A 56,573-nucleotide genomic window follows, 5' to 3' on the forward strand; every position below is an offset into this window, starting at 1 on the left:
GAGGTGGACCGGGCCCAGGCCCAGGTGGCGGCGGCCCAGGCCCGCGTGGCCTACAGCCAGAGCGAGCTGGAGCGCGCCACCCGCCTGTGGGAGGAGCGCGCCATCGCCCAGCGTGAGTTGGACGAGCGCCAGAACGCCCAGCGCGAGGCCGATGCCAACCTGCGTGCCGCCCAGGCCGCGCTGCAAAGCGCCCGCCTGAACCTGGGTTACGCCCAGGTGCGTGCGCCCATCAGCGGGCGCATCGGGCGCATCGAAGTCACGGCCGGCAACCTGGTGGCCGCTGGCGCCGGCGCCCCGGTGCTGACCACCCTGGTCTCGGTGAACCCGATCTACGCGAGTTTCGAGGCCGATGAGCAACTGATCGCGCAGGCGCTGCAAGGCCTGGGCAGCGGCCAGAGCGCCCGCGCCCGCATCGAGCGCATCCCCGTGCAGATGGGCACGGCCGAGGGGGGCAGCACCCCGTACAGCGGCCACCTGCAGCTGGTGGACAACCAGGTCGACGTGCGCAGCGGCACGGTGCGCGTGCGCGCCGTGTTCGACAACCCCGACGGCCGCCTGATGCCGGGCCAGTTCGCCCGCCTGCGCATGGGCCAGGCCCAGACCCGGCCGGCCCTGCTGGTGCATGAGCGCGCCGTGGGCACCGACCAGAACAAGAAGTTCGTGCTGGTGGTGGGCCCCGACCACAAGGCCGAGTACCGCGAGGTGACGCTGGGCGCGCCGGTCGACGGCCTGCGCGTGGTCAAGAGCGGCCTCAAGGCCGGCGAGCAGGTGGTCGTCAACGGCCTGCAGCACATCCGCCCCGGTGCCCTGGTCAGCCCGCAGACCGTGCCCATGAAGCCGGAGGCGGCGGCCTCCGCCACCCCAGCGGCCCCTGCCGCCTGAGGCGCGAGCGCCCCGACACGAGATCGAACCCATGAACCTGTCCAAATTCTTCATTGACCGCCCCATCTTTGCGGGCGTGTTGTCGGTGCTGATGCTGATCGCCGGCCTGCTGGCCCTGCGCGTGCTGCCGGTGTCCGAATACCCCGAGGTGGTGCCGCCCCAGGTGGTGGTGCGCGCCAACTACCCCGGCGCCAACCCCAAGGTGATCGCCGAGACCGTGGCCACCCCGCTGGAGGAGGCCATCAACGGTGTCGAAGGCATGCTCTACATGGGCAGCCAGGCCACCACCGACGGCCTGCTCACGCTGACCGTCACCTTCCGCCTGGGCACCGACCCCGACAAGGCCCAGCAGCTGGTGCAGAACCGCGTGGCCCAGGCCGAGGCGCGCCTGCCCGAAGAGGTGCGCCGCCTGGGCCTGGCCACCGTCAAGAGCTCGCCCGACCTGACCCTGGTGGTGCACCTGCTGTCGCCGGGCGGCCGCTACGACATGACCTACCTGCGCAACTACGCGGTGCTCAACGTGAAAGACCGGCTGGCCCGCGTCAAGGGCGTGGGCGAGGTGCAGCTGTTCGGCTCGGGCGACTACTCGATGCGCGTCTGGCTGGACCCGCAGAAAGTGGCCCAGCGCGGCCTGTCGGCCAACGACGTGGTGCGCGCCATCCGCGAGCAGAACGTGCAGGCCGCGGCCGGTGTGGTCGGCGCCTCGCCCGGCCTGCCCGGGGCGGACCTGCAACTCTCCATCAACGCCCAGGGCCGCCTGCAAAGCGAGGAAGAGTTCGGCGACATCATCGTCAAGACCGGCAGCGACGGCGCCGTCACCCGGCTGCGCGATGTGGCCCGGCTGGAGCTGGGCGCCGCCTCGTACGCGCTGCGCTCGCTGCTCGACAACAAGGACGCGGTGGCCGTGCCCATCTTTGCCGCGCCGGGCTCGAACGCGATCCAGATCTCGGACGATGTGCACGCCGCCATGGCCGATCTCAAGAAGGCCATGCCCGATGGCATGGACTACCAGATCGTCTACGACCCCACCCAGTTCGTGCGCGCCTCCATCGACTCGGTGGTACACACCCTGCTTGAGGCCGTGGCCCTGGTGGTGCTGGTGGTGATCCTGTTCCTGCAGACCTGGCGCGCCTCCATCATCCCGCTGCTGGCGGTGCCGGTGTCGGTGGTGGGCACCTTTGCGGTGATGCAGCTGTCGGGCTTCTCGGTCAACGCACTGAGCCTGTTCGGCCTGGTGCTGGCCATCGGCATCGTGGTGGACGACGCCATCGTGGTGGTGGAGAACGTGGAGCGCAACATCGAAGCCGGCCTGTCGCCGCGCGAGGCCACCTACCGCGCCATGCGCGAGGTCTCGGGGCCCATCATCGCCATCGCCCTGGTGCTGTGTGCGGTGTTCGTGCCGCTGGCCTTCATCAGCGGCCTGACCGGGCAGTTCTACCGCCAGTTCGCGCTGACCATCGCCATCTCGACCATCATCTCGGCCGTCAACTCGCTCACCCTGTCGCCGGCCCTGGCCGCCTTGCTGCTCAAGGGGCATGACGCGCCCAAGGATGCGCTCACCCGCGGCATGGACCGGGTGCTGGGCCGCTTCTTTGCCGGCTTCAACCGCCTGTTCGGGCGCGGTGCGGCAGCCTACAGCGGTGGCGTCACCCGCGTGATCGCCCGCAAGGGCGCCATGATGGGCCTGTACCTGGTGCTGGGCCTGCTCACGCTGGGCCTGTTCAAGAGCGTGCCCGGCGGTTTTGTGCCGGCGCAGGACAAGCAGTACCTGATCGGCTTTGCCCAGTTGCCCGATGGCGCCACGCTGGATCGCACCGAGCAGGTGATCCGACGCATGAGCGAGATCGCCCTGGCCCAGCCGGGCGTGGAGCACGCGGTGGCCTTTCCGGGCCTGTCCATCAACGGCTTCACCAACAGCTCCAACTCGGGCATCGTGTTCGCCACCCTCAAGCCCTTTGAAGAGCGGCGCGACCCCAGCCTGAGCGCGGGCGCCATCGCCGGCCAGCTCAACCAGAAGTACGCCGGCCTGCAGGACGCCTTCATCGCCATGTTCCCGCCGCCGCCGGTGGCCGGCCTGGGCACCACGGGGGGCTTCAAGCTGCAGATCGAAGACCGGGGCTCGCAAGGCTATGCCGCGCTGGACGGCGCGGTGAAGGCCTTCATGACGCGGGCCTACCAGACGCCCGAGCTGGCCGGCCTGTTCACCAGCTTCCAGGTCAACGTGCCCCAGCTCTATGCCGACATCGACCGCACCCGGGCGCGCCAGCTGGGCGTGCCGGTGACCGAGGTGTTCGACACCCTGCAGATCTACCTGGGCAGCCTGTACGCCAACGACTTCAACCGCTTTGGCCGCACCTACAGCGTGCGCGTGCAGGCCGACGCGCCCTACCGCGCCCGGGCCGAAGACGTGGGCCTGCTCAAGGTGCGCTCCAGCAGCGGCGAGATGGTGCCCCTGTCGGCCCTGCTGAAGATCGAGCCCAGCTTCGGGCCCGAACGTGCCATGCGCTACAACGGCTACCTGTCGGCCGACATCAATGGCGGGCCTGCGCCCGGCTACTCCAGCGGCCAGGCCCAGGCGGCGGTGGCCCGCATCGCGGCCGAGACCCTGCCGCCGGGCTTCAGCTACGAATGGACCGAGCTCACCTACCAGGAGATCCTGGCCGGCAACTCGGCGGTGTGGGTGTTCCCGCTGGCCATCCTGCTGGTGTTCCTGGTGCTGGCCGCACAGTACGAAAGCCTGACGCTGCCGCTGGCCATCATCCTGATCGTGCCCATGGGCCTGCTGGCCGCCATGACCGGGGTGTGGCTGTCACGCGGCGACAACAACGTCTTCACCCAGATCGGGCTGATGGTGCTGGTGGGGCTGTCGGCCAAGAACGCGATCCTGATCGTCGAATTTGCGCGTGAGCTCGAGTTCGCCGGCCGCAGCCCGCTGCAGGCCGCCATCGAAGCCAGCCGGCTGCGCCTGCGCCCCATCCTGATGACCTCGCTGGCCTTTGTGATGGGCGTGCTGCCCCTGGTGCTGTCCACCGGGGCCGGCGCCGAGATGCGCCGCGCCATGGGCGTGGCCGTGTTCGCCGGGATGATCGGCGTGACCGCCTTCGGCCTGTTCCTGACCCCGGTGTTCTACGTGCTGCTGCGGCGCCTGACCGGCAACCGGCCGCTGATCCAGCACGGCAGCCATGTCGCGCCGGTGGGCCCGGCCGATCTGGCCCCGGCCGCCTCCGGTGCCCAGGGCCGCCCCGTGCTGGCCGCCCCCCGCCAAGACCATGATTGAAAGAAGCATCGCATGACCTCTTTGACCTTGCCCGGGACCTTGCGTGTCCTGACCCCCCTGTGGGCGGCCCTGTGGCTGGCCGGCTGTGCCAGCACGGCCCTGCCCAGCCCTGAGCAGACCTTGCCCCAGCTGCCCGCCACCTTCAGCCAGACCCAGCCTGCCGGCTTGGGCGAAGGGGGTGCCCGCTGGACCGTGGCCCCCGGCGCCGAGGCCCAGCCCCGGGGCGCCTGGTGGCTGGACTTCATGGACCCGGTGCTGACCGACCTGGTGCAGCGCGCCGACCTGGCCAACACCCGGCTGCAAGAGGCGTCGGCCCGCCTGGCCGAGGCCCGGGCCCTGCTGGGCACGGCCGAGGCCGCCCGGGCGCCCCAGGTGGGCGTCAATGCCGGCCTGAACCGCCAGGCCGGGCGCGGCACCCTGACGGGCGAGCAGCCCAGCACCACGGCCAGCCTGGGCCTGGGGGCTTCGTACGAGCTGGATGTGATGGGGCGCTTGCGCCAGGCCAGCCAGGCGGCCGGCCAGGACGCCCGCGCCCAGGCCGCCCTGCTGCAGAGCACCCGCCTGCTGGTGCAGGCCGATGTGGCCCAGACCTACCTGCAACTGCGCTCGGTGCAGGCCGAGCAGGTGCTGGTCGACGAGAGCCTGCAGGCCTTGCGCGACATGCTGGCCCTCACCACCCGGCGCGAGCGGGCCGGCGACGTGGCCGAGCTGGACCTGGCCCGGGCCCGCTCCGAGGTGGCCGCCACCGAATCGGAAGCCCTGGCCCTGCAGCGTCAGCAGGCCTTGCTGACCCACGCCCTGGCGGTGCTGGTGGGCGAGGTGGCCACCGGCTTCCATCTGCCCGCGGCCGGGCCGCTGGCCAGCATCCCGGTGGTGCCGCCCGGGGTGCCGGGCACGGTGCTGGCGCGCCGCCCCGACGTGGCGGCTGCCCAGGCCTCGGTGCTGGCGGCCCAGGCGCGCCTGGGCGTGGCCCAGACGGCCTGGTTCCCCGCCGTCACCCTGACCGGCAGTGCCGGCCAGGCCTCCCCCGAGCTGGGTGATCTGTTCAAGTGGTCGGCCCGGGCCTGGAGTGCCGGGGCCCTGCTGTCGCTGCCCCTGTTCGATGGCGGCCGGCGCGAGGCCGCGGTGCAGGGCGCCCAGGCCCGGCTGGACGCCGCCCTGGCAGCCTACCGCGGCCAGGTGCTGAATGCCTTTGGCGAGGTCGAAGACCAGCTCAGCAACCTGAACCTGCTGGCCGCCCAGGCCGAGGCCCAGGCCCGCGCGGTGGCGGCCGCCCGGCGCGCCACGGCCTTGTCCGAATCGCGCTACCGGCATGGCTTTGTGAGCCAGATCGAGCTGCTGGACGCGCGCCGGGCCGAGCTGCGCAACCGCCGGGCCGAGCTGCAGGTGCGCACCGGCCAGGCCGTGGCCACGGTGGCCCTGGTGCGCGCCCTGGGCGGGGGCTGGGGCGACGGCCCCGGCGCAGCCGCGGCCCTCGGCGGCCCGCGCCTCGAGGCCGTTGCCCGGCTTCAGAACCGGTAGGTCGCGGTGGCCACCACCGTGCGGCGCTGGCCATAGAAGCAGTCGCCGCGGGTCAGGCAGGTGGTGATCTGCACCTTGTCGGCCAGGTTCACGGCGTTCAGGGCCAGGCGCCAGTGGCCCTGGTCGTAGGCCACCATCGCATCCAGCAAGGTGCTGGACGGCGTGCGCAGGCTGTCGGTGCCATCCCACGACTCGCCCAGGTAGCGCAGCCCCATGCCGGCCGACAGGCCGCCGCGGCCCTGGCCGGCAAAGCGGTGCATCAGCCACAGCGCGGCGCTGTGCTGGGGCACGCCGGACAGGCGCTTGCCCTGGTCGGCCCCGGTGCTGCGGCTCACGCGGGCATCGGTCCAGGCGTAGCTGCCGGTCCAGTCCCAGTGCCGGTTCAGGCTGGCCGTCACCTCCAGTTCGGCCCCGCGCACCCGGGCCTCGCCGATCTGCAGGCTGTTGAGCGGGTTGGCCGGGTCGCTGGTCTTGCGGTTGGTGTCACGCAGGTCGTACACCGCGGCATAGGCCGTGATGCCGCGCCCCGGCGGCTGCCACTTCACCCCCGCCTCCCATTGCTTGCCGCGCTGGGGCTTGTAGGCGCTGCCATACGCATTCACCCCGCCCAGGGGCAGGAAGGACTCCGAATAGCTCAGGTAGGGGGCCCAGCCGCCGTCGGCCAGGTAGCTCAGGCCGGCACGCTTGCTCCAGGCCTTGTCGTCGATGGCGGCGGCCGGGCGGCCCTCGGTGTCGGTCTGGGCGCTGTCGTGGCGCAAGCCCAGGGTCAGGCGCCAACGCTCCCAGGCGATCTGGTCCTGGGTGTACAGACCGAGCTGGCGCTGCGTCACCGAAGGCTGGCGCGTGAGTCGGGCCGGGGGCGTGTAGTTGCCGTAGACCGGCTGGTACACGTCGATGTCGCCTGCCTTGCCGCTGCCGGTCCACTGGCCGGTCTGGTTGCGCTGCAGATCCAGGCCCAGCAGCAGGCGGTGGCTCACGGCGCCGCTTTGCCAGCTGCGCTCGGCCTGGTTGTCGAGCAGCACCATGCGCCCGGTGTTGAGCTGCTGCACCAGATCGCGGGCCAGGGTCCGGTTGTCGGCGTTGAAGACGGGGCGGGCCGGGCGTCCGGTGGCCGCGTTGGCCGTGAAGCTGGTGTAGGCGGTGCGGTAGTCGACCTCGCTTTCGGTGGCACGCAGGTTCTGGCGCAGGGTCCAGTGTTCATTGAGGCGGTGGCTGAACAGGTAGCCCAGCGAGCTCTGGCGGGTGTTGTAGGCGTCCCAGCCGGGTTCACCGATGAAGGTGTTGGTGGGGATCTGGCCGTAGGCGCTGGGCCGCAAGGTGCCCTGCCAGGGGAAGAAGCCGATCAGCGAGCCGCTCTGGTCGCGCTGGTACAGGCCCTGCACGGTGAGCGAGGTGTCGGCGTTGGGGCGCCAGGTCAGCGTGGGGGCGACCACGGTGCGGTCGTCGGCCACATGGTCGACCTGGGTGCCGCTGTCGCGCCCGACCAGGATCAGGCGGTACAGCCACTGGCCCTCGGCATCCAGCGGTCCGGTCAGGTCGGCCGCGATCTGGCGCCGCTGGTAGGAGCCCAGCTGCAGCTGGATTTCGCGCTGGGTTTCGGCCTGCGGGCGCTTGGAGCTGAGGTTGAGCACCCCACCGATCTGGCCCTGGCCATAGAGCACCGAGCTGGGGCCGCGCAGCAGCTCCACGCGCTCCAGGGTGTAGGGGTCGGGGCGGGTGGTGTTGTAGGTGCCGTAGCTGCGCAGCAGGCCATCCAGGTACTGGGTCACATCGCCGCCGCGGGCCTTGAAGCTGTCGACGCGGCTGTCGAAATAGCTCGACACGATGCCCGCGCTGTAGGCCGTGGTCTGGCGCAGGGTGGTGGCGCCCTGGGCCTCGATCTGGTCGCGTGTGACCACCGAGATGGCCTGGGGCGTCTCCAGCACTGGGGTGTCGGTCTTGGTGGCGCTGGCGCTTTGCCGGGCCACGAAGCCGGTCACCGGGGTGGTGGCAGTTTCTGCCTCTGGCCGGGCCTGGATGGTGATGGACGGCAGTGCTTTTTCAGACTGGGCCTCGGCGGGTGTCGTGCCCTGGGCCTGCAGCAGGCCGGGCAGGGCCAGGCTGCACAGCGTGAGCGCGGCCTGGGTCACGGCGCGCAGGCGGGGCTGCGGGGGCGTGCAGGAACGCAGGCTTGAGCGCAAGGTCGAGCCGAAGGTCGAGCGGCGCCGGTGGGCAGGGAGTGGGCAGGGTGTCATGGTCAGGGGTTCATCCTCTGGGCTGCGAGTCATTGGCTGGGGGGCGGCCTGCCGGGGCGGGCTGCCAGGACACCTGGCTGAAAGGGGGGGAGGGGTTGGTGCTATCGGTTGACGCTCATCCGCGACGTGCCCAGCAGCCAGCGCAGCGCGCCGGGGCCGAAGCTCAGTTGCAGGGCCACGGCGAGGGCGCTGGCGCTCAGCAGCATCAGCCACAGCAGGCTGCCGAAGGCCGCGCCGTCCTGCCACAGGCACAGGCTCAGCGCCAGGGCCAGCAGGGTTGCGCCGCGCAGGCGCCAGCGGCGCAGGGTAGCGGGGCTGGGGGTGGCGGGGCTGGGGTGCTGGCCGGCGCAGACGGTGTCCCGGTGGCGTTCCTGGCTCAGGGCCAGCCAGGCCATGCCCAGCGTGTTGAGCAGGCTGGCGGCGCCCATCCAGAGGGCGTCATGCATGGCGTTCTCCGGTGTGCTGGAGGGCCGGGCTGCGGTCTGTGTTTCGGCTCGGCGTGCTGTGGCGGGCATGCCCGCGGCGCAGCCGCAAGGCGGCCCAGGTGCTGGCCGCGGCCAGGCACAGCAGGGCGGTGTCCACGCCGGCCACACCCCATTGGCCCAGTTGCAGGCTGCGCCACAGCGGCATGCCGGTGGTGAGGGCGTTGAGCAGCACGGCCGCGGCCGCTGCGCAGGCCACGGCCCAGAGCTGCTGCGCCCAGGCGCGGCGGCCCTGCCAGGCGGCATGGGCCAGGCTGAGCAGCCAGCACAGGTAGAAGGCGGCCATCTCCAGCTCGGCCCGGCCCAGGCCGCCGGCCTGGGCCTGCGCCGGCAGCAAGCGGTTGGCGAGCAAAAAGGCCAGCGTGGCCGCGATCACGCCGGGCATGGAGGCCACGCTCAGCGCCTCGACCACGCGCACGCCGGCCAGGCCCTGGCGGGCGTGCCGGGTGCGCCGGCTTTCGAGCCAGAACACAAAGCCGGTGCCGATCATCACGCAGCCCCCCAGGCCGGCCCCGAAGTACAGCCAGCGCAGCATCCAGTGCTTGAACTGCACGTAGTGCAGTCCGCTGACAAAGCGCTGCACGCGCATCACGGGGGCTTCGTTGAACTCGTGCAACAGGGCGCCGCTGGCGGCATCGAAATACAGCTGCTCCAGGCCCAGGGGAACCTGGTCCTGGGGTGAGCGGCGCAGCTCCACATAGCTGTTGGCGTCGCCCGGGTGCCAGACCCGCAGAAAGTAGGCCTCGCTGCCGGGCCAGTGCTGGCGGGCCGCCGCCAGCATGTTGTCCAGCGCCGGGGCCCGCTCGGCGGGGCGCCCGGCCTTGGCCCGCCGGTACACGCCCATGCCTTCGGCCTGGAAGGCCTGCTGGGCTGCCACCGGCCCGGCGCCAGGGTAGGCGGCCCAAGGCGCGGCGGGCCAATAGATGCCCATGAACACGATCAGCCCCGACAGCGCAATGGCGACATGAAACGGCAGCAGCAACACGCCCGTGAGGTTGTGCAGGTCCAGGCTGGCGCGCGGCAACTGCTTGCGCGGGCGGAACAGAAAGAAATCGGCCAGCAGCTTGCGGTGGATCACCACGCCGCTGACCACCCCCACCAGCATGGCCAGGCCGGCCAGGCCGGCCAGCCAGTAGCCCAGGTCTTTCCATTTCAGGTGCAGGCTGTAATGGAAGGGGTAGATGAAGCCCGAGCCGCCCAGGGTCTCGGTCTCGTTGAGCACGGCCCCGGTGCGTGGGTGCAGGTAGCGGCGTTCGGGCAGGGCGCTGCCCGGGGGGCGCCAGCTCAGGCGCAGCACGGGCGCGCGCTCATAGGGCAGCACCACGGACCATTGCGAGGCGCCCTGCGTGAGGCGCTCGATCTGCGCACTGACGGGGCCGTCGAGCACCAGCGGTGCTTGCAGCAGCCCGGTGTCCAGGCGGGTGTCGGGCATCATCCAGCGGTCGATCTCGCGGTCGAACACGCTCAGCGTGCCCATCCAGAACACCACGAACAGCAGGCTGCCGATGAGCACGCCCGCCCAGCTGTGCAGCCAGGCCATGGATTGACGGAATGTGGGGTGCATGACAGGGCTTTCTCAGGGCAGACAGGCCAGCAGGGCCAGGCAGGCGGCGCTGCCCAGCAGCACGGTGGCCCACAGCCGGCGCAGGCGCCGCACGCTGAAGGCCCACAGCAGCAGCCCGAGGTAGACCCCGAAGCCCAGCATGGCGGTGGCCACCACGGCCTCGCTGCGGGGCAGGCCGGCCAGCACCAGCAGGCGGCTGAGCAGGCCCATGCTGCAGGCGGTCAGCAGGTAGCCGCCGGGCAGGGCGCCCAGCACCCTGGCTGTCACGTGAAGAGCTGAGGCGTGCATGGGGGCCTCAGGCTCAGAAGGTGGTACGCAGCGTCAGCTGCAGCGCGCGTGGCGAGCCCGGCAGGATCAGGTTGTCGTTGCTGCCATGGCTGGACACGTAGTACTTGCGGTTGGCCACGTTCTTCAGGTTCACGTCCAGCGCCCAGTCGCCGCGCTCGTAGTGGGCTGCGGCGTCCAGCGTGGTGTAGCCCGGCAGGGTGACCAGGTTGGTGAGCGAGGTGTAGCGCGCCCCCACCGCGCTCAGGCCGCCGCCCAGGCGCAGGCCCTGGCCCACGTCCTTCATGGCCCAGACAAAGCCCGAGTGGCGCGGCGTGAGCGCCGGCACCTTGCCCAGGGCCGGCACGTTGACCAGGGGCAGCTGGCTGGAGGCGGTGGTGGCCACCGACTCGACCATGCGGCCGTTGAGCCAGGCGTAGCCGGCGCTCAGGTCCCAGCGGCCGGGCAGGCGGCCGGTGGCGGTCAGCTCCAGGCCATCGGTGCGTTGCTTGCCCACGTTGATCATCACCGAGGGGCGGTTGGGGTCGGTGTTCTTGATGTTGGCGCGCTCCAGGCGGAACAGGGCCCCGGTCAGGTTGAGCTGGCCATCGAGCAGGTCGAGCTTGGCGCCGATTTCGCGGTTCTCGGTGATTTCGGGGGCGCTGGCGGCGTTGCTGGACGACAGGGCCAGGCTCTCACCCGAGGGCTGGAAGGAGCGGCTGTACGAGGCGTAATACGACAACCAGTCGGCCGGCTGCCAGACCAGGCCAGCGCGCGGGCTGAACTTCTTGTCGGTGCGGCCCAGCGGGCTGAGCTTGCGCTCGAAGGCGGTGTCCTGGCTGAACACGTCGTAGCGCGCCCCGAGCAGGGCCTTCCACTGGGGCGACAGGGTGATCTGGTCTTGCGCATACAGCGCGCTCGTGCCCAGCGAGGTGTGGCTGGGGATGGCGCTGTCGGCGGCATAGGCGCTGGCCGCGATGGCCGGCGGCACCACGCTGCCCGGGTTGAGCAGGTTGACGCGGTCGACCGTGCCCCCCGAGACAGACCAGGCGGTCTTCTTCTGCGAGCCCAGCTCCATGCCCAGCAGCCATTCCTGCTGCAGGCCGCCCAGGCGGTTGCGCCAGGTGAGGTCGGTCTGGTTGAACAGGCTGGACTCGTCGCGGAAGATGAAGGAGCGGGTGCGGCCCACGGTCTGGGTCACGGGGTCGGTGGTGCCGCTGGGCAGGGTGTTGAAGCGGCGCAGGTCGTAGCCCTGGATGCGGGTGACGTTGCGCAGCGACAGGGCCTCGTCAAAGCGGTGGTTCAGGGTGGACGTGAAGGCGCGCACATGGCTGGTGGTGGTGTCGTCGCGCGCGGCCTGGCCCGAGCCGTAGTAGGTGCTGGCGGCCACGTTGACCGGGCGCCCGTTCAAGGCCGGGATGCCGAAGTCGGTCAGGCGGCGGTCGTCGGCATCGGTGTACTGCAGCAGCAGATCGGTTTCCCGGGCCAGCTTCAGGGCCAGCGAGGGGGCGAAGTTGTAACGTTTGAGGAATTGCTGGTCGCGGTAGCTGCCCGAGTCTTCCTTGGCCAGGTTGAGGCGGAAGGCGGCGCTCTCATTGATCCCCAGGTTCAGGTCGGCGGTGGCGCGGCGGTAGTCGAAGCTGCCCAGGCCCAGGGTGGCTTCGCCACGGGTCACGCCGAACTGCGGCTTCTTGGTCACGCGGTTGATCAGCCCGCCCGAGGAGCCGCGCCCATACAGCACGGCGGCCGGGCCCTTGAGCACCTCGATGCGCTCGATGTCGGCCAGGTCGCGGAAGTACATCGAATCGTCGCGCACGCCGTCGATGAACTGATCCGCCAGGGCGGTGAAGCCGCGGATCACCACCTGGTCGCGCTGGCCGTCGCCCGTGCTCATGGCCACGCCGGGCACGTTGCGCAGGGCGTCTTCCATCGAGCGGGCGCCCTGGTCGCGCAGCAGCTGGGCCGGCACCACCTGCACCGATTGCGGGATGTCGCGCAGCGGCGCGCTGGTCTTGGTGGCACTGCGGCTGCTGGCGGGCGAGTAGCCCTCATCCTGGGCGCCGTTGACGGTGACTTCCTGCAGGGTCTGGGCCTGGGCCGGCAGGCCGAAGGCGGTGAGAAGCGCCAGGGCGAGCGGGCCACGGCGGAAAAAGCGTTGCTGAAACATGGTTGGGCCTCGGGGCACGGGGTGGGTCCGGGGCAGGGGCGCGGGGCGCCCTGCGTCTGCCGGAGCCGGCGTGCCGAGGTCGGAAGTGCCGCCGGTGCGCTTCCGATCCGCTGAGGGGGCTGCGCGCAGGCCAGAGGCCCGCCAGGCGCCCCGGGCCACAAGGGCCGGCACACTGGATCCGGGGCTGGCGGGGCCCGTGTCGGGCTTGGCTGGCGTAACGCAAGTTTACATTACAAATGAGAAACGTTCGCAACAACTTGACGCGAGGGGCGCGCGACGTGCAGCAAGGGCTGCCGACGCCAAAAAAAATGGGCCCGAAGGCCCATGCTGGTGCGCACCGTGCGGGTGCTTATTCGTGCTCACCCATCTGCGACTGCAGGTAATTGGGCAGGCCCACCTTGTCGATCAGGTCGATCTGGGTTTCCAGGAAGTCGATGTGCTCTTCGGTGTCGTCGAGGATCTTCTGCAGCAGGTCGCGCGAAACGTAGTCGCGCACGCTTTCGCAGTAGGCGATGCCGTCCTTGATGGTGGCCTGGGCGCCTTGTTCGGCGCCAAGGTCGCAGCGCAGGATCTCGGGCACGTCCTCACCGACCGACAGCTTGCCCAGGTCTTGCAGATTGGGCAGGCCGTCGAGCATGAAGATGCGGTCCATGAGCCAGTCGGCATGCTTCATCTCGCCGATCGATTCGGCGTATTCCTTCTTGGCCAGCTTGTCGAAGCCCCAGTGCTTGAGCATGCGGTAGTGCAGAAAGTACTGGTTGATCGCGGTCAGCTCGTTCTTGAGCTGGGCCTGCAGGTGGCTGATGACTTGAGGGTCGCCTTTCATGGGATGTCCTTCCGGTTGGGGTGATCGGTGGATTGTGGTGCACAACCAGGGCCGGGTGGGCCTGGGCTGGGCGAATTCCTAGTAAATCAGGCGCTCGGGCCGGATCTCCTGCAGGATGGTGGTGGCGATCTCCTCGATCGACTTGGTGGTGCTGCTGAGCCAGCGGATGCCGCTGCGCCGCATCATGGCCTCGGCCTCGTTGACCTCGGCGCGGCAGTTCTCCAGGCTGGCATAGCGCGAGTTGGGGCGGCGCTCGTTGCGGATCTCGGACAGGCGCTCGGGGTGGATGGTCAGGCCGAACAGCTTCTTGCGGTGGGGCAGCAGAGCCGGCGGCAGCTGGCGGCGGTCGAAGTCTTCCGGGATCAGCGGGTAGTTGGCGGCCTTCAGGCCGTGCTGCATCGCCAGGTACAGGCTGGTGGGGGTCTTGCCGCTGCGGCTCACCCCGACCAGGATCACATCGGCGGCTTCCAGATCGCGGTTGGACTGGCCATCGTCGTGGGCCAGGCTGAAGTTGATGGCTTCGATGCGGTCGTGGTATTCCTTGCTCTTGCTCACGTCCGAGAAGCGGCCCACGCGGTGGTGCGACTTGATGCCCAGTTCTTTTTCGAGCGGGTGCACAAAGGTGCCGAACATGTCCAGCAGCATGCCCTGGCAGCCCTCCTGGATCACGGCCAGCACTTCCATGTTCACCAGCGTGGTGAAGACGATGGGCTTGCGGCCCTCGATCTCACCCGTGTGGTTGATCTGGCGCACCGCCTGATGGGCCTTGTCGACGGTGTCGATGAAGGGCAGGCGCACATGGCGGGTGCTCATGTCGAACTGGGCCAGGATGGCGTTGCCGAAGGTTTCGGCCGTGATGCCGGTGCCGTCCGAGATGTAGAAGACTGTGCGGGTGTGCATGTGAGAAAGGGTTTCCAAAAAGGTCTGTCAGCCTGACGCCAGCAGGTCATGGCGCGCCAAGCCTACAATCGCGCATTATCCAAATTCTCACCATGCGCTGTCTTGACCTACAAGCACAAATACAAAGTCGCCCGACGCGCATGGGCAGCAGCTGCCATGGCCGAAGCGCTGGCAGCGCAGACCCGGTTTTAACTTCTGGAGCTTTCCCATGTCTGCACTTTTCAGCCCGACCGCCCTGGTCGTACCGTTTGAAAACCTGAGAATGAGCGATGTCGAGGCCGTTGGCGGCAAGAACGCCAGCCTCGGCGAGATGATTTCGCAGCTGCCGCAAGGCGTGCGCGTGCCCACCGGCTTTGCCACCACGGCCCATGCCTTCCGCCAGTTCCTGGCCCATGATGGCCTGGCCGACAAGATCAATGCCCGACTGTCCAGCCTGGACACCGAGGACGTCAACGCGCTGGCCAAGGCCGGCGCCGAGATCCGCGCCATGGTGGAGGCCCAGCCCTTCCCGGCCGATCTGGAAAAAGCGATTGCCGACGCCTTTGCCACGCTGAGCGCCGGCAATGCTGCCGCTTCGTTCGCGGTGCGTTCCTCGGCCACCGCCGAAGACCTGCCCGACGCCTCGTTCGCCGGTCAGCAAGAGACCTTCCTGAACGTGGTGGGCCTGAGCGACATCCTGCACAAGATGAAGGAAGTGTTCGCCAGCCTGTACAACGACCGCGCCATCAGCTACCGCGTGCACAAGGGCTTTGCCCATGCCGACGTGGCCTTGTCGGCCGGCGTGCAGCGCATGGTGCGCTCCGACCTGGGCGCCGCCGGCGTGATGTTCACCATCGACACCGAGTCGGGCTTTGAAGACGTGGTCTTCATCACCTCCAGCTACGGCCTGGGCGAGACCGTGGTGCAGGGCGCGGTGAACCCCGACGAGTTCTACGTGCACAAGCCCATGCTCAAGGCCGGCAAGCGCGCCGTGATCCGCCGCAACCTGGGCTCCAAGCTGATCCAGATGGTGTTCTCGAGCGCCGAAGAAAAAGCCGCCTCGGGCAAGCTGGTCAAGACCGTGGACGTGCCCACCGAGCTGCGCAACCGCTACTCGCTGACCGACGCCGATGTCGAGCAACTGGCCCAGTACGCGCTGGTGATCGAGCAGCACTATGGCCGCCCGATGGACATCGAATGGGGCAAGGACGGCACCGACGGCCAGCTCTACATCCTGCAGGCCCGCCCCGAAACCGTGAAGAGCCAGCAGCAGGGCAAGGCCGAGCAGCGCTACAAGCTCAAGGGCCAGGGCGCCGTGCTGGCCGAAGGCCGTGCCATCGGCCAGAAGATCGGCACCGGCCCGGTGCGCCTGGTGCACCACATCAGCGAAATGGACAAGGTGCAGGCCGGCGACGTGCTCGTCACCGACATGACCGACCCGAACTGGGAGCCGGTGATGAAGCGCGCCAGCGCCATCGTCACCAACCGCGGTGGCCGCACCTGCCACGCCGCCATCATTGCGCGCGAGCTGGGCATCCCGGCCGTGGTGGGCTGCGGCAATGCCACCGACCTGCTCAAGGACGGCACCCTGGTGACCGTGAGCTGCGCCGAGGGCGACACCGGCCGCATCTATGACGGCCTGCTCGAGACCGAGGTGACCGAGGTGGAACGCGGCGTGATGCCCAAGATCGCCACCAAGATCATGATGAACGTGGGCAACCCGCAACTGGCCTTCGATTTCTGCCAGTTGCCCAACGAAGGCGTGGGCCTGGCCCGCCTGGAGTTCATCATCAACAACAACATCGGCGTGCACCCGAAGGCGATCCTGGACTACCCGAACATCGATGCCGACCTGAAGAAGGCCGTCGAATCGGTGGCCCGTGGCCATGCCTCTCCGCGCGCTTTCTATGTCGACAAGGTGGCCGAAGGCGTGGCCACCATCGCTGCGGCCTTCTGGCCCAAGCCGGTGATCGTGCGCCTGTCCGACTTCAAGAGCAACGAGTACCGCAAGCTGATCGGCGGCAGCCGCTACGAGCCCGAGGAAGAAAACCCGATGCTGGGCTTCCGTGGTGCCGCGCGCTACATCAGTGCTGATTTCGGCGAGGCCTTTGCCATGGAGTGCGAAGCGCTCAAGCGCGTGCGCAACGACATGGGCCTGACCAATGTGCAGGTGATGGTGCCTTTTGTTCGCACCCTGGGCCAGGCCGACCGCGTCACCCAGCTGCTGGCCGACCACGGTCTGAAGCGTGGCGAGAACGAGCTCAAGGTCATCATGATGTGCGAGGTGCCCAGCAACGCCATCCTGGCCGATGAGTTCCTGCAGTACTTCGACGGCTTCTCGATCGGCTCCAACGACCTGACCCAGCTCACCCTGGGCCTGGACCGCGATTCGGGCCTGGAGCTGCTGGCCGCCGACTTCGACGAGCGCGATCCGGCCGTCAAGGCCATGCTGAGCCGCGCCATCGCCGCCTGCAAGGCACAAGGCAAGTACGTGGGCATCTGTGGCCAGGGCCCCAGCGATCACCCCGACTTCGCCCAGTGGCTGGCGGATCAGGGCATTGCCTCGATCTCGCTCAACCCGGACAGCGTGATCGACACCTGGAAGCGCCTGGCCGGCCTCTGAGCCTGCGCATGAGGGGGCATCGGAGCCCCCGTCGCCGGGGTAAGACCTAGGCCTGACGGGCGGCTTCCGGTGCGATCATGCGGGCATGTCTCCACCCGTGGCATCTGAACTTTCTGCGCCGACCCCGGCCGTGCTGACCCAACACCGCTTCTGGTGGTTGCGGGCCTTGCTGCTGGGCGTGTGGGCGGCGGTGTCTTTCGGGGCCTGCTACTTTGCCCGCGATCTGGAGCGCCTGCCCTTGCCGGGCTGGGGCGGCTCGCTGGGCTACTGGATTGCCTCGCAAGGTGCGGTGCTGGTGTTCATCGCCATCGTGGTGCTGTATGCCTGCGTGCTCAACCGCGCCGATCGCCGCAGCGCCCAGCCCCAGACCGAGGTCCGGGCCGGGCTTGGGTCCGACTGATGCCGGAGCGTCCGGCGGTGTTGGCTGATCCGGTTGTGCGGCGTCGCTACGAGCGCCGCCTGTACCGCATTCTGGGCCTGTTCGTGTTGGGCCTGCTGGGCTTTCTGCTGCTCATGGGCTGGGCCGAGCAGCAGGGCCTGTCGCGGCGCTGGATCGGCCCCATCTTCCTGTTTTCGAGCGTGATGGTGTGCGCCGGCATCGGCATCTACAGCCGCACCACCGATGCCGAGGACTATTACGTGGCGGGGCGGCGCATTCCGCCCTTCTTCAATGGCATGGCGGCCGCGGCCGACTGGATGAGCGCGGCCTCGTTCATCAGCCTGGCCGGCGCCCTGTACCTGCAGGGCTTTTCCGGCACCGAGGGCCAGCCCGGCGGCCTGGCCTATGTGCTGGGCTGGACCGGGGGCTTCTGCCTGGTGGCCATGCTGATCGCGCCCTACCTGCGGCGCATGAACCTCTACACCGTGCCCGACCTGTTCGAGCAGCGCTTCGGTGGCCGCTGGCCCCGGGTGATCGCGGCGCTGGCCGCGGTGGTGTGCTCTTTCACCTATGTGGTGGCCCAGATCTATGGGGTGGGGCTGATCGCCTCGCGCCTGACCGGCGTGCAGTTCGAGATCGGCATCATGCTGGGCCTGGGCGGTGTGCTGCTGTGTTCCTTTCTGGGGGGCATGCGGGCCATCACCTGGACCCAGGTGGCGCAGTACATCATCATGCTGCTGGCCTTTCTGATCCCGGTGTCCTGGCTGGCCTACAAGCAGCTGGGCAACCCGCTGGCGCCGCTGGTGTATGGGCGTCAACTGGCCAAGATCGAGGCGCTGGAGCAGCAGCTCATCGATTCGCCGTCCGAGCGGCAGGTGGCGGCCGAGTTCCTGCGCCGCTCGCGCGAGTACGAAGCCAACCTGAACAACGTGCCCCAGGCCCTGGTGCGCGAGCGCCAGGCCGCCCAGGAGCACCTGCGCGAACTGCGCCAGCGCAATGCCGACGTGGCCAGCATCGTGGCGGCCACCCGCGAGGTGGCCAGCCTGCCGCGCGATGCGGCCGCGGCCCGCGAACAATGGACCCGGGCCATCCAGGAGAACCGCGAGCGCGCCGCCCCGCTGGGGGGTATGCCGCGACACAGCCAGGCCTTTGCCGGCGACCCCGAGGGCACGCCGGCCGAACGCGAAGCCTTTCACCTGTCACGCCTCAACTTTCTGGCGCTGATGTTCTGCCTGATGGCGGGCACGGCGGGGCTGCCGCACCTGTTGATCCGTTACTGCACCACGCCCACGGTGGCCGATTCGCGCAGCTCGGTGGCCTGGTCGCTGGTGTTCATCGCCTTGCTGTACCTGAGCGCGCCGGCCCTGGCGGTGCTGGTCAAGTTCGAGATCATGAACAACCTGGTGGGCAGCACCTTCGGCGCCTTGCCGACCTGGATCGTGCAGTGGGCCAAGGTCGACCCCTCCCTGGTCTCGGTGAGCGATGTGAATGGCGACGGCTTGCTGCAGTTTGCCGAGCTGCGGCTGGGGGCCGACATCGTGATGCTGGCCACGCCCGAACTCGGAGGCCTGCCCTATGTGCTGTCGGGCCTGGTGGCCGCGGGCGGTCTGGCTGCGGCCCTGTCGACGGCGGATGGCCTGCTGCTGACCATCAGCAATGCGCTGGTGCACGACCTGCATCTGTTCCGCAAGGCGGCCTCCAAGGTGGCGCTGGGCGAGCGCCGGGTGATCCTGTCCAAGTTCGTGCTGCTGGCGGTGGCCATGCTGGCGGCCTTCATTGCCGCGCTCAAGCCGTCCGAGATCCTGCCCCTGGTGTCGGCCTCGTTTTCATTGGCGGCGTCGGCCCTGTTGCCGGCGATGGTGCTGGGCATCTTCTGGCGGCGCACCACCCGGCAGGCGGCGGTGGTCGGCATGCTGGCCGGGCTGGCGGTCACGGTGTACTACCTGCTGTCCAACTCGGCCACGCTGATGCTCTGGCTGGGCTGGCCCCCCGGGCCCCGGCTCTGGTACGGCATCCAACCGGTGTCGGCTGGCGTATTCGGTGTGCCTGTGGGCTTCTGCGTCATCTGGTTGCTCAGCGCCCTCACGCCGCGCCGACCCGGTCAGGTGCTTGAAGTGCACAGCTGAGCCCGTTGTGCCGCCTGAGGGGGCTTATGGACAAACCCCAATTCAAAAGCCCGGCACAGCATGCCAATCTGGCCTGACAATGCCGCAGGCCCCAAAGGGTCTGCACAGGCCGGTTCCAGCAACGCACACTGCCAATGATTTACGCCAAGACCGAATTGGGCCAACGCCTTTTCAAGGCCCGTGACCCCGTGCTGACGCCGCGTCAGCGGTCTGCCTTCATCCTGTTCGACGGGGTGCGGCGGCTGGAAGAGGTGTTGCTGGCCACGGCTGCGTTGGGCATCACCCAGGCGGATGTGCGGCACATGCTGGAATCGGGTTTGCTGGCCCCGGTCGCTCCCGCCTCTGCACCCTTGTCCAAAGCCCAGGAACCCTTTGAAGAGGGGGAGTCGTCGGTGGACATTTCCCTGTCGCTGCTGCCGCAGGACAGTGCCCGCAGCGAGCGGCAGCGCTTCAACGACGCCTACCCGGTGGCGGTGGCGTTGACGGCCTCTCTGGGATTGCGGGGGTTTCGCCTCAACCTGGCGGTGGAGGCAGCGGGCAATTACCAAGCCCTGCTGGCGGTGGCGCCGCGCATCCGCGAAGCGGTGGGCGCCGCACAGTACCAGGCCTTGGAGCGCGCCCTGCTGGGCTGAGCGCTCCGGGCCCGGCGCAGTCTCATCAGGCGACAGCCAGCAGTTCGACGTCGAACTTCAGCGTGGCATTGCCGGGGATCACGCCACCGGCGCCGCGGGCACCGTAGCCCAGCTTGGCCGGGATGATCAGGGTGCGCTTGCCGCCCACCTTCATGCCTTGCACGCCCAGATCCCAGCCCTTGATGACCATGCCGGCACCCAGGTGGAATTCAAACGGCGAATTGCGGTCCAGGCTGGAGTCGAACTTGGCGCCCTGGGCACCGCTGTTGTACAGCCAGCCGGTGTAGTGCACGCGCACCTTGCGGCCGGCCACGGCCTCGGTGCCATCACCGACCACGGTGTCTTCGATCTGCAGATCGGCGGTGGCGGACTCGGGCGACTCGACACCCAGCAACTCGACATCGAACTTCAGGGTGGCGTTGGGCGGGATCACGCCGCCGGCGCCACGGGCACCGTAGCCGAGTTCGGGCGGGATGATCAGGGTGCGCTTGCCGCCCACCTTCATGCCCTGCACGCCTTCGTCCCAGCCCTTGATCACCATGCCGGCGCCCAGGGCGAATTCGAAGGGGTCGTTGCGGTCGACGCTGGAGTCGAACTTGGCGCCTTGAACACCGTTTTCATACAGCCAGCCGGTGTAGTGCACGCTCACCTCGACGCCGGCGCGCGCTGCCGCGCCCTCGCCAACCGTGGTGTCTTCGTATTGCAGGCCAGAGGGGGTCGTGGGCATCGGATTTCCTTGCGTGAAGTGCTTCAGTTCGGGAGCCCGGCGGCGCATCCTGGCGCCTGCCGCAGCTCTTTTGAGAGCCCGGATTATCCCCGAAACCCAGGCGGGGGCCGGGCTGGGGGCTGCCTCAGCCCTGGGCCTGTGAACAGGCTTTATGGGGCGCGCCGGGCCCGGCCGGCAGCCCAGCGGGCGGCAAAAGGCTGCACATCGTGCAGGCGGCGCAGCAGGTCCTTGCCGCTGTCCGTGACCAGGTAGCCGCTGGGGCCATGGTCGACCAGGCCGGCCTCGCGCAGCTCTTTGAGCCGGGTGTTGAGGGTGTTGGGGGTGATGCCGCCGACGCTGTCCTGCAGCAGTCGGAAAGTCTGGGCGTGCTCATCGCGCAAGGCCCACAGCACGCGCAGCGCATAGCGCGATTCAAGCAGGTCGAACAACTGGCTGATGGCGCTGACTTCCTTGGCACTCATGGTCGCAATCTCCGGCTGATGCGCTGGGCGGGCAGGCGCACCGGGCGGCCGCCTGCCATCTCGGCGCGACTATAGCCCAAATTGCACAGTCTGCTACGTCTTTCATAGCTGCAGACGCCCTGGCAATCAAGCCTGGATGAGGGCAGGTCAGAGGTAGATCTTCTGCAGCAGGCGGATCAGGGTCTTGCGTTCGTTCGCGGTCAGCCGGCTGGTGGCATCGTCTTCGAGGTCGGCCGCGGTCTGTTCGGCGTCCTTCATCAGGGCCAGACCGGCCTCGGTCAGGTGCAGGCCCATGGCCCGGCCATCACTGGGGTGGGGGCGGCGCTCGATCAGGCCGCGCCGGTCCATGCTGGCGATGATGCCCACCAGATTGGGCGGCAGGATGTTGAGGGTGGCGCACAGCTGGCGCGAGGTGATGCCCGGGTTGTGCGCGACCAGCGACAGCACCGAGAAGTCGACCACCTTGAGGCCGTAGACCGACATGCGCTCCATGAACACTTCGATGATCGTCAGCGCGGCGCGGCGGGCGTTGTAGCCCATCAGGGTTTCGAGGTAGCGGGTGTCCACGCTTTCCACGGCAACAGAGGGGGCAGGTTTCTTCGTAGCCATGCCTCCATTGTGGCGGCAAGCCCTGGCTGGGGCGTCGCGGCTTGTGACTCTGTGGTGACAAATGGCGCGTATTGATAGGTATATGTAATCGTATGAATATGATCAATTAATGGGCTCAATGGGCTGGGCTGCGATAAAGTCACGGCTGTCGTTCAACCAACCCCAAGTGAGGAAACAGCAATGTCCCTGATCAACACCCAAGTCCAACCCTTCAAGGCCCAGGCTTTCCACAATGGCAAGTTCATCGAAGTCACCGAGCAAAGCCTGAAGGGCAAGTGGTCGGTTCTGATCTTCATGCCGGCCGCCTTCACCTTCAACTGCCCGACCGAAATCGAAGACGCTGCCGACAACTACGCTGAATTCCAGAAGGCTGGCGCCGAGGTCTACATCGTCACCACCGACACCCACTTCTCGCACAAGGTGTGGCACGAAACGTCGGCTGCCGTGGGCAAGGCCAAGTTCCCCCTGGTCGGCGACCCGACCCACGCCCTGACCAACGCTTTCGGCGTGCACATCCCTGAAGAAGGCCTGGCTCTGCGCGGCACCTTCATCATCAACCCCGAGTTGTTGATCAAGACCAGCGAAATCCACTCCAACGAAATCGCCCGCGATGTCAAGGAAACCGTGCGCAAGCTGAAGGCTGCCCAGTACACCGCCGCTCACCCCGGCGAAGTCTGCCCCGCCAAGTGGAACGAAGGCGCCAAGACCATCGCTCCGTCGATCGACCTGGTCGGCAAGATCTAAGTCCCTTTCGGACGACGGCCGAGCGCGCTGCGGCGCGCTCCCCCGCCGGACAGCGTCATGGCCTTGCGCCATGCCGTCCGGCTTTTTTTCGCCCAAAAATTGGCGCGCACCCCCCGATGGGAGTCCGCAGCGCCCCCCCCAACCGAATTCAAGAAGGAAGCCACCATGCTCGACGACCAACTCAAGACCCAACTCGCCGCCTACCTGGAGCGCGTGACGCAACCGTTTGAGCTGGTGGCGTCCCTCGACGACAGCGACACCGCCCGTGAGATGCTGCAACTGCTGCAGACCATCCAGTCGCTGCGCGCCGACAAGATCAGCCTGCGCACCGACGGCAGCGATGCGCGTCGCCCCTCGTTCAGCCTGCAGCGCGTGGGCAGCAGCAGCCAGCTGCGCTTTGCCGGCCTGCCGCTGGGCCATGAGTTCACCTCGCTGGTGCTGGCCCTGCTGTGGACCGGTGGCCACCCGCCCAAGGTCGAGCAAGACGTGATCGAGCAGATCCAGGCCCTGGACGGCGATTACAACTTCGAGGTCTACATGAGCCTGAGCTGCCACAACTGCCCTGACGTGGTGCAGGCGCTGTCGCTCATGGCCATCCTCAACCCGCGCATCAAGACCACCGTCATTGAGGGCGGCGCCTTCCAGGAGGAGGTCACACGCCGCGAGATCATGGCCGTGCCCATGGTCTTCCTGAACGGTGAGGTGTTCGCCTCGGGCCGCATGACGGTGGAAGAGATCGTGGCCAAGCTCGACACCGGTGCCGCTGCCCGCGACGCCGCCAAGCTGTCGGCCAAGGCCCCCTACGACGTGCTGGTGGTGGGCGGTGGCCCGGCCGGCGCCGCGGCCGCGGTGTATGCCGCCCGCAAGGGCATCCGTGTGGGTGTGGCGGCCGAGCGCTTCGGTGGCCAGGTCAACGACACGCTGGCCATCGAGAACTACATCTCGGTGCTCGAGACCGATGGCCCCAAGTTCGCTGCCGCGCTGGAAGCCCACACCCGTGCCTACGACGTGGACATCATGAACCTGCAGCGTGCCGACAAGCTGATCCCCGCCACCCAGCCCGGCGGCCTGACCGAGGTGGTGCTGGCCAACGGTGGCAGCCTCAAGGCCAAGACCGTGATCCTGTCGACCGGTGCGCGCTGGCGCAATGTCAATGTGCCCGGCGAAGCCGAGTTCAAGAACAAGGGCGTGGCCTACTGCCCGCACTGCGACGGCCCCCTGTTCAAGGGCAAGGACGTGGCGGTCATCGGCGGCGGCAACTCGGGCATCGAAGCCGCCATCGACCTGGCCGGCGTGGTGCGCCACGTGACCGTGATCGAGTTCGCCCCCGAACTGAAGGCCGACGCCGTGCTGGTCAAGAAGCTGCACAGCCTGCCCAATGTGGTGGTGCACACCAATGCCCAGACCACCGAGATCACCGGTGCCGAGGGCAAGGTCAATGGCCTGCGCTACAAGGACCGCGTGAGTGGTGAGGAGCACCTGGTGGCCCTCGAGGGGGTGTTCGTGCAGATCGGCCTGGTGCCCAACACCGAGTGGCTCAAGGGCACCATCGAGCTGTCGCGCTTCGGCGAGATCGTGGTCGACGCCAAGGGCCAGACCAATGTGCCCGGCGTGCTGGCGGCAGGCGACTGCACCACCGTGCCCTACAAGCAGATCGTGATCGCCGCCGGCGAGGGCGCCAAGGCAGCACTCAGTGCCTTCGATCACCTGATCCGCACCCCGGCCGCCGCCTGAGCCGCCCTGGCTTGAGTGAGCTGACCCCACCCCGCCTGGCGGGTGTGGGGTTTTTTTCTGGCCCGGTGCTTTTTTCGGGTCCAATCAGGGCATGGAAACACCCGCCCACATCGACAACCGCCTGACCGATCTTGAAGTCAAGACCAGCTTCAATGAAGACCTGCTGGAACAACTCAACCAGATCGTGTTCCGCCAGCAGGAGCAGATCGATGCGCTGATCCGCGAAGTGCACGAACTGCGCCGCCAGAACCCCGACGGTGGCGCCCAACGCGGCGGCAACCTGCGCGACGAACTGCCGCCCCACTATTGAGTCCTTCAAAGACCGGGGGTATTGCTCTTCTCGATAGATCCCGATGCATCAATGAGGGAAGCTCCTGCAGGGATTCTGGCAAGTAGCGCAGCGCTTGAACGAGGCGCTGCCTCACCCGTCAAAAGGCCGCGGAGCAGGCCATGCCAGCAGACACCACGGAGCTGGCTTTGCCAGGCCGTCGGTGTCGTCCCCCTTGGGGGCTGAGCCCTGCGGCTCCAGGCCTGCCTGCGCAGGGCTGGACAGGGCGAAGAGCGTCCGCGTCTCGCGGCCGCACGCGGGCGCCGAAGGCGGCTCAGGGGGGGGTCAAGTCAACGCCAGCAGCCGCACCAAGTCCGTCCGCACCCGGATGTCCCGGTAATTCACGCTCGACAGAATGCGGTGGTCGCTCACCCGCGTGTCGCGGATGGCGGGCTCCAGCATGGGCATGCCCTCGCGGTTCACCAGCACGGCCACCCGCGGGGTGAGGGTGTTGGCACCCCGACGCACCACGGTGGCCACCTCGTTGCTGGCCAGCTTCACGAACGAGCCCGGCGGGTAGATGCCCACGGCCTTGATCAGGGAGGCGCCGGCCTCATCCACCTTCTTACGTTCGTCGAAATAGGTGGCGTGCATGGCCGCCGAGGGGGCCATGGGGGGGCGGGTGGCCCGCGGCGACAGCCGGGCCGCAAAGCCGTCAGCCCGGTGGATCAGCCGGGCGATCTGCTCGGCCGGGCTGCGCCCGCCCAGGGGGCCGGCCGTGGCGTCGTGGTGCAGGCGGATGGCCTCCAGCCAGATGTCATCCTGCACGCCGCGCTCGCGCAGCAGGCTCACCGAACGTTCGGGGTGCTGGTCGATCACAGCGCGCTGCTCGGGGGTGGGCGGGTCGTGCTGCTGGGTCAGCTGGTCCTGCAACTCGGTCATGCCGATGTTCATGGTCAGGCAGGCCCGCACCATGGCAGTCTCCAGCTCGGGCGACCAGTTCAGCACGTCGCGCGCGGCCAGTGAGCACATGGCGCACACCAGCATGGCGTGGGTGGCGCTGTAGAAGCGGGTTTCGCTGGCCGTCAGGTGGATCAGGGCAAACAGCACCGTGTCGGGGTTGCTGCGCAGCATGCGGCTCAAGTCGCGTTGCAGCTTGTCCAGGCGGAACATGAAGCGCAGGCTGCGCGGGTCACGCATCATGGCGTTGGCCCGGCTTTGCATGTCCAGCCAGTCGATCGGCGCGTCGGGGTCGCTGTATTCATCCGCCGTCTTGGGGGCGGTGGGCATCAGCTCCGGGGCCATGATCTGGGTGTCGGCGATCTGGCCCAGCGTGGTGTTCTTGTCGTTCACCATCGCATGCATCTGCGCTTCCATCGCGCGGCGGTACTGACGCACCTCCTGCGGGTCGACGAACAAGGTGCCGTGGGCCGCCAGGGTGTCCAGTGCCTCGCGTTCGGTGAAGACGTAGCCGCGACTGGCCAGCAGGGTCCCGTCGGCATTGTGCAGGCCGAAGGGCAGCGGGCGACCGAGCGGAATGTTGCTGAAGCTGACGGGCGCTAATTTCATGGGTGGCGTCGATTATGTGACAGGATGTCAGCGCTTCAACAGACCTTAACCGCGCATCAGCGGGGCCTTTACCTGCCAGTGACCGACGCTGCCGCAGACGCTCTGATCCTCACCCTGTTTTCACTCGCACAGGTGCTGGTCCACAAACTGGCGCAGCAGGTGCATGACCGGCGAGGGCGTGCGCCCACGCAAGGTGATGAGGCCGAAGCGCGCCGTGGCCTGCAGCGGCGGTTGCAGGGGCAGCACCACCAGCGCCCCCGACTGCAGGTGCGCCCTGGCCGCAGCCTGCACCCCCATGAAGATGGCATCGGTGTTCAGTGCCGTGTCCACCAGGCTGCTCACGTCTTCGCAGCGCAGCGAGGCCAGGCGCTCCGGGTGGGCCTGCACGCCATAGCGGTCCACCAGCAGACGGGCCACCTCGTCGCTCAGCGGGGTGGTGGCAATGGGGTAGTCCAGCAGTTCATCAAAGGCCAGGCTGCGGCGCCCGGCCAAGGGGTGGCTGGCGCGGCAGATGAAGCCAGCGCGCAGTTCAATCAGCGATTCGATCTGCAGATCATCGGCCGGTACCACGCGGCGCAGATCGATGACCAGCGCGTCCAGCTGTCGCTCACGCAGCATCTGCAATTGCAGTTCGGTGGGCCCGCGCGAGACGCTGACCCGCACCTGGGGGTGCTCGCGTGCCATGTGACTCAGCAAGGGCGTCATCAGCAAGGCCCCGGGGCCCGAACCCAGGCCCAGCCGCAGCGAGCCCAGCCCGCCCTGGGCCAGGCGTTTCAGGTTCTCCTTCAGCTCGTCGGCTTCGAACAACATGCGGCGGCCGTGCGTGACCACCACCTCGCCCAAGGGGGTGAGTTCGTTGCGTTTGCCCAGGCGGTCGATCAGCCGCGCCTCCAGCGCGCGCTCCAGGGCCTGGATGCTGCGGCTCAGGGCGGACTGGGTCAGGTGCAGTTGCTCGGCGGCCCGGCTGAACGAGCCCGTTTCAGCCAGGCAGATCAGGTGCTGGAGTTGGCGCAGGTCCATGGGAGTTGTATGAGTCAGTTGAATGGGTTTCAGGAAAATTATGCATTGGACACATTTTGTGAGCATTTCTAGCATGGGCTCCTCATCTCTCACCTGATGGCAAGGAAATCCCCCATGAAATCGCTTCTTCGTCGTGCGTCCCTGAAAACCGGCCTGACCCTGGCCGCCCTGGCCCTGGCTGGCGGCAGCTGGGCCCAGAGCTTTCCGCAGCGTCCCGTCACACTGATGGTGCCCTACCCGGCGGGCGGGGTGTCCGATGTGATCGCCCGCACGGTGAACACGGTGCTGGGCAAGCACCTGGGGCAGCCCGTGGTGGTGGAGAACCTGGGTGGGGTCAGCGGCGCGATCGCGGCCCAGAAGACCCTGAGCGCGCCGGCCGACGGTTACCTGCTGTTCCAGGGCTCGCCCAATGAGCTGATCCTGTCGCCGCTGGCCAACGCCGCCGTCAAGTTCAAGAGCGAAGACTTCCGCCTGCTGCAGATGATTTCGGTGGCCCCGCTGGCCGTCATTGCCCGCGCCGACCTGCCGGTCAGCAATGGCGACGAACTGGCGGCCTATGCAGCCCGCATGGCACGCGAGGGGCGCCCCCTGACCTATGCTAGCGTGGGGCCGGGCTCGTTCTACCATTTCATGGGTGAGCACATGTCCCATACCCTGGGCGTGCCCATGACCCATGTGCCTTACAAGGGCGCGGCACCGGCCTTCACGGACCTGATGGGCGGGCAGGTGGATATTTTCATCACCGTGTTCGGCAAGGCCCAGCTCGAGATGGCGCAGCAGGGGCGGCTCAAGTTTGTCGCCACCCTCAGCGAGGAGCGGCTGGAGGGCCTCAAGCAGGTGCCCACGCTGCGCGAGAGCCGGGCGCTGAAAGACTTCAGCTACAAGATCTGGACCGGCTATTTCGTGCGCAAGGACACGCCCGAGCCGGTCGTGCAGGTCTTGTACAAGGCCCTCACCGCCACCTTGTCTGACCCGGCCGTGCGCGCCGGGCTGGAGGCCCAGAGCCAGCAGGTGTCACGCCCCCTGAGCCTGCAGGAGGCCGCCCAGGCCTACACCGACGGCACGGCCCAATTCAGGGCCCTGGCCAAAACCATCCAGCTGCAGCCCCAGTGAGAACCCAGACCATGAGCACCGACATCGCTGATCTGCTGGCCCGGGCCCAGGCCCTGGCCCCCGAGTTCGAGGCCTGGCGCCGCGACATCCACCAGCACCCCGAGCTGGGTTTTGAAGAGCACCGCACCAGCGAACGCGTGGCCCAAGCCCTGCAGCGCTGGGGCTACCAGGTCACACGCGGCCTGGGCGGCACCGGGGTGGTGGGCCAACTGCGGCGCGGCGGCGGCACGCGCCGGCTGGGCCTGCGCGCCGACATGGATGCCCTGCCCATCACCGAGACCAGCGGCCTGCCGCACGCCAGCCAGCACGCGGGGGTGATGCATGCCTGCGGCCACGACGGGCACACCGCCATGCTGCTGGCGGCGGCCAAGCTGCTGGCCGAGTCGGGCCGCTTTGACGGCACCCTGAACCTGATCTTCCAGCCCGCCGAAGAGGGCCTGGGCGGGGCGGTGCGCATGATGCAGGACGGCCTGTTCGAGCAGTTTCCCTGCGACGCCGTGTTTGCCATGCACAACATGCCGGGTTACCCGCAAGGGCACCTGGCCCTGCGCGAAGGCCCGGCCATGGCCTCGTCCGACTATGTCGAGATCACCTTGCAGGGCGTGGGCGGCCATGGCGCCATGCCGCACCGCGCCGCCGACCCGGTGGTGGCCGGCGCCAGCCTGGTGATGGCCTTGCAGACGGTGGTGTCGCGCAACGTCGACCCCCTGGGCATGGCCGTGGTCACGGTCGGGGCCTTCCACGCCGGTCAGGCCAACAACGTGATCCCCGAGACGGCCACCCTGAAACTCAGCGTGCGCGCCCTGGACCGCGAGGTGCGCCGCCTGCTGCGCGAGCGCATCACCGGGCTGGCCCAGGCCCAGGCGGCCAGCTTCGGCTGCACCGCCCTGGTGGATTACCGCCACGGCTATGCCGTGCTGGTCAACACCCCCGCCGAGACCGCACTGGCACGCGAGGTGGCGCTGGCGCTGGCCGGGCCCCAGCAGGTCACCCTGCAGGCCCCGGCCTTGCCGGGGAGTGAGGACTTCGCCTTCATGCTTGAAAAGGTGCCGGGCAGCTACCTGCTGATCGGCAATGGCGACGGGCAAGAGGCCGACCACCCCTTTGCCGGCCACTGTGCCTGCATGGTGCACAACCCAGGCTACGACTTCAATGATCGCAACCTGGTGCGCGGGGCGGCTTACTGGGCTTTGTTGGCGCAGCGCTTTCTGGTTTAACCCCGGCGGGGTGGGTAGGTATGGATGCGAGTTTTGTTACCAACTGATACAGTTGGCGATTCTGATATCTGGCCTGCCCGCTGCCCATGTCGCCTTTCCCGCCACGCCCGCCGCATTGGGTGGTACGCATGAATTACCGCAACCGCGCAGTGTCCTGGCTGGCGGTGATGGGGGTGGTCGCATGGCAGTGGTGGGCCAGCCCCTGGCCCTGGTTCTGGTGGGTCGGTCTGGGCCTGCAGTTCTTGCTGTATCCGCAGCTGGCCTACCTGTTTGCGCGCCTGTCCGACGACCCCCTGGCCTTCGAGCTGCGCACCATGACCTTCGACTCGCTGGCCATCGGCTTTTGGGTGGCTTGGCTGGGGGCGCCTTTGTGGCTGGCCTACGCCCTGTGTGTCTGTGGGGCCATGAATCTGGCGGCCTTCAAAGGCCCCCGGGGCTTGCTCATTTCGGTGCTGCTGCAGTGCTGCGGTGCGGCCCTGGCGGTGCTGGTGCATGGCTTTCAATTTCAGCCCGATCTGGCGCCTGGGCCGACCGCCTTGTGCATGCTGGCCCTGTCGGCCTACATGCTGGCCTTTGCCCATGGTGCCAATGAGCGCACCCGCAAGCTGCATGCGATCCGCATGCGCCTGACAGACAGCGAGCGGGCGTTGCAACGTCAACTGGCCGAGAACCAGGTCCTGCAGGTGCGCCTGAGCGAGCAGGCGAACCGGGATTCGCTCACCGGCCTGTTCAACCGGCGCTTTCTGGATGCCACGCTGGGCCGTGAGCTGATCCGCTGCCAGCGCGAGGGGCAACCGCTGGCGCTGATCGTGATCGACATCGATCATTTCAAGAAGGTCAATGACAACGCCGGCCACCCGGTGGGTGATGAGGTGTTGCGGCGCGTGGCCTTTCTGTTGAGCCACGATTCGCGGGCCAGCGATGTGGTGTGTCGGCACGGCGGCGAGGAATTCCTGCTGATGTTGCCCAACATGCCCATGGCAGCGGCGCTGGAGCGTGCCGAGCATTACCGCGAGAGCCTGGCCGGCTCGACCTTGCTGATCGAGGGGCAGCGGCTGCGCATCACGCTGTCGGCCGGGGTGGCCTCCTACCCGGAGCATGGGCAACTGCCGGGTGAGTTGCTGGCCGCTGCTGACAAGGCCTTGTACCTGGCCAAGAGCCGAGGTCGCAACCGGGTGGAGGTGGCGCAGGCCGACCGCTTCGAACAGCCCACCGTGCCCATGGAGCCAGCGTGAGTCTGCGCACCCGCAGGGCTTGCACCGGGGCCTGATCCGGCCCCGGAGGGGGCGAACTCAGGCCGGGTGCAAGGGCGTGGCCGGGATCAGTTGGCGGATCATCTTCAGACGCATCTCGAACTCAGGCAGCACCCGTTGCTGCAGGGCCAGCAGCGGGCCTTGCCAGCGTGGTGTTTCGGCCCCCGGGGTGTGCTCGATCTGGGCCCAGGCCCAGGCCAGCAGCACCAGGGCCACGGCGCGCAGGTAGTCGTCGGCGCTCAGGCTGGCCAGCAGTGGGTCGGCCGCGCAGGCGGCGGCCAGGGTGGTGCTCAGGTAGCGCAGTTCGGCCAGGCGGCGCAGCACTTCGGCGTCGAAGGGGCGGCTGGCGTCCAGCGTGGCGCGAAGCGACAGCAGCAGGGCGCCCAAGGCCTCGCCACCGTCAGGCAGCACCTTGCGTTGCAGCAGGTCGATGGCCTGGATCTCGTTGGTGCCCTCGTAGATCATGGCCACGCGCGAGTCGCGCACGATCTGCTCGATGCCCCATTCGCGCACGTAGCCATGGCCGCCGAACACCTGCAGGCATTCGCTGGCACCGTAGAAGGCCTGGTGCGTCCAGGCCGCCTTCAGCACCGGGGTGACCAGGCTGCACCAGCGCTGGGCCTGGGCGCGCTCGGCCGCGTCGGGGTGGTGGCGCGCCGTGTCCAGGGCCAGGCCGGTGCGGTAGGCCAGCAGGCGGCCGCCGTCGATCCAGGCGCGCTGCACATCGAGGATGCGGCGCATGGCCGGGTGCTCGATCAGCAGGTCGGCGCTGTCCTTGTCGCCGCGCGAGGCGGGGCGGGGCCCTGGGGCGCGCATCTGGCGGCGTTCGTGGGCGTAGGCATCGGCCTTCTGCCAGGCGGCGTCCAGCAGGCCGATGCCTTGCAGGGCCACGTGCAGGCGCGCTGCGTTCATCATCACGAACATCGCGTTCAGGCCGGCGCCGGGCTGGCCGACCAGCCAGCCGGTGGCGTCTTCAAAGCGCATCACGCAGGTGGGGCTGCCATGCAGGCCCATTTTTTCTTCGATGCGGTCGCAGTGGGCACCATTGCGTGTGCCGTCGGGCAGGAATTTGGGCGCCAGGAACAGCGACAGGCCCTTGGGCCCGGCCGGTGCGCCGGGCAGGCGGGCCAGCACCAGGTGCACGATGTTGTCGGTCAGGTCGTGTTCGCCGCCCGAGATGAAGATCTTGCTGCCGTTGAGTCGGTGCTCACCGGGCAGGGCGCCACCTTCCACGGGCGTGGCCTGGGTGCGCACCAGGCCCAGATCGCTGCCGGCATGCGGCTCGGTCAGGCACATGGTGGCCAGCCACTCGCCGCTGGCCACCTTGGCCAGGTAGCGCGCCTTGAGTTCGTCCGAGGCGTGGTGCTTGATGCATTCGTAGGCGCCGTGCAGCAGGCCGGGCGCCATGGTCCAGCCGTGGTTGGCAGCGCTCAGCCATTCGTACAGCACCCCCTCCAGCACCCAGGGCAGGCCCTGGCCGCCGTCTTCGGCGGCACCGGCCAGCGCGGGCCAGCCGGCCTGCCAGAAGGCCTGGTAGGCCTCGCGAAAGCCCGGTGGCGTGGTGACGCGGCCGGCCTCCCAGCGGCAGCCGATCTCATCGCCTTCGCGCGACAGCGGGGCCACCACCTCGCCGACAAACTTGCCGGCCTCGTCCAGCACCTGTTCCATCAAGGCCTGGTCGGCTTCGGTCAGGGCCGACAAGGGGGCCAGTTGCTGCGGCGCCTGCAGCACGTTGAACAGCAAGAAGGCGTTGTCGGCGGGGCGGGGCTGGTAGGAGGAAGACATGGTGCAGAAAAAGAGGGTGGCAGAGACAACAAGGGGCCCGAAGGCCCCGGGTTGGGATCGGTGGATCCGCGGATCAGGATTCGGCGCTGAACCCGATGCGCTTGACCAGGGGGCCCCAGCGCTCGAACTCGTGCTTTTGCGAGCGGCCCATTTCTTCGGCGGTGGAGCCCTGGGCAATCAGGCCGACCAGGGCCAGGCTGTCGATCACGGTTTTCTCCTTGAGCGCGGCGTTGATGGCGGCGTTGGCGGCCGCGATCACCGGGGCCGGGGTCTTGGCCGGGGCGTAGAAGCCGAACCACTCTTCGGTGGTCAGGTCGGCAAAGCCCTGCTCGGCGAAGGTGGCCACATCGGGCAGGAAGGGCGAGCGTTTTTCACCCGAGGTGGCCAGGATGCGCAGCTTGCCGGCCTTGGCGTTGGCGATGAAGTCGCCGCTGGGCGTCAGCATGGCGGCGATCTGACCACCCACCAGATCGGTCACGCCGGGGATGGAGCCTCGGTAGGGCACGTGGCGCATCTCCACGCCGCTGTTCAGGCCCAGCAGGGCACCCAGGAAGTGGGGCGTGGAGCCGGCGCCCGGCGAGCCATAGCTGGCGTCCTTGGGGTTGGCCTTGGCCCAGGCCAGGAAGTCTTTCAGCGTCTTCACGCTGGCCGGCACCAGCGGGCCCACGGCCAGGCCGTGGTGCATCACGGCGCCGATCGAGACGGGCACGAAGTCCTTCATCTCGTAGTTCATCTTGCTGTAGATGTGCGGGTAGATGGCCAGGGCCGAGAAGGGCGACAGGGCCAGCACCGAGCCGTCGGCGGGCGCGGGCTTGAGCGACTCCAGGGCGATGCGGCCGCCGGCGCCGGGCTTGTTCTCGACCACGGCGGCGTTCTTGCTGAAGGCACTGCCGGCCATCTTCTCGCCCACGCGGCGGGCCACGCTGTCGCCCGAGCTGCCGGCCGGAAAGCCGTAGAAGATCTTGCACTGTTCGACCAGCTGGGCGAAGGCATTGGGGGCCAGCAGGCCGGCGCTGCCCAGGGCGCCAAGGGCGCTCAGGCCCTGGATGAATTGACGACGGTTGTTCATGGTGTGTTGTCTCCGTTTTATTTGAATCAGGCTTCAGGGTCGCGCTTCAGCGCGGTGCCATGCGCAGGGCGCCGTCGAGGCGGATCACCTCGCCATTGAGGTGGCCGTTGGTGACGATGTGGCAGGCCAACTGGGCAAATTCTTCGGGCTTGCCCAGGCGCGAGGGGAAGGGGATGGAGGCTGCCAGCGAGGCCTGCACGGGCTCGGGCAACTGCTTCATCAGCGGTGTGGCAAACAGGCCGGGCGCCACGGTGCAGACACGGATGCCGTGCTGCGCCAGATCGCGCGCCATCGGCAGCGTCATGCCCACCAGGCCGCCCTTGGAGGCGCTGTAGGCCTGTTGGCCGACCTGGCCGTCGAAGGCGGCCACCGAGGCGGTGAACATCATCACGCCGCGTTCGCCGTCTTCCAGCGGGCTCAGCTTGGCGCATTGGGCGGCAAACAGGCGGCTGATGTTGTAGGCGCCGATCAGGTTCACCGTCACCACGCGGCTGAAGTCTTCCAGCGGCGCGGCACTGCCGTCTTTTTGCACCACACGCTTGGCGGTGCCGATGCCGGCGATGTTCATCAGGATGCGGGCCGGGCCATGGGCCTCGGTGGCCCGGTCCAGCGCGGCCTGCACACTGTCGGTGTTGGTGATGTCGCAGACGCAGGCGATGCCGCCGATGTCGGCCGCCACCTTGGCGGCCAGCTCGGCATTCACGTCGAGCACGGCCACGCGGGCGCCCAGGCGGGCCAGTTCGCGGGCCGTGGCTTCGCCCAGGCCGGATGCGCCGCCGGTGACGAGCGCGGCTTGTCCTTGGATGTCCATGGTCAGTTTCCTTGAGGTTGGAAGATGTGGGGCAGGCTGCCCTCGTGCAGGGCTTGCACCAGGGCGTCGCGGTGCTTGAGCACGGCGCGCTGGTTGATCGAGCCCTTGTCGGTCACTTCGCCGCGGTCGATCGAGGGCGGCTCGGCCAGCAGGGCGGCGCGTGCAATGCGGTTGGCGCTGCCGGTGGCGTGGCGGGCCAGCTCGTCGATGATCTGCTGGAACTTCTCCAGCACCGGGGCGCTGCTCAGCACCTCGGCCCAGGGGGCGTTGGCCGGCAGGCCGCTCAGGGCGCGGCAGGCGGGGGTCGGGAAGAGCAGGGCGCCCACCTCCTTGAGGTTGATCCCGGTCAGCACGGCATCCTGCACGTACGGAGCACCGGCCGCGATGATCTTGGCGCGCAGCGGGCCCACGCTCACGAAGGTGCCGGTGGCCAGCTTGAAGTCTTCGGCGATGCGGCCGTCAAAGCGCAGGCCCAGGTGGATGTTGCTGTCATCGATCCACTGCACGGCGTCGCCGCTGCAGAAGAAGCCTTCGTCATCGAAGTGGGCGGCCGTCTCTTGCGGCGCGCGCCAGTAGCCCGGCGTGATGTTGGGGCCGCGGTAGCGCACCTCGACCTTGCCGTCGCTGTCCACCAGCTTGAGCTGCAGGCCCGGGGTGGGCACGCCCAGATCGCCCGACTTGACCTGTGGGTTGGTGATGAAGATGGCAAAAGGCCCCGACTCGGTCATGCCCAGGCCTGTGCCCATGACGATGCGCTCGCCGATCTCTGCTTCTTGCACCGCGTGCAGATCGTCCCAGATCGGCTGGGCCAGTGCGGCCCCGGCGTAGAAGAACATGCGCACCCGCGACAGCAATGTCTTGCGCAGCAGCTCATCGGTCTTCATCGCATTGGCGATGGCCTCGAAGCCGGTGGGCACGTTGAAGTACACCGTGGGGGCGATCTCGCGCAGGTTGCGCAGGGTCTCACCGATCAGGGCCGGGGTGGGCTTGCCGTCGTCGATGTAGAGCGTGCCGCCGTTGTAGATCGTCAGGCCCACGTTGTGGTTGCCGCCGAAGGTGTGGTTCCAGGGCAGCCAGTCGATCAGCACGGGCGGCTGCTCGGGGTCGGCCAGCACCGGCATGGACTGGCGCATCTGCTGCTGGTTGGCGCACCACATGCGGTGGGTGTTGATCACCGCCTTGGGCAGTTTGGTCGAGCCCGAGGTGAACAGGAATTTGGTGATGGTGTCCGGCCCCGTGGCCTGCATGGCCGCATCCACCGCGTCGGTGGCCTCGGTGGCGATCAGATCGCTCCAGGCGGTGTGGGCCCGGCCCGGCACCTCGCCCGAGACCAGCACCACCTCCACCCGATCCGGCACGGCGGCTGCGATGGCTTTGGCGAAACGGCTGCCCTCGGTGGCGAACACCAGGCCCGGCGTGAGCGTGTTGATCACATGGCGCAGCTTGTCGTAATCCTGGCTGACGGTCGAGTACGCCGGGGAGGCCGGCGAGTGCGGGATGCCCGCATACACGCAGCCCAGCGCCAGCAGGGCGTGCTCCAGGCTGTTCTCGCTGAGGATGACCACCGGGTGTTCGGCGCTCAGCCCCCGGTTCAGCAGGGCCTGGCCGATGCGCCTTGCCGTCTGCAGTGCCTCGGCATAGCTCACGTGGCGCCAGTCGCCGGTGCGGCCCTGGCTGTCGCGCACGCGCTGGGCCATGAAGGTGCGTTCTGGCTGGGTTTGCGCCCAGTGCAGCAGCCGGTCGGTCATGCGCTCGGCATGGGCCTCCAGCGGCTGTTCCGCTTGCAGGTAGCGGGTGCCAGGTTGGCCGTCTTGCAACTGAACCCGGGTGACACCGAATTCCAGGGGGCGGTAGCGGGCCGGGCCGGAGGCCAGGGCCGCTGCTTGGTTTGTCTCGCTCATGTTCTTCTGCTCGCTGGTGGTTGGTGGGGCGGGTGGGCTCAGTCCTTGCGAACCTTGTCGGCGCGGCCTTCGAGGAAGGCGCGCACACGGTCCTTGGCCTCGGGGGCGCTTTGCGCAATGGCGGCCATCAGGGCTTCGGTGAAGAAGCCCTGGTCGGCCGGCTGCTCGGCAATGCGCGGCAGGGCGTGCATCAGGGCGTAGTTGGTCAGCGGGGCGTTCTGGGCCACGCGCAGGGCCAGTTCCAGGGCCTTGTCGAAGGCCGTGCCCTCGGGCACCAGGTACTGGGCCATGCCGATGCGCTCGCCGTCGGCGGCGTTGTAGACGCGGCCGGTCAGCATCATGTCGGTCATGCGGGCCGCACCGATCAGGCGCGGGATGCGCACCGCGCCGCCTCCGCCCACGAAGATGCCCCGCGAGCCTTCGGGCAGGGCGTAGAACGTGGTCTCGTCGGCCACGCGGATGTGGCAGGCGCTGGCCAGCTCCAGGCCGCCGCCGACCACGGCGCCATGCAGGGCCGCGATCACGGGCACGGGGCCATGCTGCACACGCTCCAGGGCGGCATGCCACATGCGCGAGTGGTGCACGCCCTGGCCGGCATCGCGCTCCTTGAGTTCGCTCAGGTCCAGGCCGGCGCAGAAGTGCGGGCCCTGGCCGTCGATGACGGCGGCGCGCACGGTTTCCGGCAGGCCGTCGAAGGCATTGCGGATGGCGATGATCAGCCCGTCATTGAGCGCATTGCGCTTGGCAGGGCGGGTCAGCCGCAACACGGCCACCTGCTGTTCTTCGCCGTGGAATTCGATTTGAAGGTCGGGGTGGGAGGATGTCTGGTTCATGATTGCGTTCCGTTGTTGAATCGATTATGGTTATAAAAAATAACCAATTCAAGCCAACAGAGCCGCTTTGATCTTGGTGAAAACCCTTGTTTCTATCCACCCCAGGAGACCGTCAATGGACTACAAGAACCTGATTGCCATCGATATCCACACCCACGCCGAGGTGAGTTGCTGGAACCCTTTTGACAACTATGGCGAGGAGTACGACCGCGCTGCCGACAAGTACTTCGGCAGCAACCGCCGCCCCACCATCGAAGAGACCGTGGCCTACTACCGCGAGCGCAAGATCGGCTTGGTGATGTTCACGGTGGACAGCGAGTCCAAGCTGGGCCGCAAGCGCATCCCCAACGAAGAGATCGCCGAGGCGGCCAAGGCCAACAGCGACATGATGATGGCCTTCGGCAGCATCGACCCGCACAAGGGCAAGATGGGCGCGCGCGAGGCCGAGAAGCTGATCACCGAGCACGGCATCAAGGGCTTCAAGTTCCACCCCACGGTGCAGGGCTACCACCCCTACGACAAGATGGCCTGGCCGATCTACGAGGTGATCAACCACTACAAGCTGCCCGCCATCTTCCACACCGGCCACAGCGGCATCGGCAGCGGCATGCGCTGCGGCGGCGGACTGCGTCTGGAGTACAGCAACCCCATGCACCTGGACGATGTGGCGATCGACTTCCCCGACATGCAGATCGTCATGGCCCACCCGAGCTTCCCTTGGCAGGATGAAGCTCTGTCGGTGGCCACGCACAAGCCCAACGTCTGGATCGACCTGTCGGGCTGGAGCCCCAAGTACTTTCCGAAGCAGCTGATCCAGTACGCCAACAGCCTGCTCAAAGACCGCATCCTGTTCGGCAGCGACTACCCGCTGATCACGCCCGAGCGCTGGATGAAGGACTTCGAGGTGGCCGGCTTCAAGCCCGAGGTGATGCCCGGCATCCTGAAGGACAACGCGGTGCGCCTGCTCGGCCTGGACCGCCAGGCCGCCTGAGGCTGCGGCCTGGGCCTGCCCCGGGGCAGGCCCTTTCTGTCTTGTGGTGGCCCGGCCTCGCTGTTAATGTCGGAGGCTGGCGTCTCAGCAGGCCCCCAACAGACTAGAAGGAGAACACCATGAGCACCGACTTTGAGCAGATCCACAATTTCTACGAGCGGCTGGTGTTCGAGGAAGTCAGCCACCGCTCCGAGAAATACCCCGAGTTCACCCACGACATGCTGGCCGACGTGGCCTGCGTGGCGCTGAACCGGCTGCCGGCGCGCTACGTGCGCCACGACGTGGACCTGATGTTCTACCTGACCGAAAAAGAGCGCCACGGCATCGAGCAGGCCATGGAAGACGCTCTGAGTTTCGGCTTCCGCTTCGTGGCCGAACGGGCGGCCAAGCGGCAGAGCGGCGGCTGAGACCCCTGCTCAGCCGGGTCGGCGGTGAAGCCGCCACGAAAACCCCGCAGCCACCACCAGCAGCACTCCGGCCAGGCGCAGCACATTGCGCGGGTCGCCGGCCAGCAAGGGGTTGAAGTAAAGCGGCAACGTCAGCATCTGCACGATCATGGGCAGCACGATGAACATGTTGAAAAGGCCCATGTACACCCCGGCACGCTCCTTCGGAATGCTGGAGGCGAGCAAGATATACGGATTGCCCATGATGCTGGCCCAGGCCAGGCCGACGCCCAGCATCGGGATGAACAGCAAGACCTTCGATTGCAAGGATGGCAAGGCGGCCATGCCCAGGCCGGCCAGGGTCAGGCACAGCGCGTGCACCCGGGCTGGGCCAAAGCGCCGGCTCAAAGGCACCAGGGCGAAGGCTGAAACAAAAGCCACGAAGTTGTAGAAACCCCCGATCTCGCCGTTGAGCAGGCTCGCATCGCGAAAGCCCTCCGAGTCGGCATCGGTGGTGTCAAACACCGAGCGGGCCAGACATGGCACCACGTAGATCCAGTAGCAAAGCATGCCGTACCACTGGAACAACTTCATCCACCACAAGCGGCGCATCATCGCGGGCATGTCTCGCACGGCTGCCGCGATTTCTTGCAGGGTGGCGCGCCAGCCTGTGGGTCTGGCGCGCAACTCGGCCAGGGCCTCGGGGCTCAGCGGCAGTTCTGGTGTGGACCACACCGACCAGGCCACCGTGGCGATTGAAAACACGGATCCGATCACAAAGGCAATCACGGTGATCTGAGGGATGTGATTGGCGCCCAGGGCATTCTTGTCCAGCCCCCACATCACGAGCAGGGACGGTGTCAGGTAGGCGAGGGTTTGAGCCAGGCCGGTGTAGGCACTTTGGCTGAGAAAGCCCAGTGCGTGCTGGCCAGGGTTGAGGCGATCACTCACATAGGCCCGGTAGGGCTCCATGGTCACGTTGTTGGCGGCGTCCAGGATCCAAAGCAGGCTGGCGGCAAACCACAGGGTGGGGCTGAACGGCATCAGCAAAAGCCCCACACTGCACAGCAGCGCCCCCACCATGAAGTAAGGCGTGCGTCGGCCCCAGCGGCCCGTGGTCCGATCACTCAGAGCGCCAATGATGGGCTGCACCAACAGGCCGGTGATGGGGCCTGCCAACCACAGAAACGGCAAGCTGCCCTCATCGGCGCCCAGGTACTTGTAGATCGGGCTCATGTTGGCCTGCTGCAGGCCAAAGCTGTACTGGATGCCGAAGAACCCGAGGTTCATCTGCAGGATCTGCCACAGCGTGAGCCAGGGCTTTTGATGCTTGTCTTGCATTCGTTGGTCTCCTTGGGGGCGGCCGTCGGCGCGTCAGGCACCGAGCCAGACACAGCCATGGCCCTCCAGGTGCACCGAAGCCACGGTCTGGCTCTCCTCCTGGCTCAGATTCTGCAGGGCGGGCTTGCCCAGCTCTGACAGATGGAGGCGGCAGGGGGTGGCGCTGAAGTTGAACAGGCCCACCTCCTGGTTGCGTTGCAGGACCAGCAGGCCCGGGTGGCGGCTGGCCAGTACCTGCAGCCGGATGGGGCCACCCAGGCTCAAGCGAGCGCGGCGCTGGCGGTTCAGGCGCTGCAACAGGGAGAAGGCATGGGCGGCCACCGTGGCGGCTTGGTGGCGGCTGGCCAGGGACTTTTCGTCAAGGTAGGGGCGATGGAGTTCGCGTCCGTCAGCGCCTTGGCGTGCGTGCATCTCTGCTGCCGAGGTGTTGTCCTGGCCCAGTTCGTCGCCCATGTAGATCAGGGGCAGGCCACCGACAAAAAAGCACAGCGACATCATCAGTTCCAGTCGCCGCAGCGCCTTTTGTTGTTCTGGGTGGTCGGCCGGCAGATCGGGACGCAGCCCCACCAGGGCCGCCGTCATGCCGTTGCTGCCATGCACCGTGCCCGGGGCACTGGCCTGAAAGCGCGCACCGCGCGCGTAGCTGCCAGGGGTCTCTCCGGCCAGAAAGGCGGCCGCCCGGTCCAGCCGGGCCACGGGGTCGGCCCCGAGCGCCAGCAATTCGGGGCGCAGCACGTTCCAGCCGATGTCATCGTGGCAGCGCACGTAGCTCAACCAACTGGCGCCCACGGGCAGCTCGGGCGTGTTGCGCAACACCTCTTCAATCAGCTGGGGGCTCTCTTCGGTCAGCGCCACCCAACTGGCGGCCATCAGGCTGGAGTGGTAGGCCAGGTGGCATTCGGGGCCGGCCACCGGCCCCAGTCCGAAGTAGGGCGGCAGGTCCTGGGTCGGCATGATGGCTTCTGCCTTGAGCAGTACCCCCGGGGCTGCGATGGCGCACAGGCTTCTCAGGGCCTGGACGATCAGGTGCACCTCCGGCTGGTTCATGCAGTTGGTTTCGGCGCGTTTCCATAGAAAGCCGGTCGAATCGAGCCGGAACGCGTCCACGCCCTGGTTGGCCAGGTTCAGGAGCGCTGCGGCCATGTCGGCAAAGACCGCAGGGTGGGCATAGTTGAGGTCCCACTGATAGGGGTAGAAGGTGGTCCAGACCCAGGCCTGGCGTTCGGCAATCCAGGTGAAATTGCCGGGTGCCGTGGCCGGAAAGATCTGCACCAGATGCTGTTCGCGGGCCTGGACTTCGGCCTCGCTGGCAAGCCAATGGAAGTACGGCAGATAGCGTGGGTCACCAGCGCGGGCCGCGCGGGCCCAGGCATGCTCGTGGGAGACATGGTTCAGCACAAAATCGCTGCACAGGCTGATGTCCGATTGGCGCAGTGCCCGGCATAGCGAGCGCAGGTCGGCCAGGGTGCCGAGCGCCGGCTCCACCTCGTCAAAGCTGGCCACTGCAAAGCCGCCGTCATTGGGGGCGCTGCCGGCCTTGAGAAAGGGCAGCAGGTGCAGGTAGTTCACACCCAGTTCACGCAGATAGCCGATGCGCTGCTGGACGCCGGCCAGGGTTCCGGCCAGCTTGTCGACATAGGTGCAATAGCCGCTCAGGCCGCGTTGGTGCCATGCCGGATCGGCTTCACGGCGCAGGTCCAGCTGCCAGAGTTCAGCGTCGCGTCGTTCGGCCGATGCCAGTGCGTTCAACACCACGGTGTCGAAAAAAGAGTCAAAGCAGGGTGTCTGGCCATACAGAGGGTCCAGGCACCGTCGAAGCCGGGGGAGTTCGCGCTCCAGCCGCTCGCGCAGCCGTGTGGCCCGTGCCGGTGGGATGGACTGCAGGAAGTCCGACACGCTGGGCGACACGGACTCGCTGGCTTGAGGGGGCGGGCAGGCTCCGACGAAATTCATAGGGTGCAATCAGGCGAAAAGAGCTCCGCACGGACACGGCTGACCGGGGGCCGGCCGTGCCGCACGGGCTTCAAGAGTGGTTTGGAGATACCGCGTTAAGACTCATCAGGCCGGCGCCGGGGCAGCCAGCGACGGCCTGCCTTCTCATCAGAAGTTGTAGCGAACCGACAGACGCACCGTGCGTGCGGTGATCGAGCGGGCCGCCGCGCGGTCGGTGTTGATCTCGGTGTAGCCCAGGGTGTTGAACAGGTTGTTCACACCCAGCATCACCGTGGTGGCCGCGTTCACGTCGTACTTGGCGAAGGCGTTCACGTAGGTGTAGCCGGGCAGCGTGGCCTGCAAGGCCGTGGTCTGGCCATCCTGCGACGACGTGGTGCCGATGATGGACGCCCCGACGGTGGCCGGGCCAAAGCGGTAGCTGGGCGCCAACTGGAAGATCACCTTGGCTTGGCGGTTCGGTGTCAGACCCGCATAGCCGGCGATGTTGGAGTCGGTCACCTTGGCGTTCGTCACGGTCATACCGCCGTTCAGGCGGAAGTTGCCCGCCTTGTAGCTGGCTTCCAGCTCCACCCCTTTGGCGTCGTACTTGTTGGCCGAGGACACGCCGGTGGTCACGTCATAGTTGGTTTCATCGGTCTTGGCCTGGAACAAGGTCACGAACGTGGTCACCGGGCCGTTGCGCCACTTCAAGCCGCCTTCGTACTGGGTGACGGTGTTGGGCGTCTGGTTGCCGTTTTGCAGGCAGTTGTTGCCGCAGGCGCCGCCGTAGGCCAGGATGCGGTCGCTGGGCAGGGCGCCGCCCTTGCTGATGCGGGCAAACACGGCGGTGTCCTTGCTCAGGCTGTAGTTGGCGCCCACCGAGTAGGAGTTGAGATCGGAGTGGTAGCCGATGCCCAGACCGCCCTTGGAGCCGCTGTCGGCCCAACTGCCGGTGACCTTCTGGCGATCAAAGCGCACGCTGGCATCGATGTTCAGCGGGCCGCGTTCATAGCCCAGTGCGGCGTAGGGTGCGAGGCTGTTGAAGGTCTCGTTCACGTTGCGCTGGTACCAACTGCTGTAGCTGCCATAGGTGCTGCTGCCATTGACCGGCAGGCTGGCGTTGAAGCCGCCGATCTCCCAATCCATGTTCAGCTTCTGGCTGGCCATGAAGACGCCCACCGTGCTGGTCAGCTTGGCCTGGTCGGCCATCTGGAAGGTCTTGGAGGCTTTCAGGTCATTGACGGCCAAACCGGCATCGTTGAAGCGAGAGCCCAGGAACAGGGCCTGGTAGCCGCTGGCGTTCGACGAGCTGGGATTGGTCAGGTTGTTGGTCGGGCCATAGGCCGCCGGCATGATGCCGTTGAACGATCCGCCGTTGGACGAGATGCGGAACTTGTCATTCAAACGCCAGCCACCGCCCAGGTCCAGGTTCACTTCGGCCCCGAAGGCTTTGGACACGGCGCGCAGACCGTCGTTCATGTTGCCCGGGCCGCCGCCGTACAGCCCCCAACTGGCGATGCGGGGCAGACCGCCGGCGTAGGGCGAGAAGGTGCCAGGGTTGACGCCATTGAGCTGAACGATCTGGCCGTTCACGATGCGCACCGGCGAGTCCATGATCAAAGGGGTCTTGTCGTCCAGGAACTTGGCGTAGATCTTGATGTTGTTGCCGCCGCCCAGGTCCTTGTTCAGCGCCAGGCGGATCTGCCCGCCGCCCTCCATGTTCACGCCTTGGGTGGCACGAGGGCCTTGGCCATCGCGTGCGTAGCCGCTGACGTTGAAGGTGGCGGTGTCGGAGATGCGAACACCGTAGTTCAGATCGAGGCGGCGGCTGGTCGAGCCGCCGACATTGGTGGTCAGCCCGATGGTGCCGCCTTCGGCTTCACCCGTCTTGCTGATGAAATTGATCACCCCGCCCGGGGCATTGGTGGCCATGGTCGAGGCCGAGCCCCCGCGCACCACTTCCACGCCTTCCGTGCCCATGTCGGCACGCATGTAGACGTCGGGGGTCAGAAAGTTGTAGTCGCCGTTCAGCAGGACGGGCAGGCCATCTTCCTGGAACTGCACGTAGCGCGAGCCGCCAGCCGAAATGGGCAAGCCGCGCACGGTCACGTTGGCATTGCCTTCACCGCTGCTGGCTTCTGCGCGGATGCCCGGGATGGAGCGCAGGATTTCAGCTGAGCTGGCGGGCATGGCGTCCTGGATCTGGTCTCCGTCCATCGAGCTGACGGACAGGCTCTGCTTCATCTTGGAGCGTGCCTCCGGGGTGGCGGTGATCACCATCTCGTCCAGGTTCAATCCGGAGCCCGCGGCGGCCGGCTGGGCGTTCTGGGCCCACGCGGCGCCGAGTTGCATGACCGCGATCGAGGTGGCGATCGCCACTTTGGTGGGAACGATGGCTGGGTGCTTCTTTTTCACAAAAGTCTCCTTCTACGTTTCATGAGTGAGCCGAAACCTCGCTGCAAGCCCGGTTTTCGGCTGGGGTGACTCTCGGCACACAAGGCATGCCTACCGCGAGTGACCGCATTGTGTTTGATCATGCAAACGTTTGCAAAGAGGCTTTTATCAATTTGATCAAATATGGCTTGGTCGCGGCTTGTCAGCCTGCAGCTAAGGACGCCGCTTCTCCTCTGTAGAGGCTTGAAAATTCAGTAATTTCCCTAGTGTGTATGGCTAGCAACAGCGGTGATTCATCCCCGGTGGTCCTGGTTTTGGAAATCTAGGGTTATCACTGATATTGATTTTTTCTCCTGAAACTACGATTGCAAACGTTTGCATGAAAACCGATTTCATGTGCATTCAAGAAGTCCAAAACCAGAGGAGACCCTTTTTGATGAATGACTACGCCAGTCGGCAACGCACCCCCCGCAAGCACGTTGTGGGCTTGTGCCTGGTGCTGGTGCTGCATGCGTTGATCTTTTGGGCGATCAATTCGGGCCTGGCCCGCAAGTTCGTCAAAGTGATCAAGGGGCCGGTCGAGGCCCAGTTGCTGGAAGAGGCCAAACCCGACATCCCGCCGCCGCCGCCCCCTCCGCCGCCACCGAAGAACGCCCCGCCGCCGCCTCCGCCGGCCTACGTTCCACCCGCCGCCGTGGTGAGCAATGCGCCTGCAGCGGCCAATGCCATCGCGGCGGTATCGAACACGCCGCAGCCGCCGGCACCTCCACCGCCGCCGCCGGCACCACCTGCGCCGCCGGCACCTCCACCACCGCCTGCTGCACCGGTGCGCACGGCAGCCGTGATCAGTGCACAGAACTGCGAGAAGCCGGCTTACCCGGCGGCCTCCCGGCGTGCCGAAGAAGAGGGCACGGTGCAGTTGCGCTTCCTGGTGGACGTCGATGGCCGCGTGGTCGATTCGCAAGTGGAAAGCACGTCGGGCTTCAAGCGCTTGGACGAGGCGGCCCGGCTGGCCTTGGCGCGCTGCCAGTTCAAGCCCGCCACCACTGACGGCAAGCCCGAGCAGAGCTGGGCCAGCATGAAGTACACGTGGCGCCTGGAATGAGCCGGCCCGCCGCCCCCACCCTTCAAGACAACAGACAACATCATTTTTCGAGGAGTTCTTCCACCATGTTCAAAATCATCAAGTCCATCGCTGTGATCTGCGGCCTGAGTGCCAGCCTGTGGCTGGGCCAAGGCGCCGTCTGGGCGGCCGATGCTGCGGCCCCTGCTGAGACGACGAGCGCCCAAGCGGCACCGGCACCGGCACAGGCCAGCGCGGGCGCCGAAGCCAGCACCGACAACCCCTATGGCCTGGGGGCACTGTGGGCCCAGGGCGATGCCGTGGCCAAGGGCACGCTGTTGATCCTGGTGCTCATGAGCATGGGCAGCTGGTATGTCATCGTCACCAAGTTCTTCGAGCAAAACCGCAACGCCGGCTTTGCTCGCAAGGCGCAGGACAACTTCTGGACCAAGGGTTCGGTGCGCGAAGGGACGGATGAATTGCACGCCGACAGTCCCTACCGATTCATCGCTGAAAAAGGCCTGGAAGGTGCCAGCAAGCACGAAGGCATGCTGGGCGCGGTGGACTTCAACACCTGGGTCACGATGAGCATCCAGCGCGCCATCGGCAACGTTCAAAGCCGCATGCAGGATGGCCTGGCGGTGTTGGCCACCGTGGGGTCGACCGGTCCGTTCGTGGGCCTGTTCGGCACGGTCTGGGGCATCTACAACGCCTTGGTCAAGATCGGCATGTCGGGGCAGGCCAGCATCGACAAGGTGGCTGGCCCCGTCGGTGAGTCGCTGATCATGACGGCCATCGGTCTGGCTGTCGCGGTGCCTGCGGTGCTGGGCTACAACTGGCTGGTGCGTCGCAACAAGGCTGCCATGGAAGACATCAATGCGTTCGGCAACGATCTGCATTCGGTGCTGCTGGCCACCGCCAAGAAGTGAATCCCATTGACATGAGAGCCGCTTCGGCGGCGCACAGGAGACCCCAACCATGGCCATGAATGTCGGTGCCGATTCGGGCGAAGACGAAGTCCTCAGCCAGATCAACACCACGCCGCTGGTGGACGTCATGCTGGTGTTGCTGATCATTTTCCTGATCACGATCCCGGTGGTGACCACCTCGGTCAAGGTGGATCTTCCCAAAGAGAAGAACGTGGTGCGCGAGACCAAGCCCGAGAACGTCATCATTTCGGTGGATGCGGCAGGGCACATCTTTTTGTATGACACGCCGATCAAGAACTCCTCCGACTTGCTGGACCGCATGAAGACCTTTGCCGTCAAGGTGCCACAGCCCGAGGTGCAGATCCGGGGCGATGCGCGCAGCGATTTCGAGTCGGTGGGGCGGGTCATGTATGCGGTGCAGCGTGCCGGCATCACCAAGGTGGGCTTCATCACCGAGCCGGCCTCCAACTGAGCCCGGACTCCGTTTCAAAGACAAGGATTCATCATGGGAATGAACATAGGTAGCGGGAGCGGCAGCAGCGAACCCGAGGTGATGATGGACATCAACACCACGCCCCTGATCGACGTGATGCTGGTGCTGTTGATCATGCTGATCATCACCATTCCAGCGCAATTGCACTCGGTCAACCTGGACATGCCGGTGTCTGCGCCACCCACCAAAAAGGTGGACCCGGTGGTGGTGCACATCGACATCGACAAGCAAAGTGTCATCCACTGGAACGGCGCGGCCCTGGCCAGCCGGGCTGAGTTGGAGGCGCATCTGGGCGAGGCGGTGCGCCTGCAGCCTCAGCCTGAGATCCACATCCGTTCGGATGCCAAGGCCAAGTACGAGGCGGTGGCCGCGGTGATGGCCAATGCCCAGCGTGTCGGCTTGACCAAGCTGGGCATCGTGGGCTCCGAACAGTTTGTCAACTGAGCGTCAACTGAGTTTCTCCAAGGTAGTGACTTACCCCGCGCTCTCGGGCGCGGGGTCTTTTTTGACCGAATCTGGATCGATGCCTTCTGTCATGACTTCCCTCGCTTTTCCCTTGCCCGGCTCGGGCCGCTTCATGTCTGCGGTGTTGGCCGCTCTCCTCTGGGTGACCACCGCCCAGGCCGACGATGCACTGCGCCGTGAAGTGGCCCAGCCGCTGCAGGCGGCCCAGGACGTGTTGAAGGCGCGCCGCCCCGACGAGGCGCTGGCCTTGCTGGCGCCCTTGCGTGCACGCACCGACCTGACGGATGCCGAGCGGGCCTTGTTGGACCGCACCACTGCGGCGGCTGCCATGCAGGCACGTCAGTTTGCGCTGGCCGTACCGGCGTTTGAATCGCTGCTGCAGCGCACCGACCTGTCCGAGGCGGAGCGACGTGCGTTCGTGCAGTCGCTGGTCAACGCCAGCATCAACCTCAAGGACTACACCCGGGCCGCGCGTTGGGCCCTGGCTGGATGGCAGGCGGGTGGGCCCGAGGCCGCGCGCTTCCGTCAGGTCAGGTGGCAGTCGCTGGCCATGGTGGCGCAGCATGCCGAGCTGGTGGCTGAAGCCCGCCAGGCCCAGTCTGAGGCCGGCAGCCCCCCTTTGAATGAGGCCGAGTTGCGTGCCCTGGGGGCCAGCCAGCTCAAGCTCAGGGACGAAGCCGGCTACTACCAGACCTTGCTCCAGTTGCTGCGCCAGTCGCCCACGCTGGAGGGCAGCCGCGACTATTGGGCTGACCTGTTGCCCAGGGTCACCCAGCAGCCTGGCTTCAACAGCCGCCTTGAACTCGATGTCTACCGCCTCTATGAGGCCACGGGCAACCTGGAAGATGCGGCTGAGTTCAGCAGTTTTGCCAGTCTGGCGATAAAGGCCGGCTTGCCGGCTGAAGCGAGCCGCGTGCTGGCGCTGGGGGCCGAACGGCGTGTTCTGGTGGATGCGCCTGCCCAGACGCAACTGGCGCAGGCCCGCAAGCGCGCCGCGGAGGACGAACAAGCCCTGCCGGGGTTGCGTGAAGCCGCGCGCCAAGGCAACGATTGGGCGCAACTGGGCGACCTGCTCGGCTCGGCACAGAGGTGGCCCCAGGCTGTCGAGGCCTACGAAAAGGCGCTGGGCCTGGGGGCGCTCCGCCGCCCTGAAGAAGTGCGCTTACACTACGGCCGCAGTCTCATCGGAGCAGGCCGCAAAGCGCAAGCACGAGAGGTGCTGAGTGCGGTTGGCGGTGATGGCCTGCTGGTTGCTCAGCTTTGGCTTCTGTATGCGCAGCAGACCCCCTGATGCGCCCACCTGTCCCGGTCTTCGGGCCAGGTCTGAACCGACCTGCAACGCTGTTCAACCCCTTGAGCCGACATGACACGACCTGACTCCGATAAGCGACGCGTCCAGATGATGGACATTGCCCGCCTGGCGGGTGTGTCTGCCTCCACGGTGTCGCGTGCCCTGAATGGCAGTGCGCTGATCAACCCGGAGACCCGACAGCGCATCACCGAGTTGGCGCGCTCGTTGAACTATTCGATCAACGTCGGGGCCAAGAATCTGCGTCTGGGTGAGAACCGGACCATCGGTGTGGTGATCCCCTTCGATCGCAAAACCCGCCAGCATGTGTCGGACCCGTTTTTCCTGGGCATGCTGGGTAGCCTGGCCGATGCCCTGACCGACCATGGCTACGACCTGTTGCTGTCGCGGGTGGACTCGGAGCACCTGGATGACCTGGCCGGTCTGTACGACACCGGGCGCGCGCGCGGCATTGTGGTCATCGGCCAGTGGGGCCATCATGATCAGCTCAACGCGCTGGCTGTGCGGCAAGTGCCCTTTGTAGTCTGGGGTGCGCAATTGCCGCGACAACTGTATTGCAGCGTGGGCACCGATAATTTTTCGGGTGGCCGCATGGCGACGGAACATCTGTTGAGCCTGGGGCGGCGCCACATTGCCTTCATGGGGGATGTGGCGTTTCCAGAGGCCGAGCAGCGCTTTGAAGGTTATCTGCAGGCGCACCGTGATCGAGGTCTCACCCCTGATCCGGCACTGCGCATCGTGGCACCCTTCACCGCCGCTGAGGCCCAGCAGGCGATGCGCGAGTTTTTGGCCCGAGGTGTGGGCATCGATGGCCTGTTTGCAGCCAGTGACCTGATCGCCATGAACGCCATGGGGGTGTTGCTGGCCCAGGGGCTGGAGGTTCCCCGCGACGTCAGTGTGGTGGGCTACGACGACATCGAGGCGGCCTCACACTGCCATCCCTCTCTGACCACGGTGCGCCAGCCCATCGAGCTGGCAGGCACCGAAATGGTGGATTGTCTGCTCCGCCTCACCGCAGGCGAGCGCCCGGAGCCCCGCATCCTGGCAGCCACCTTGCAGGTGCGCGGTTCGACCCGCGCGCAGTGATTCCAGATCCCAACTGATTTCAAGAGGCGCCGCCCCGGCGTTGATGGCCATGTCCGATTTTTCTGCCGCCCAGGTGGCGATTGCTGGTGAAGCCCTGATCGATCTGATTGCGCGTCCGGATGGCGCCTTCGAGCCCTGTCTCGGGGGCGCGGTCTACAACCTGAGCCGGGCCATCAGCCGCCAGGGCGTCAGCACCACCTATCTGAACCCCTTTGCCAGCGATCGATTCGGGCGGGCACTGGTGTCCCAGATTCAAGCCGACGGCGTGCGCCTGGCCCATCCGCAGCCGGTGGCTCAGGCAACCTCGCTGGCCGTGGTATCACTGAACGAGCAGGGTCATCCTGACTATGCCTTCTACCGCGAAGGTGTGGCCGATCGCCAGGTCAGCGCGGAGGGCTTGAATGCCGACTGCGCCGCCTTGCCAGACTTGCAATGTGTGTGTACGGGGGGCTTGGCACTCGATGCGCGGGATGCCTCGGTCTACCTGCCCTGGTTGGTGGCGCAGCGTGCCGCGGGCCGGCGTGTGGCGGTGGATGCCAACCTGCGCCCCTCCGTGATGCCCGATTTGCGGGCTTACCAGGTTCATGTGCAGCAAGTGTTGGCCCAGGCCGATCTGGTCAAGGTGAGTGACGAGGACCTGGCCCACCTGGAGGTACCCGGCGCTACGCCCTTGTTGCAGGCCGAGGCCCTGATGGGGCGAATGAACGCTGACTGGCTGGCCCTGACGCTGGGCGAGCGGGGAGCTTGGCTGCTGGAGCGTGATGGACGCCGCTGGTTTGCACGCGAAGGTGCGCCGCTCGACGTGATTGACACCGTGGGAGCCGGGGACAGCTTTTTCGCGGGATTGTTGAGCAGCCTGTTGCGCCATGGTCCAGGCTGGGCGCAGTCGCGCGGCCTGGGTGATGCGGCTGCGGCGCAGGCTTTGCGGCATGCAGTGGCCTGCGCCAGTCTTTGTGTTCAGCAACGCGGCTGTGTGCCCCCGAGCTGGCAACAGGCTCAGGACTGGGCCTTGGCGCACCCGGCCGTGATGGTGCCTCGCTGAGCCCGTCTGGAGGGCGGTGGCTCAGCGCAGGTTGTCCAGCGCATTGGCCGCGCCCTGCAGCGCCGGCGACACCGGGCTGGTGATCACCCAGGTGGGCACCTGGCTCAGGTAGGCGCTGAAGCGGCCCTTGGCCTCGAAGCGCTGGCGGAAATCAGAGGCCACAAAGAAATCGAGCAGGCGCGGCACGATGCCGCCGCCGATGTACACGCCGCCGCGGGCCCCCAGGGTCAGGGCCAGGTTGCCGGCCACATCGCCCAGGAAGCGGCAGAACAGGTGCAAGGTGTGCTCGGCGGCCGAGCCGGGCTCGCGCAGGCCGGCTTCGATGATCTGCGGCGCGCCGGCGCTGTCGTCGGCGGGCAGGCCCTGCACCTGGCGCACCGCCTGGTACAGCTCGGGCAGGCCCGTGCCCGACACCACCCGTTCGGCCGACACATGGCCGTGGCGCTGGCGCAGCACCTCGATCACCGCAAATTCGTGGGCGTTCATGGCGCCCACGCTCACATGCCCCCCTTCGCCTGCCACCGGGGCCCAGGGCCCCTGAGGCCCGGCAGGGACCAACCCCGACACCCCCAGCCCCGTGCCCGGGCCGATCAAGGCCACGGCAGCGCCGGCGGCGGCCGTGCCGCCGCCCACGGCGCGCAGGTCTTCAGCAGGCAGGCTGTGCAAGGACAAGGCCAGCGCCGTGAAATCGTTCAGCAACAACAGGCGCTGCAGGCCCAGACCGGCGCGCAGGGCCTCCACCGAGAAGGCCCAGTGGTGGTTGGTCATGCGCACCGCGTCGCCGTTGACCGGGTTGGCAATGCCGAAGGCGGCGCGGGCCGGTGGGGGCAACTGCTGCGTGCCCAGGTAGTGCTGCACTGCGGCCAGCAGGCTGGGGTGCTCGGCGCAGGGCACCACCTGCACCTGGGTGATGGGGCTGCCGGCCTGATGCTGCCAGCCGAAACGGGCGTTGGTGCCGCCGATGTCGCCCAGCAGGCGGGGAAACTCGGTGGGCAGGGCGGGGGTCTCGGGGGCTCGGGCTTCGTACATGGGGCTTGCGTCTGGGCGGGCTGCGAGGGGGTTGAAGAATATCCTCAGAGAGGGTTGGTAATTTTATTACGTCTTCGCAGGTGCTCGTGTAACTTGTTGGCGGGGCCAGCATGGTGGCGGGGCTTTACCGGCGATGCCCTTGAGCCTGCCGCCCGTACATTGCGCGTGATAGAGTCCGCGCAAACAACAGAGATCCGGACCCCGGCAGATCAACCCGCGGCCAAAAAGGGCTTCGCCCGGTGCCCGCCGCATTGGAGACAAAGAGATGCAAAAACGTCAATTCTTTCAGCGTGTGGCGCTGTCTGCACTGGCCCTGGCGGCCGCCCAGGCCGGCACAGCCCTGGCGCAGGACGCCGGCAAATTCAAGATCGGCCTGATCCTGCCCATGACCGGCCAATCGGCCTCCACCGGGCGCCAGATCGAGGCGGCGGCACGGCTCTACATGGCGCAGAACGGCGACACCGTGGCCGGCCGCAAGATCGAGCTGATCGTGAAGGACGACACCGGTCTGCCCGACGTGACCAAGCGCATCGCGCAAGAGCTGGTGGTCAATGAGAAGGTCAATGTGCTGGGTGGCTTCGGCCTCACGCCGCTGGCCCTGGCCACCGCGCCCATCGCCACCCAGTCCAAGACCCCGATGGTGGTGATGGCGGCTGCCACCTCCAGCATCACCCAGGCCTCGCCCTTCATCGTGCGCTCCAGCTTCACGCTGCCGCAGGTGACGGTGTCCATGGCCGACTGGGCCCCCAAGAACGGCATCAAGAAGGTGGTCACCCTGGTCTCGGACTACGGCCCGGGCATCGATGCCGAGAAGTTCTTCAAGGAACGCTTCACCTTCAACGGTGGTCAGGTGGTGGATGCGCTGCGCGTGCCGCTGCGCAACCCCGACTTCGCCCCCTTCCTGCAGAAGGTGCGCGACGAGAAGCCCGATGCGCTGTTTGTCTTCGTGCCCTCGGGGGCCGGCGCCGCGGTGATGAAGCAGTTTCTGGAGCGCGGCATGGACAAGGCCGGCATCCGCCTGATCGCTACCGGCGACGTGACCGATGACGACCAGCTCAACGACATGGGCGACGGTGCCCTGGGCGTGGTCACCTCGCATCATTACTCGGCCGACCACAACTCGCCGGTCAACAAGAAGTTTGTCGAAGCCTTCCAGAAGGCCAACCCGGCCATGCGCCCCAACTTCATGGCCGTGGGCGGCTACGACGGCATGCGCGTGATCTATGAAGCCCTCAAGGCCACCCAGGGCAAGGGCGATGGCACGGCCTTGCTGGGGGCCATGAAGGGGCAGATCTTCGAGAGCCCGCGTGGCCAGGTCTTCATCGATGCGCAGACGCGCGACATCGTGCAGAACGTATACCTGCGCAAGGTCGAGAAGAAGAACGGCCAGCTCTACAACGTCGAGTTCGACGTGATCAAGGACGTGAAAGACCCCGGCAAGGCGCGCTGAGCGCCCGCCCATTCGTCCATCTGCCCACCCGGGCACCGTGGCCCCGGCCTGCCGGCAGGCGGGGCTTTGACTGACCACTGAGCACCACCGGGAGGTGAGCCGCCGTGTTGACGATTCTTTTTGACGGCGTGGCCTACGGCATGCTGCTGTTTGTGCTGGCCGTGGGCCTGGCCGTGACCCTGGGGCTGATGAACTTCATCAACCTGGCGCATGGCGCCTTTGCCATGGCAGGGGGCTACATCACCGTGCTGGCGATGCAGCGCCTGGGCCTGCCTTTTCTGGCCTGCCTGCCGCTGGCCTTTGTGGGCGCCGGGCTGATGGGGGCGCTGCTGGAGCGCACGCTGTACCGGCCCATGTACAGCAAGCCGCACCTGGACCAGGTGCTGTTCTCCATCGGCCTGGCCTTCATGGCGGTGGCCGGGGTGGACTACTTTGCCGGCTCCAGTCAGCAGAACGTGCAACTGCCCGAATGGCTGCGCGGCCGCACCGAACTGGGCGAAGGCCTGCTGCAACTGGGCATGGGCCACTACCGCCTGTTCATCATCGCGGTGTGTGCGGCCCTCACGGTGCTGCTGCAGCTGGTGCTCACCCGCACCCGCTTCGGCAGCCGGCTGCGCGCCGCGGTGGACGACCCGCGCGTGGCCGCCGGCCTGGGCATCAACGTGAACCAGATCTTTCTGCTCACCTTTGCCGTGGGCTCGGGCCTGGCCGGGCTGGGTGGCGCGCTGGGGGCCGAGGTGCTGGGGCTGGACCCGACCTTCCCGCTCAAGTACATGATCTATTTCCTGATCGTGGTCTCGGTGGGGGGCACCTCGTCGATCACCGGGCCCTTGCTGGCCGCGCTGCTGCTGGGCGTGGCCGATGTGGCGGGCAAGTACTTCATCCCCAAGCTGGGCGCCTTCATCGTCTACACGCTCATGATCATGATTCTTCTGTGGCGCCCGCAGGGGCTGTTCACGCGCCGGGGGGGCCGCTGATGTCCAACCCCAAGCCCTTTTCCATCTCCGCCATGCAGTCGGATCTTCTGCGCCGCTCCCGCCCGCGGGCCTGGGAGTTCGTGGTCTGGGCCGCCGCCCTGGCTGCGCCCGCCGTGCTGCCCTCGCATGCGCTGATGATCAACGAGATCGCCATCGTGGCCTTGTTCGCCATGTCGCTGGACCTGATCCTGGGCTACACCGGCATCGTCTCGCTGGGCCATGCGGCCTTCTTCGGCTTTGGCGCCTACTCGGCCGCCCTGTTTGCCAAACTGGTCATGCCCGACCCCACGCTGGGCCTGCTGGTGGCCACGGTGCTGTGCACCGCGTTGGGGGCGCTGTGCAGCGTCACCATCCTGCGCGGCACCGACCTGACCCGGCTGATGGTGACCCTGGGCACCGCGCTGATCCTGCTGGAGCTGGCCAACAAGCTCGACTGGCTGACCGGGGGCGCCGACGGCCTGCAGGGCGTGATCATGGGCCCGGTGCTGGGGTACTTCGAGTTCGACCTGACAGGCCAGGTGGCGGCCTGGTACTCGCTGGGCGTGGCCCTTGGGCTGTTCGTGCTGATGCGGCGCCTGGTGCATTCGCCCTTGGGCGCCACCTTGATGGCGATCCGCGACAACCGCCTGCGCGCCATGGCCATCGGCATCCCGGTGGTGCAGCGCCTGGTGCTGATCTACGCCGTGGCCGCCGGGGTGGCCGGCGCGGCCGGGGCTTTGCTGGCGCAGACCACGGGCTTTGCCTCGCTCGATGTGCTGGCCTTCGACCGCTCGGCTGATGTGTTGCTGATGCTGGTGATCGGCGGGGTGGGTTGGCTGTACGGCGGCATCGTCGGGGCCATCGTCTTCAAGCTGCTGCAAGACAGCCTGTCGGCCATCACGCCGCAGTACTGGATGTTCTGGATCGGCCTGCTGCTGGTCTTGCTGGTGCTGGTGGGGCGCGAGCGCCTGCTGCGCCCCTGGACCTGGTTCGGCCGCAGCCATCCGCCAGGGGGCCCGCAATGAGCGCCGCCTACTACGAAGCCATTGCCGAGAGCACCCGGGCCGAAGCCCCGGTGGTGCTGGAGACGCGCTCGCTGGTGATGCGCTTTGGTGGCATCACCGCCACCAACCAGGTGTCGCTGCAGCTGCGCCAGGGGGCCCGCCATGCACTGATCGGCCCCAATGGCGCTGGCAAGACCACCTTGATCAACCAGCTCACCGGCGTGCTGGCCCCGTCCGAGGGCAGCGTGTGGCTGGACGGGCAGGACATCACCACGCTGGCGCCCCACCTGCGGGTGCAGCGCGGCCTGGTGCGCACCTTCCAGATCAACCAGTTGTTCGACAGCATGAGCCCCTTGCAGACGCTGAGCCTGGTGGTGTCGCAACACCGCGGCCAGGGCGGCCGCTGGTGGCAGGCCCTGGGCCGCGACCGTGGCGTGGTGGAGCGCGCCGAGCAGTTGCTGGAGCAGTTCCACCTGAGCGATGTGGCGCAACAGCCCACGCGGGTGCTGGCCTATGGCAAGCGCCGCCTGCTGGAGATGGCGATCGCCCTGGCCTGCGAGCCCCGTGTGCTGCTGCTGGACGAGCCCGTGGCTGGCGTGCCGGCGGGCGAGCGCGACGAACTGCTGCAGACCGTGGCGGCCTTGCCGGCCGATGTCTCGGTGCTGCTGATCGAGCACGACATGGACCTGGTGTTCAGCTTTGCCCGCCGCATGACGGTGCTGGTCAATGGCACGGTGCTGACCGAAGGCGAGCCCGAAGCGATTGCGAACGATCCCCAGGTCAAGGCGGTGTACCTGGGCCACGGAGACACCCATGGCTGAGTTGCTGAACGTCGAGAACCTGAGCGCCGGCTATGGGGAGGCCGTGGTGCTGCACGAGGTGTCGCTGCGCCTGGACGAGGGCCAGACCCTGGCCCTGCTGGGGCGCAATGGCACCGGCAAGACCACCTTCATGAACACCCTGGCGGGCGCCACACGCCAGCATGCGGGGCGCATCACCCTGGGCGGCCAGGCCCTGAACCGGCTCAAACCCCATGAGCGGGCCGCAGCCGGCATCGGCTGGGTGCCGCAAGAGCGCAACATCTTCAAGTCGCTCACGGTGCACGAGAACCTCACGGCCGTGGCCCGGCCCGGGCCCTGGACGCCCGAGCGCGCCTACCAGATGTTTCCGCGCCTGGCCGAGCGCCAGGGCAACCTGGGCACCCAGCTCTCGGGCGGCGAGCAGCAGATGTTGGCCGTGGCCCGCGCCCTGGTGCTGAACCCGCGGCTGCTGCTGCTTGACGAACCGCTGGAGGGCCTGGCCCCCATCATCGTGGAGGAGTTGTTGCGCGCCATCCGCGCCATCACCCGCGACGAAGGCCTGAGCGCCATCATCGTCGAGCAGCACCCGCAGGCCATCCTGGCGATCTCGGATGTGGCCGTGGTGCTGGACCACGGCACCGTGGTGCACCGCGACAGCGCCCAGGCCCTGAGCGATCAGCCCGGTTTGCTCGATCAGTTGCTGGGTGTGGCGCGGCGCTGACAGGCGGGGTGGCCATAGGCCACGCTTTTCCACGCTTTATGGCCGACGAGCGGTGCATTTCCGCGGACGGGTCGTATCATGCCCACAGCGTTTCAACCGAGGGTTTTCCCGTGTCCGATTGCATTGCGCGCCGTCAGGCGCTGGCTTCGCTGTGGGGGGCTGCGCTGTTCGGCAGTGGCTCTGTCCTGGCCCAGCCCCAGGCATCCGCCCTG

Annotated in this window: 49 protein-coding genes and 1 pseudogene (2 of these 50 running past the window's edge); 28 read left to right on the forward strand and 22 right to left on the reverse strand. The window is 67.3% G+C overall.

Going from position 1 to position 56,573, the window contains the following annotated elements:
* The 3 genes in view from L880_RS0111465 to L880_RS32255 are tightly spaced (at most 31 nt apart) and all read left to right on the forward strand, a layout consistent with a single transcriptional unit that may run on beyond the window.
* On the forward strand, positions 1-882 hold the 3' portion of the coding sequence (locus tag L880_RS0111465; protein ID WP_027475797.1) for an efflux RND transporter periplasmic adaptor subunit. The gene continues 402 nt to the left of window position 1, outside the view; only the last 882 of its 1,284 coding nucleotides appear in the window; its start codon lies beyond the left edge, outside the window; it ends in the stop codon at positions 880-882.
* A 31-nt stretch (positions 883-913) separates the two neighbouring features.
* Positions 914-4,159 carry an efflux RND transporter permease subunit gene (locus tag L880_RS0111470; RefSeq protein WP_027475798.1) on the forward strand — a complete coding sequence of 1,082 codons (3,246 nt, stop codon included), beginning with the start codon at positions 914-916 and terminating at the stop codon, positions 4,157-4,159.
* Positions 4,160-4,171: 12 nt separating this feature from the next.
* On the forward strand, positions 4,172-5,680 hold the full coding sequence (locus tag L880_RS32255; RefSeq protein ID WP_043329260.1) for an efflux transporter outer membrane subunit: 1,509 nt from the start codon (positions 4,172-4,174) through the stop codon (positions 5,678-5,680).
* On the opposite strand, the gene L880_RS0111480 is transcribed toward L880_RS32255, so the two are convergent.
* The 7 genes from L880_RS0111480 to ppsR all read right to left on the reverse strand — a co-directional run bounded on the left by L880_RS0111480 (position 5,668) and on the right by ppsR (position 14,117).
* Positions 5,668-7,809 carry a TonB-dependent siderophore receptor gene (locus L880_RS0111480; RefSeq protein WP_027475799.1) on the reverse strand — a complete coding sequence of 714 codons (2,142 nt, stop codon included), beginning with the start codon at positions 7,807-7,809 and terminating at the stop codon, positions 5,668-5,670. The genes L880_RS32255 and L880_RS0111480 overlap by 13 nt on opposite strands.
* A 206-nt stretch (positions 7,810-8,015) precedes the next feature.
* A complete protein-coding gene (locus tag L880_RS0111485; RefSeq protein WP_027475800.1) occupies positions 8,016-8,360 on the reverse strand; it encodes a DUF3325 domain-containing protein in 345 nt (114 codons plus the stop codon).
* The gene (locus L880_RS0111490) at positions 8,353-9,960 is read right to left on the reverse strand and encodes a PepSY-associated TM helix domain-containing protein (protein WP_245615101.1); all 1,608 of its coding nucleotides are present in this window, start codon (positions 9,958-9,960) and stop codon (positions 8,353-8,355) included. The genes L880_RS0111485 and L880_RS0111490 overlap by 8 nt, the downstream gene beginning before the upstream one ends.
* A gap of 12 nt (positions 9,961-9,972) precedes the next feature.
* On the reverse strand, positions 9,973-10,248 hold the full coding sequence (locus L880_RS0111495; protein WP_027475802.1) for a hypothetical protein: 276 nt from the start codon (positions 10,246-10,248) through the stop codon (positions 9,973-9,975).
* Positions 10,249-10,261: 13 nt separating this feature from the next.
* Positions 10,262-12,391 (reverse strand): TonB-dependent receptor, encoded by a 2,130-nt coding sequence (locus L880_RS0111500; protein ID WP_027475803.1) that lies wholly within the window; start codon positions 12,389-12,391, stop codon positions 10,262-10,264.
* Between the two features lie 349 nt (positions 12,392-12,740).
* Positions 12,741-13,217, reverse strand: a complete 477-nt coding sequence (bfr, locus tag L880_RS0111505; protein WP_027475804.1) for a bacterioferritin — start codon at positions 13,215-13,217, stop codon at positions 12,741-12,743.
* A 78-nt stretch (positions 13,218-13,295) separates the two neighbouring features.
* Positions 13,296-14,117, reverse strand: a complete 822-nt coding sequence (gene ppsR, locus L880_RS0111510) for a posphoenolpyruvate synthetase regulatory kinase/phosphorylase PpsR (RefSeq protein ID WP_027475805.1) — start codon at positions 14,115-14,117, stop codon at positions 13,296-13,298.
* A 208-nt stretch (positions 14,118-14,325) separates the two neighbouring features.
* Here ppsR and ppsA point away from each other — a divergent pair, with 208 nt between their 5' ends.
* The 4 genes from ppsA (at position 14,326) to L880_RS0111530 (ending at position 19,856) form a co-directional block, all read left to right on the forward strand.
* A complete protein-coding gene (ppsA, locus tag L880_RS0111515; protein WP_027475806.1) occupies positions 14,326-16,719 on the forward strand; it encodes a phosphoenolpyruvate synthase in 2,394 nt (797 codons plus the stop codon).
* A 130-nt stretch (positions 16,720-16,849) separates the two neighbouring features.
* On the forward strand, positions 16,850-17,119 hold the full coding sequence (locus L880_RS0111520; RefSeq protein ID WP_342669168.1) for a DUF4212 domain-containing protein: 270 nt from the start codon (positions 16,850-16,852) through the stop codon (positions 17,117-17,119).
* Positions 17,119-19,224 carry a VC_2705 family sodium/solute symporter gene (locus L880_RS0111525; RefSeq protein WP_043329262.1) on the forward strand — a complete coding sequence of 702 codons (2,106 nt, stop codon included), beginning with the start codon at positions 17,119-17,121 and terminating at the stop codon, positions 19,222-19,224. The genes L880_RS0111520 and L880_RS0111525 overlap by 1 nt, the downstream gene beginning before the upstream one ends.
* 134 nt (positions 19,225-19,358) lie before the next feature.
* Entirely contained in the window at positions 19,359-19,856 is a 498-nt protein-coding gene (locus L880_RS0111530; RefSeq protein ID WP_027475809.1) for a hypothetical protein, read from the forward strand.
* A gap of 25 nt (positions 19,857-19,881) precedes the next feature.
* On the opposite strand, the gene L880_RS36330 is transcribed toward L880_RS0111530, so the two are convergent.
* From L880_RS36330 to L880_RS0111545, 4 genes and pseudogenes are all read right to left on the reverse strand, one after another.
* Complete coding sequence (locus L880_RS36330) at positions 19,882-20,211, reverse strand: FKBP-type peptidyl-prolyl cis-trans isomerase (RefSeq protein WP_425389178.1); 330 nt, start codon at positions 20,209-20,211, stop codon at positions 19,882-19,884.
* 27 nt (positions 20,212-20,238) lie between these two features.
* Positions 20,239-20,583 (reverse strand): annotated as a pseudogene (locus L880_RS36335) (FKBP-type peptidyl-prolyl cis-trans isomerase); the annotation flags it as partial.
* 149 nt (positions 20,584-20,732) lie between these two features.
* Positions 20,733-21,044 carry a winged helix-turn-helix transcriptional regulator gene (locus tag L880_RS0111540; protein WP_027475811.1) on the reverse strand — a complete coding sequence of 104 codons (312 nt, stop codon included), beginning with the start codon at positions 21,042-21,044 and terminating at the stop codon, positions 20,733-20,735.
* A 147-nt stretch (positions 21,045-21,191) separates the two neighbouring features.
* Entirely contained in the window at positions 21,192-21,653 is a 462-nt protein-coding gene (locus L880_RS0111545) for a MarR family winged helix-turn-helix transcriptional regulator (protein ID WP_027475812.1), read from the reverse strand.
* Between the two features lie 180 nt (positions 21,654-21,833).
* On the opposite strand from L880_RS0111545, the gene ahpC reads away from it, so the two are divergent.
* The 3 genes from ahpC (at position 21,834) to L880_RS0111560 (ending at position 24,441) form a co-directional block, all read left to right on the forward strand.
* Positions 21,834-22,397, forward strand: a complete 564-nt coding sequence (gene ahpC, locus L880_RS0111550; protein WP_019574930.1) for an alkyl hydroperoxide reductase subunit C — start codon at positions 21,834-21,836, stop codon at positions 22,395-22,397.
* 165 nt (positions 22,398-22,562) lie between these two features.
* Entirely contained in the window at positions 22,563-24,131 is a 1,569-nt protein-coding gene (gene ahpF / locus L880_RS0111555; protein WP_027475813.1) for an alkyl hydroperoxide reductase subunit F, read from the forward strand.
* A gap of 91 nt (positions 24,132-24,222) precedes the next feature.
* Positions 24,223-24,441 carry a SlyX family protein gene (locus tag L880_RS0111560; protein ID WP_019574927.1) on the forward strand — a complete coding sequence of 73 codons (219 nt, stop codon included), beginning with the start codon at positions 24,223-24,225 and terminating at the stop codon, positions 24,439-24,441.
* A 303-nt stretch (positions 24,442-24,744) separates the two neighbouring features.
* Here L880_RS0111560 and L880_RS0111565 read toward each other — a convergent pair whose 3' ends face one another.
* Positions 24,745-25,968: an HD-GYP domain-containing protein gene (locus tag L880_RS0111565; protein WP_027475814.1), complete on the reverse strand. Its 1,224-nt coding sequence runs from the start codon at positions 25,966-25,968 to the stop codon at positions 24,745-24,747.
* Positions 25,969-26,088: 120 nt separating this feature from the next.
* Positions 26,089-26,988: a LysR family transcriptional regulator gene (locus L880_RS0111570; RefSeq protein WP_027475815.1), complete on the reverse strand. Its 900-nt coding sequence runs from the start codon at positions 26,986-26,988 to the stop codon at positions 26,089-26,091.
* A 114-nt stretch (positions 26,989-27,102) separates the two neighbouring features.
* Between L880_RS0111570 and L880_RS0111575 the strand changes: the two genes are divergently transcribed.
* The 3 genes from L880_RS0111575 (at position 27,103) to L880_RS32260 (ending at position 30,553) form a co-directional block, all read left to right on the forward strand.
* Positions 27,103-28,101, forward strand: a complete 999-nt coding sequence (locus tag L880_RS0111575) for a tripartite tricarboxylate transporter substrate binding protein (RefSeq protein WP_027475816.1) — start codon at positions 27,103-27,105, stop codon at positions 28,099-28,101.
* Positions 28,102-28,112: 11 nt separating this feature from the next.
* A complete protein-coding gene (locus tag L880_RS0111580; RefSeq protein WP_245615102.1) occupies positions 28,113-29,318 on the forward strand; it encodes a M20 aminoacylase family protein in 1,206 nt (401 codons plus the stop codon).
* A gap of 128 nt (positions 29,319-29,446) precedes the next feature.
* The gene (locus L880_RS32260; RefSeq protein ID WP_169737752.1) at positions 29,447-30,553 is read left to right on the forward strand and encodes a sensor domain-containing diguanylate cyclase; all 1,107 of its coding nucleotides are present in this window, start codon (positions 29,447-29,449) and stop codon (positions 30,551-30,553) included.
* Between the two features lie 57 nt (positions 30,554-30,610).
* On the opposite strand, the gene L880_RS0111590 is transcribed toward L880_RS32260, so the two are convergent.
* The 5 genes from L880_RS0111590 to L880_RS0111610 all read right to left on the reverse strand — a co-directional run bounded on the left by L880_RS0111590 (position 30,611) and on the right by L880_RS0111610 (position 36,970).
* Positions 30,611-32,356 (reverse strand): acyl-CoA dehydrogenase family protein, encoded by a 1,746-nt coding sequence (locus L880_RS0111590; RefSeq protein ID WP_027475818.1) that lies wholly within the window; start codon positions 32,354-32,356, stop codon positions 30,611-30,613.
* 73 nt (positions 32,357-32,429) lie between these two features.
* Complete coding sequence (locus tag L880_RS0111595; RefSeq protein ID WP_027475819.1) at positions 32,430-33,425, reverse strand: Bug family tripartite tricarboxylate transporter substrate binding protein; 996 nt, start codon at positions 33,423-33,425, stop codon at positions 32,430-32,432.
* Positions 33,426-33,471: 46 nt separating this feature from the next.
* Positions 33,472-34,236 carry an SDR family NAD(P)-dependent oxidoreductase gene (locus L880_RS0111600; protein ID WP_019574919.1) on the reverse strand — a complete coding sequence of 255 codons (765 nt, stop codon included), beginning with the start codon at positions 34,234-34,236 and terminating at the stop codon, positions 33,472-33,474.
* A 2-nt stretch (positions 34,237-34,238) separates the two neighbouring features.
* Complete coding sequence (locus tag L880_RS0111605; RefSeq protein ID WP_051443256.1) at positions 34,239-36,137, reverse strand: feruloyl-CoA synthase; 1,899 nt, start codon at positions 36,135-36,137, stop codon at positions 34,239-34,241.
* 38 nt (positions 36,138-36,175) lie between these two features.
* Positions 36,176-36,970, reverse strand: a complete 795-nt coding sequence (locus L880_RS0111610) for a crotonase/enoyl-CoA hydratase family protein (protein WP_019574917.1) — start codon at positions 36,968-36,970, stop codon at positions 36,176-36,178.
* A gap of 115 nt (positions 36,971-37,085) precedes the next feature.
* Here L880_RS0111610 and L880_RS0111615 point away from each other — a divergent pair, with 115 nt between their 5' ends.
* Both L880_RS0111615 and L880_RS0111620 read left to right on the forward strand, forming a co-directional pair.
* On the forward strand, positions 37,086-37,961 hold the full coding sequence (locus tag L880_RS0111615) for a 4-hydroxyphenyl-beta-ketoacyl-CoA hydrolase (protein ID WP_019574916.1): 876 nt from the start codon (positions 37,086-37,088) through the stop codon (positions 37,959-37,961).
* Positions 37,962-38,080: 119 nt separating this feature from the next.
* Positions 38,081-38,368 (forward strand): late competence development ComFB family protein, encoded by a 288-nt coding sequence (locus L880_RS0111620; protein WP_027475821.1) that lies wholly within the window; start codon positions 38,081-38,083, stop codon positions 38,366-38,368.
* Between the two features lie 9 nt (positions 38,369-38,377).
* On the opposite strand, the gene L880_RS0111625 is transcribed toward L880_RS0111620, so the two are convergent.
* From L880_RS0111625 to L880_RS0111635, 3 genes are all read right to left on the reverse strand, one after another.
* Complete coding sequence (locus tag L880_RS0111625; RefSeq protein ID WP_027475822.1) at positions 38,378-39,688, reverse strand: MFS transporter; 1,311 nt, start codon at positions 39,686-39,688, stop codon at positions 38,378-38,380.
* Positions 39,689-39,721: 33 nt separating this feature from the next.
* Positions 39,722-41,641 carry an alpha-amylase family glycosyl hydrolase gene (locus L880_RS32265; protein ID WP_051443257.1) on the reverse strand — a complete coding sequence of 640 codons (1,920 nt, stop codon included), beginning with the start codon at positions 41,639-41,641 and terminating at the stop codon, positions 39,722-39,724.
* Positions 41,642-41,788: 147 nt separating this feature from the next.
* Positions 41,789-44,035, reverse strand: a complete 2,247-nt coding sequence (locus L880_RS0111635; RefSeq protein WP_051443258.1) for a TonB-dependent receptor — start codon at positions 44,033-44,035, stop codon at positions 41,789-41,791.
* Positions 44,036-44,450: 415 nt separating this feature from the next.
* On the opposite strand from L880_RS0111635, the gene L880_RS0111640 reads away from it, so the two are divergent.
* The 7 genes from L880_RS0111640 to L880_RS32270 all read left to right on the forward strand — a co-directional run bounded on the left by L880_RS0111640 (position 44,451) and on the right by L880_RS32270 (position 50,401).
* On the forward strand, positions 44,451-45,119 hold the full coding sequence (locus L880_RS0111640; RefSeq protein WP_027475824.1) for an energy transducer TonB: 669 nt from the start codon (positions 44,451-44,453) through the stop codon (positions 45,117-45,119).
* A 65-nt stretch (positions 45,120-45,184) separates the two neighbouring features.
* Positions 45,185-46,006 (forward strand): MotA/TolQ/ExbB proton channel family protein, encoded by an 822-nt coding sequence (locus tag L880_RS0111645; RefSeq protein ID WP_027475825.1) that lies wholly within the window; start codon positions 45,185-45,187, stop codon positions 46,004-46,006.
* A gap of 49 nt (positions 46,007-46,055) precedes the next feature.
* Positions 46,056-46,478: an ExbD/TolR family protein gene (locus tag L880_RS0111650; RefSeq protein WP_027475826.1), complete on the forward strand. Its 423-nt coding sequence runs from the start codon at positions 46,056-46,058 to the stop codon at positions 46,476-46,478.
* A 33-nt stretch (positions 46,479-46,511) separates the two neighbouring features.
* A complete protein-coding gene (locus L880_RS0111655) occupies positions 46,512-46,943 on the forward strand; it encodes an ExbD/TolR family protein (RefSeq protein ID WP_027475827.1) in 432 nt (143 codons plus the stop codon).
* Between the two features lie 91 nt (positions 46,944-47,034).
* A complete protein-coding gene (locus tag L880_RS0111660) occupies positions 47,035-48,255 on the forward strand; it encodes a tetratricopeptide repeat protein (protein WP_027475828.1) in 1,221 nt (406 codons plus the stop codon).
* A gap of 72 nt (positions 48,256-48,327) precedes the next feature.
* A complete protein-coding gene (locus L880_RS0111665) occupies positions 48,328-49,359 on the forward strand; it encodes a LacI family DNA-binding transcriptional regulator (RefSeq protein ID WP_027475829.1) in 1,032 nt (343 codons plus the stop codon).
* A gap of 49 nt (positions 49,360-49,408) precedes the next feature.
* A complete protein-coding gene (locus tag L880_RS32270; protein WP_043329299.1) occupies positions 49,409-50,401 on the forward strand; it encodes a PfkB family carbohydrate kinase in 993 nt (330 codons plus the stop codon).
* Between the two features lie 21 nt (positions 50,402-50,422).
* Here the strand turns inward: L880_RS32270 and L880_RS0111675 are convergent, their stop codons facing one another.
* A complete protein-coding gene (locus L880_RS0111675; protein WP_027475830.1) occupies positions 50,423-51,430 on the reverse strand; it encodes a glucokinase in 1,008 nt (335 codons plus the stop codon).
* Between the two features lie 265 nt (positions 51,431-51,695).
* Between L880_RS0111675 and L880_RS0111680 the strand changes: the two genes are divergently transcribed.
* The 6 genes from L880_RS0111680 to L880_RS0111705 form a co-directional block, all read left to right on the forward strand.
* Positions 51,696-52,880, forward strand: coding sequence for an ABC transporter substrate-binding protein (locus tag L880_RS0111680; protein WP_019574913.1), 1,185 nt, complete (start codon positions 51,696-51,698; stop codon positions 52,878-52,880).
* A 104-nt stretch (positions 52,881-52,984) separates the two neighbouring features.
* A complete protein-coding gene (locus tag L880_RS0111685) occupies positions 52,985-53,857 on the forward strand; it encodes a branched-chain amino acid ABC transporter permease (RefSeq protein ID WP_027475831.1) in 873 nt (290 codons plus the stop codon).
* Positions 53,857-54,861, forward strand: a complete 1,005-nt coding sequence (locus L880_RS0111690; RefSeq protein ID WP_027475832.1) for a branched-chain amino acid ABC transporter permease — start codon at positions 53,857-53,859, stop codon at positions 54,859-54,861. Before L880_RS0111685 ends, L880_RS0111690 begins: the two co-directional genes overlap by 1 nt.
* Positions 54,858-55,661, forward strand: coding sequence for an ABC transporter ATP-binding protein (locus tag L880_RS0111695; RefSeq protein WP_051443259.1), 804 nt, complete (start codon positions 54,858-54,860; stop codon positions 55,659-55,661). Before L880_RS0111690 ends, L880_RS0111695 begins: the two co-directional genes overlap by 4 nt.
* Positions 55,654-56,361, forward strand: a complete 708-nt coding sequence (locus L880_RS0111700; RefSeq protein WP_027475834.1) for an ABC transporter ATP-binding protein — start codon at positions 55,654-55,656, stop codon at positions 56,359-56,361. Before L880_RS0111695 ends, L880_RS0111700 begins: the two co-directional genes overlap by 8 nt.
* Before the next feature lie 110 nt (positions 56,362-56,471).
* Positions 56,472-56,573, forward strand: the beginning of a protein-coding gene (locus L880_RS0111705; protein WP_027475835.1) for a TRAP transporter substrate-binding protein. It continues 900 nt past the right edge of the window; only the first 102 of its 1,002 coding nucleotides appear in the window; it begins with the start codon at positions 56,472-56,474; its stop codon lies beyond the right edge, outside the window.

The organism is Curvibacter gracilis ATCC BAA-807 (assembly GCF_000518645.1).
Taxonomy (GTDB): Bacteria; Pseudomonadota; Gammaproteobacteria; order Burkholderiales; family Burkholderiaceae_C; genus Curvibacter; species Curvibacter gracilis.

Coding starts and splice junctions, on each gene's coding strand:
- L880_RS0111490 (WP_245615101.1), bottom strand. CDS start 9,960: ATGCACCCCACATTCCGTCAATCCATGGCCTGGCTGCACAGCTGGGCG.
- L880_RS0111595 (WP_027475819.1), bottom strand. CDS start 33,425: ATGAACAACCGTCGTCAATTCATCCAGGGCCTGAGCGCCCTTGGCGCC.
- L880_RS0111590 (WP_027475818.1), bottom strand. CDS start 32,356: ATGTCTTCCTCCTACCAGCCCCGCCCCGCCGACAACGCCTTCTTGCTG.
- L880_RS0111600 (WP_019574919.1), bottom strand. CDS start 34,236: ATGGACATCCAAGGACAAGCCGCGCTCGTCACCGGCGGCGCATCCGGC.
- L880_RS0111470 (WP_027475798.1), top strand. CDS start 914: ATGAACCTGTCCAAATTCTTCATTGACCGCCCCATCTTTGCGGGCGTG.
- L880_RS0111565 (WP_027475814.1), bottom strand. CDS start 25,968: ATGAAATTAGCGCCCGTCAGCTTCAGCAACATTCCGCTCGGTCGCCCG.
- L880_RS0111645 (WP_027475825.1), top strand. CDS start 45,185: ATGTTCAAAATCATCAAGTCCATCGCTGTGATCTGCGGCCTGAGTGCC.
- bfr (WP_027475804.1), bottom strand. CDS start 13,217: ATGAAAGGCGACCCTCAAGTCATCAGCCACCTGCAGGCCCAGCTCAAG.
- ppsA (WP_027475806.1), top strand. CDS start 14,326: ATGTCTGCACTTTTCAGCCCGACCGCCCTGGTCGTACCGTTTGAAAAC.
- L880_RS0111570 (WP_027475815.1), bottom strand. CDS start 26,988: ATGGACCTGCGCCAACTCCAGCACCTGATCTGCCTGGCTGAAACGGGC.
- ahpF (WP_027475813.1), top strand. CDS start 22,563: ATGCTCGACGACCAACTCAAGACCCAACTCGCCGCCTACCTGGAGCGC.
- L880_RS0111540 (WP_027475811.1), bottom strand. CDS start 21,044: ATGAGTGCCAAGGAAGTCAGCGCCATCAGCCAGTTGTTCGACCTGCTT.
- L880_RS0111655 (WP_027475827.1), top strand. CDS start 46,512: ATGGGAATGAACATAGGTAGCGGGAGCGGCAGCAGCGAACCCGAGGTG.
- L880_RS0111580 (WP_245615102.1), top strand. CDS start 28,113: ATGAGCACCGACATCGCTGATCTGCTGGCCCGGGCCCAGGCCCTGGCC.
- L880_RS0111665 (WP_027475829.1), top strand. CDS start 48,328: ATGACACGACCTGACTCCGATAAGCGACGCGTCCAGATGATGGACATT.
- L880_RS0111700 (WP_027475834.1), top strand. CDS start 55,654: ATGGCTGAGTTGCTGAACGTCGAGAACCTGAGCGCCGGCTATGGGGAG.
- L880_RS0111695 (WP_051443259.1), top strand. CDS start 54,858: ATGAGCGCCGCCTACTACGAAGCCATTGCCGAGAGCACCCGGGCCGAA.
- L880_RS0111545 (WP_027475812.1), bottom strand. CDS start 21,653: ATGGCTACGAAGAAACCTGCCCCCTCTGTTGCCGTGGAAAGCGTGGAC.
- L880_RS0111575 (WP_027475816.1), top strand. CDS start 27,103: ATGAAATCGCTTCTTCGTCGTGCGTCCCTGAAAACCGGCCTGACCCTG.
- L880_RS0111610 (WP_019574917.1), bottom strand. CDS start 36,970: ATGAACCAGACATCCTCCCACCCCGACCTTCAAATCGAATTCCACGGC.
- L880_RS0111660 (WP_027475828.1), top strand. CDS start 47,035: ATGACTTCCCTCGCTTTTCCCTTGCCCGGCTCGGGCCGCTTCATGTCT.
- ahpC (WP_019574930.1), top strand. CDS start 21,834: ATGTCCCTGATCAACACCCAAGTCCAACCCTTCAAGGCCCAGGCTTTC.
- L880_RS0111500 (WP_027475803.1), bottom strand. CDS start 12,391: ATGTTTCAGCAACGCTTTTTCCGCCGTGGCCCGCTCGCCCTGGCGCTT.
- L880_RS0111690 (WP_027475832.1), top strand. CDS start 53,857: ATGTCCAACCCCAAGCCCTTTTCCATCTCCGCCATGCAGTCGGATCTT.
- L880_RS0111680 (WP_019574913.1), top strand. CDS start 51,696: ATGCAAAAACGTCAATTCTTTCAGCGTGTGGCGCTGTCTGCACTGGCC.
- L880_RS0111605 (WP_051443256.1), bottom strand. CDS start 36,137: ATGAGCGAGACAAACCAAGCAGCGGCCCTGGCCTCCGGCCCGGCCCGC.
- L880_RS32260 (WP_169737752.1), top strand. CDS start 29,447: ATGAATTACCGCAACCGCGCAGTGTCCTGGCTGGCGGTGATGGGGGTG.
- L880_RS0111615 (WP_019574916.1), top strand. CDS start 37,086: ATGGACTACAAGAACCTGATTGCCATCGATATCCACACCCACGCCGAG.
- L880_RS32265 (WP_051443257.1), bottom strand. CDS start 41,641: ATGAATTTCGTCGGAGCCTGCCCGCCCCCTCAAGCCAGCGAGTCCGTG.
- L880_RS0111495 (WP_027475802.1), bottom strand. CDS start 10,248: ATGCACGCCTCAGCTCTTCACGTGACAGCCAGGGTGCTGGGCGCCCTG.
- L880_RS0111525 (WP_043329262.1), top strand. CDS start 17,119: ATGCCGGAGCGTCCGGCGGTGTTGGCTGATCCGGTTGTGCGGCGTCGC.
- L880_RS32270 (WP_043329299.1), top strand. CDS start 49,409: ATGTCCGATTTTTCTGCCGCCCAGGTGGCGATTGCTGGTGAAGCCCTG.
- L880_RS32255 (WP_043329260.1), top strand. CDS start 4,172: ATGACCTCTTTGACCTTGCCCGGGACCTTGCGTGTCCTGACCCCCCTG.
- L880_RS0111640 (WP_027475824.1), top strand. CDS start 44,451: ATGAATGACTACGCCAGTCGGCAACGCACCCCCCGCAAGCACGTTGTG.
- L880_RS0111530 (WP_027475809.1), top strand. CDS start 19,359: ATGATTTACGCCAAGACCGAATTGGGCCAACGCCTTTTCAAGGCCCGT.
- ppsR (WP_027475805.1), bottom strand. CDS start 14,117: ATGCACACCCGCACAGTCTTCTACATCTCGGACGGCACCGGCATCACG.
- L880_RS0111485 (WP_027475800.1), bottom strand. CDS start 8,360: ATGCATGACGCCCTCTGGATGGGCGCCGCCAGCCTGCTCAACACGCTG.
- L880_RS0111675 (WP_027475830.1), bottom strand. CDS start 51,430: ATGTACGAAGCCCGAGCCCCCGAGACCCCCGCCCTGCCCACCGAGTTT.
- L880_RS0111560 (WP_019574927.1), top strand. CDS start 24,223: ATGGAAACACCCGCCCACATCGACAACCGCCTGACCGATCTTGAAGTC.
- L880_RS0111650 (WP_027475826.1), top strand. CDS start 46,056: ATGGCCATGAATGTCGGTGCCGATTCGGGCGAAGACGAAGTCCTCAGC.
- L880_RS0111620 (WP_027475821.1), top strand. CDS start 38,081: ATGAGCACCGACTTTGAGCAGATCCACAATTTCTACGAGCGGCTGGTG.
- L880_RS0111625 (WP_027475822.1), bottom strand. CDS start 39,688: ATGCAAGACAAGCATCAAAAGCCCTGGCTCACGCTGTGGCAGATCCTG.